Origin of the sequence: Nesterenkonia cremea, from assembly GCF_014642675.1 — a bacterium.
Lineage (GTDB): Bacteria > Actinomycetota > Actinomycetes > Actinomycetales > Micrococcaceae > Nesterenkonia > Nesterenkonia cremea.
The window spans coordinates 1-54178 of sequence record NZ_BMIS01000014.1 but is presented as its reverse complement, the minus strand read 5'-3'; the positions used below and the strand labels follow the sequence as shown (position 1 = coordinate 54178).

General features: G+C 67.5%; 58 protein-coding genes (1 of these 58 cut by a window edge). 26 read left to right on the top strand and 32 right to left on the bottom strand.

Going from position 1 to position 54178, the window contains the following annotated elements; all coding sequences use genetic code 11:
- The 9 genes from purL to IEW85_RS12555 form a co-directional block, all read left to right on the top strand.
- Positions 1–9, top strand: partial view of a phosphoribosylformylglycinamidine synthase subunit PurL gene (gene purL / locus IEW85_RS12595; RefSeq protein ID WP_188686301.1) — the 3' end only. 2361 nt of this gene lie to the left of the window's left edge; 9 of the gene's 2370 nt are visible here — the last part of the coding sequence; the start codon falls outside the window, past its left edge; it ends in the stop codon at positions 7–9.
- 156 nt (positions 10–165) lie between these two features.
- Positions 166–753, top strand: a complete 588-nt coding sequence (locus tag IEW85_RS12590) for a MarR family winged helix-turn-helix transcriptional regulator (RefSeq protein WP_229659020.1) — start codon at positions 166–168, stop codon at positions 751–753.
- Positions 750–2912 (top strand): MMPL family transporter, encoded by a 2163-nt coding sequence (locus IEW85_RS12585; RefSeq protein ID WP_188686298.1) that lies wholly within the window; start codon positions 750–752, stop codon positions 2910–2912. Before IEW85_RS12590 ends, IEW85_RS12585 begins: the two co-directional genes overlap by 4 nt.
- Positions 2913–2922: 10 nt before the next feature.
- Positions 2923–3765, top strand: coding sequence for a thioredoxin domain-containing protein (locus IEW85_RS12580; RefSeq protein WP_229659019.1), 843 nt, complete (start codon positions 2923–2925; stop codon positions 3763–3765).
- Positions 3755–5158, top strand: coding sequence for a sensor histidine kinase (locus tag IEW85_RS12575; RefSeq protein WP_188686291.1), 1404 nt, complete (start codon positions 3755–3757; stop codon positions 5156–5158). The genes IEW85_RS12580 and IEW85_RS12575 overlap by 11 nt, the downstream gene beginning before the upstream one ends.
- Positions 5158–5871 (top strand): response regulator, encoded by a 714-nt coding sequence (locus IEW85_RS12570; protein WP_188686288.1) that lies wholly within the window; start codon positions 5158–5160, stop codon positions 5869–5871. Before IEW85_RS12575 ends, IEW85_RS12570 begins: the two co-directional genes overlap by 1 nt.
- Before the next feature lie 94 nt (positions 5872–5965).
- Positions 5966–6883 (top strand): ABC transporter ATP-binding protein, encoded by a 918-nt coding sequence (locus IEW85_RS12565; RefSeq protein ID WP_188686285.1) that lies wholly within the window; start codon positions 5966–5968, stop codon positions 6881–6883.
- A 5-nt stretch (positions 6884–6888) separates the two neighbouring features.
- The gene (locus IEW85_RS12560; protein ID WP_229659018.1) at positions 6889–7998 is read left to right on the top strand and encodes an ABC transporter permease; all 1110 of its coding nucleotides are present in this window, start codon (positions 6889–6891) and stop codon (positions 7996–7998) included.
- A 203-nt stretch (positions 7999–8201) separates the two neighbouring features.
- Entirely contained in the window at positions 8202–9620 is a 1419-nt protein-coding gene (locus IEW85_RS12555) for an RbtT/DalT/CsbX family MFS transporter (RefSeq protein ID WP_188686282.1), read from the top strand.
- 185 nt (positions 9621–9805) lie between these two features.
- Here the strand turns inward: IEW85_RS12555 and IEW85_RS12550 are convergent, their stop codons facing one another.
- From IEW85_RS12550 to IEW85_RS12515, 8 genes are all read right to left on the bottom strand, one after another.
- Positions 9806–10282 (bottom strand): flavodoxin domain-containing protein, encoded by a 477-nt coding sequence (locus IEW85_RS12550; protein ID WP_188686280.1) that lies wholly within the window; start codon positions 10280–10282, stop codon positions 9806–9808.
- Positions 10279–11613 (bottom strand): dicarboxylate/amino acid:cation symporter, encoded by a 1335-nt coding sequence (locus IEW85_RS12545; RefSeq protein WP_188686278.1) that lies wholly within the window; start codon positions 11611–11613, stop codon positions 10279–10281. Before IEW85_RS12545 ends, IEW85_RS12550 begins: the two co-directional genes overlap by 4 nt.
- A 106-nt stretch (positions 11614–11719) precedes the next feature.
- Positions 11720–13753 (bottom strand): NHL domain-containing thioredoxin family protein, encoded by a 2034-nt coding sequence (locus tag IEW85_RS12540; RefSeq protein WP_188686276.1) that lies wholly within the window; start codon positions 13751–13753, stop codon positions 11720–11722.
- Positions 13754–14515 (bottom strand): hypothetical protein, encoded by a 762-nt coding sequence (locus IEW85_RS12535; RefSeq protein WP_188686274.1) that lies wholly within the window; start codon positions 14513–14515, stop codon positions 13754–13756. It abuts the gene before it with no gap.
- The gene (locus IEW85_RS12530; RefSeq protein ID WP_229659017.1) at positions 14512–16716 is read right to left on the bottom strand and encodes a bifunctional copper resistance protein CopD/cytochrome c oxidase assembly protein; all 2205 of its coding nucleotides are present in this window, start codon (positions 16714–16716) and stop codon (positions 14512–14514) included. Before IEW85_RS12530 ends, IEW85_RS12535 begins: the two co-directional genes overlap by 4 nt.
- Entirely contained in the window at positions 16713–17453 is a 741-nt protein-coding gene (locus IEW85_RS12525; RefSeq protein ID WP_188686270.1) for a copper resistance CopC family protein, read from the bottom strand. The genes IEW85_RS12530 and IEW85_RS12525 overlap by 4 nt, the downstream gene beginning before the upstream one ends.
- Before the next feature lie 70 nt (positions 17454–17523).
- Positions 17524–18225 (bottom strand): hypothetical protein, encoded by a 702-nt coding sequence (locus tag IEW85_RS12520; protein ID WP_229659016.1) that lies wholly within the window; start codon positions 18223–18225, stop codon positions 17524–17526.
- Between the two features lie 170 nt (positions 18226–18395).
- A complete protein-coding gene (locus tag IEW85_RS12515; RefSeq protein ID WP_188686265.1) occupies positions 18396–18677 on the bottom strand; it encodes an HU family DNA-binding protein in 282 nt (93 codons plus the stop codon).
- Positions 18678–18975: 298 nt separating this feature from the next.
- Between IEW85_RS12515 and IEW85_RS12510 the strand changes: the two genes are divergently transcribed.
- Complete coding sequence (locus IEW85_RS12510) at positions 18976–19854, top strand: hypothetical protein (RefSeq protein WP_188686261.1); 879 nt, start codon at positions 18976–18978, stop codon at positions 19852–19854.
- A gap of 105 nt (positions 19855–19959) precedes the next feature.
- Here IEW85_RS12510 and rpsN read toward each other — a convergent pair whose 3' ends face one another.
- From rpsN to IEW85_RS12485, 5 genes are all read right to left on the bottom strand, one after another.
- Positions 19960–20265, bottom strand: a complete 306-nt coding sequence (gene rpsN, locus IEW85_RS12505) for a 30S ribosomal protein S14 (RefSeq protein ID WP_188686259.1) — start codon at positions 20263–20265, stop codon at positions 19960–19962.
- 2 nt (positions 20266–20267) lie between these two features.
- Positions 20268–20435: a 50S ribosomal protein L33 gene (gene rpmG, locus IEW85_RS12500; protein ID WP_022872124.1), complete on the bottom strand. Its 168-nt coding sequence runs from the start codon at positions 20433–20435 to the stop codon at positions 20268–20270.
- Positions 20435–20671 carry a 50S ribosomal protein L28 gene (gene rpmB / locus IEW85_RS12495; protein ID WP_188686258.1) on the bottom strand — a complete coding sequence of 79 codons (237 nt, stop codon included), beginning with the start codon at positions 20669–20671 and terminating at the stop codon, positions 20435–20437. The genes rpmG and rpmB overlap by 1 nt, the downstream gene beginning before the upstream one ends.
- A gap of 311 nt (positions 20672–20982) precedes the next feature.
- A complete protein-coding gene (locus tag IEW85_RS12490) occupies positions 20983–22410 on the bottom strand; it encodes an amidase (protein ID WP_188686256.1) in 1428 nt (475 codons plus the stop codon).
- A gap of 41 nt (positions 22411–22451) precedes the next feature.
- A complete protein-coding gene (locus IEW85_RS12485) occupies positions 22452–23429 on the bottom strand; it encodes a D-2-hydroxyacid dehydrogenase (protein ID WP_188686254.1) in 978 nt (325 codons plus the stop codon).
- Positions 23430–23499: 70 nt separating this feature from the next.
- On the opposite strand from IEW85_RS12485, the gene IEW85_RS12480 reads away from it, so the two are divergent.
- Positions 23500–24156, top strand: coding sequence for a GntR family transcriptional regulator (locus IEW85_RS12480; RefSeq protein WP_188686252.1), 657 nt, complete (start codon positions 23500–23502; stop codon positions 24154–24156).
- Between the two features lie 402 nt (positions 24157–24558).
- On the opposite strand, the gene IEW85_RS12475 is transcribed toward IEW85_RS12480, so the two are convergent.
- Both IEW85_RS12475 and IEW85_RS12470 read right to left on the bottom strand, forming a co-directional pair.
- A complete protein-coding gene (locus tag IEW85_RS12475; protein WP_188686250.1) occupies positions 24559–25440 on the bottom strand; it encodes an AraC family transcriptional regulator in 882 nt (293 codons plus the stop codon).
- Between the two features lie 195 nt (positions 25441–25635).
- Positions 25636–26130 carry a winged helix-turn-helix transcriptional regulator gene (locus tag IEW85_RS12470; protein ID WP_188686249.1) on the bottom strand — a complete coding sequence of 165 codons (495 nt, stop codon included), beginning with the start codon at positions 26128–26130 and terminating at the stop codon, positions 25636–25638.
- A 113-nt stretch (positions 26131–26243) separates the two neighbouring features.
- Here IEW85_RS12470 and IEW85_RS12465 point away from each other — a divergent pair, with 113 nt between their 5' ends.
- The 3 genes from IEW85_RS12465 to IEW85_RS12455 are packed head-to-tail and all read left to right on the top strand — an operon-like array spanning position 26244 to position 27751.
- Positions 26244–26564 carry a hypothetical protein gene (locus tag IEW85_RS12465; protein WP_188686246.1) on the top strand — a complete coding sequence of 107 codons (321 nt, stop codon included), beginning with the start codon at positions 26244–26246 and terminating at the stop codon, positions 26562–26564.
- Between the two features lie 6 nt (positions 26565–26570).
- On the top strand, positions 26571–27191 hold the full coding sequence (locus IEW85_RS12460; RefSeq protein ID WP_188686243.1) for a dihydrofolate reductase family protein: 621 nt from the start codon (positions 26571–26573) through the stop codon (positions 27189–27191).
- Positions 27191–27751: a dihydrofolate reductase family protein gene (locus IEW85_RS12455; protein WP_188686240.1), complete on the top strand. Its 561-nt coding sequence runs from the start codon at positions 27191–27193 to the stop codon at positions 27749–27751. The genes IEW85_RS12460 and IEW85_RS12455 overlap by 1 nt, the downstream gene beginning before the upstream one ends.
- A gap of 21 nt (positions 27752–27772) precedes the next feature.
- Here the strand turns inward: IEW85_RS12455 and IEW85_RS12450 are convergent, their stop codons facing one another.
- The 4 genes from IEW85_RS12450 to IEW85_RS12435 all read right to left on the bottom strand — a co-directional run bounded on the left by IEW85_RS12450 (position 27773) and on the right by IEW85_RS12435 (position 31804).
- Complete coding sequence (locus tag IEW85_RS12450) at positions 27773–28192, bottom strand: DUF4260 family protein (protein WP_188686238.1); 420 nt, start codon at positions 28190–28192, stop codon at positions 27773–27775.
- A gap of 138 nt (positions 28193–28330) precedes the next feature.
- Positions 28331–29326: a DUF6596 domain-containing protein gene (locus IEW85_RS12445; protein WP_188686236.1), complete on the bottom strand. Its 996-nt coding sequence runs from the start codon at positions 29324–29326 to the stop codon at positions 28331–28333.
- Positions 29327–29335: 9 nt separating this feature from the next.
- Positions 29336–29686, bottom strand: a complete 351-nt coding sequence (locus IEW85_RS12440; protein ID WP_188686234.1) for a YciI family protein — start codon at positions 29684–29686, stop codon at positions 29336–29338.
- A gap of 219 nt (positions 29687–29905) precedes the next feature.
- Positions 29906–31804, bottom strand: coding sequence for a hypothetical protein (locus tag IEW85_RS12435; protein ID WP_188686232.1), 1899 nt, complete (start codon positions 31802–31804; stop codon positions 29906–29908).
- 184 nt (positions 31805–31988) lie between these two features.
- Here IEW85_RS12435 and IEW85_RS12430 point away from each other — a divergent pair, with 184 nt between their 5' ends.
- The 5 genes from IEW85_RS12430 to IEW85_RS12410 are packed head-to-tail and all read left to right on the top strand — an operon-like array spanning position 31989 to position 34787.
- Positions 31989–32336, top strand: coding sequence for an ArsR/SmtB family transcription factor (locus tag IEW85_RS12430; RefSeq protein WP_188686230.1), 348 nt, complete (start codon positions 31989–31991; stop codon positions 32334–32336).
- 22 nt (positions 32337–32358) lie between these two features.
- Positions 32359–33336, top strand: coding sequence for an SRPBCC family protein (locus tag IEW85_RS12425; RefSeq protein WP_188686228.1), 978 nt, complete (start codon positions 32359–32361; stop codon positions 33334–33336).
- Positions 33333–33917, top strand: a complete 585-nt coding sequence (locus IEW85_RS12420; RefSeq protein WP_188686226.1) for a dihydrofolate reductase family protein — start codon at positions 33333–33335, stop codon at positions 33915–33917. Before IEW85_RS12425 ends, IEW85_RS12420 begins: the two co-directional genes overlap by 4 nt.
- Positions 33914–34381, top strand: coding sequence for a dihydrofolate reductase family protein (locus IEW85_RS12415; RefSeq protein WP_188686224.1), 468 nt, complete (start codon positions 33914–33916; stop codon positions 34379–34381). Before IEW85_RS12420 ends, IEW85_RS12415 begins: the two co-directional genes overlap by 4 nt.
- 4 nt (positions 34382–34385) lie before the next feature.
- On the top strand, positions 34386–34787 hold the full coding sequence (locus tag IEW85_RS12410) for a VOC family protein (RefSeq protein WP_188686222.1): 402 nt from the start codon (positions 34386–34388) through the stop codon (positions 34785–34787).
- Here IEW85_RS12410 and IEW85_RS14485 read toward each other — a convergent pair.
- Together IEW85_RS14485 and IEW85_RS14480 are read right to left on the bottom strand one after the other, a co-directional pair.
- Complete coding sequence (locus IEW85_RS14485) at positions 34738–35400, bottom strand: helix-turn-helix transcriptional regulator (RefSeq protein ID WP_229659015.1); 663 nt, start codon at positions 35398–35400, stop codon at positions 34738–34740. The two genes, IEW85_RS12410 and IEW85_RS14485, sit on opposite strands and share 50 nt — an antisense overlap.
- Positions 35401–35643: 243 nt before the next feature.
- The gene (locus IEW85_RS14480) at positions 35644–35835 is read right to left on the bottom strand and encodes a helix-turn-helix transcriptional regulator (protein WP_229659014.1); all 192 of its coding nucleotides are present in this window, start codon (positions 35833–35835) and stop codon (positions 35644–35646) included.
- Positions 35836–35921: 86 nt separating this feature from the next.
- Between IEW85_RS14480 and IEW85_RS12400 the strand changes: the two genes are divergently transcribed.
- Positions 35922–36413, top strand: coding sequence for a VOC family protein (locus tag IEW85_RS12400; protein ID WP_188686219.1), 492 nt, complete (start codon positions 35922–35924; stop codon positions 36411–36413).
- Positions 36414–36553: 140 nt separating this feature from the next.
- Here the strand turns inward: IEW85_RS12400 and IEW85_RS12395 are convergent, their stop codons facing one another.
- Positions 36554–37417: an ABC transporter permease gene (locus IEW85_RS12395; protein WP_229659013.1), complete on the bottom strand. Its 864-nt coding sequence runs from the start codon at positions 37415–37417 to the stop codon at positions 36554–36556.
- The gene (locus IEW85_RS12390; RefSeq protein ID WP_229659012.1) at positions 37414–38415 is read right to left on the bottom strand and encodes an ATP-binding cassette domain-containing protein; all 1002 of its coding nucleotides are present in this window, start codon (positions 38413–38415) and stop codon (positions 37414–37416) included. Before IEW85_RS12390 ends, IEW85_RS12395 begins: the two co-directional genes overlap by 4 nt.
- Before the next feature lie 103 nt (positions 38416–38518).
- On the opposite strand from IEW85_RS12390, the gene IEW85_RS12385 reads away from it, so the two are divergent.
- The gene (locus IEW85_RS12385; RefSeq protein ID WP_188686217.1) at positions 38519–39268 is read left to right on the top strand and encodes a TetR/AcrR family transcriptional regulator; all 750 of its coding nucleotides are present in this window, start codon (positions 38519–38521) and stop codon (positions 39266–39268) included.
- Here the strand turns inward: IEW85_RS12385 and IEW85_RS12380 are convergent.
- Both IEW85_RS12380 and IEW85_RS14825 read right to left on the bottom strand, forming a co-directional pair.
- Positions 39257–40138: an alpha/beta fold hydrolase gene (locus IEW85_RS12380; protein WP_188686215.1), complete on the bottom strand. Its 882-nt coding sequence runs from the start codon at positions 40136–40138 to the stop codon at positions 39257–39259. The genes IEW85_RS12385 and IEW85_RS12380 overlap by 12 nt on opposite strands.
- Positions 40139–40343: 205 nt before the next feature.
- Positions 40344–41087 (bottom strand): SDR family oxidoreductase, encoded by a 744-nt coding sequence (locus tag IEW85_RS14825; protein WP_188686212.1) that lies wholly within the window; start codon positions 41085–41087, stop codon positions 40344–40346.
- A 99-nt stretch (positions 41088–41186) separates the two neighbouring features.
- Here IEW85_RS14825 and sigJ point away from each other — a divergent pair, with 99 nt between their 5' ends.
- On the top strand, positions 41187–42071 hold the full coding sequence (sigJ, locus tag IEW85_RS12370; protein ID WP_188686211.1) for an RNA polymerase sigma factor SigJ: 885 nt from the start codon (positions 41187–41189) through the stop codon (positions 42069–42071).
- Between the two features lie 46 nt (positions 42072–42117).
- Here sigJ and IEW85_RS12365 read toward each other — a convergent pair whose 3' ends face one another.
- On the bottom strand, positions 42118–42552 hold the full coding sequence (locus tag IEW85_RS12365) for a VOC family protein (protein WP_188686209.1): 435 nt from the start codon (positions 42550–42552) through the stop codon (positions 42118–42120).
- A 345-nt stretch (positions 42553–42897) separates the two neighbouring features.
- Here IEW85_RS12365 and IEW85_RS12360 point away from each other — a divergent pair, with 345 nt between their 5' ends.
- Positions 42898–43557, top strand: a complete 660-nt coding sequence (locus tag IEW85_RS12360; protein WP_188686206.1) for an NADPH-dependent FMN reductase — start codon at positions 42898–42900, stop codon at positions 43555–43557.
- 149 nt (positions 43558–43706) lie between these two features.
- Here the strand turns inward: IEW85_RS12360 and IEW85_RS12355 are convergent, their stop codons facing one another.
- Positions 43707–44126, bottom strand: a complete 420-nt coding sequence (locus IEW85_RS12355; protein ID WP_188686204.1) for a VOC family protein — start codon at positions 44124–44126, stop codon at positions 43707–43709.
- 136 nt (positions 44127–44262) lie between these two features.
- On the opposite strand from IEW85_RS12355, the gene IEW85_RS12350 reads away from it, so the two are divergent.
- Complete coding sequence (locus IEW85_RS12350; protein WP_188686202.1) at positions 44263–45804, top strand: MFS transporter; 1542 nt, start codon at positions 44263–44265, stop codon at positions 45802–45804.
- On the opposite strand, the gene IEW85_RS12345 is transcribed toward IEW85_RS12350, so the two are convergent.
- Both IEW85_RS12345 and IEW85_RS12340 read right to left on the bottom strand, forming a co-directional pair.
- Positions 45735–48797, bottom strand: a complete 3063-nt coding sequence (locus IEW85_RS12345; RefSeq protein WP_188686200.1) for an AfsR/SARP family transcriptional regulator — start codon at positions 48795–48797, stop codon at positions 45735–45737. The genes IEW85_RS12350 and IEW85_RS12345 overlap by 70 nt on opposite strands.
- A gap of 21 nt (positions 48798–48818) precedes the next feature.
- Entirely contained in the window at positions 48819–49340 is a 522-nt protein-coding gene (locus IEW85_RS12340; protein WP_188686198.1) for a ferritin, read from the bottom strand.
- Between the two features lie 151 nt (positions 49341–49491).
- Here IEW85_RS12340 and IEW85_RS12335 point away from each other — a divergent pair, with 151 nt between their 5' ends.
- Both IEW85_RS12335 and IEW85_RS12330 read left to right on the top strand, forming a co-directional pair.
- Positions 49492–50493 carry an aldo/keto reductase family protein gene (locus IEW85_RS12335; protein WP_188686196.1) on the top strand — a complete coding sequence of 334 codons (1002 nt, stop codon included), beginning with the start codon at positions 49492–49494 and terminating at the stop codon, positions 50491–50493.
- A gap of 88 nt (positions 50494–50581) precedes the next feature.
- Positions 50582–51769 (top strand): hypothetical protein, encoded by a 1188-nt coding sequence (locus IEW85_RS12330; protein ID WP_188686194.1) that lies wholly within the window; start codon positions 50582–50584, stop codon positions 51767–51769.
- Here the strand turns inward: IEW85_RS12330 and IEW85_RS12325 are convergent, their stop codons facing one another.
- The 3 genes from IEW85_RS12325 to IEW85_RS12315 all read right to left on the bottom strand — a co-directional run bounded on the left by IEW85_RS12325 (position 51770) and on the right by IEW85_RS12315 (position 53911).
- Positions 51770–52324: an acyl-CoA thioesterase gene (locus IEW85_RS12325; RefSeq protein ID WP_188686192.1), complete on the bottom strand. Its 555-nt coding sequence runs from the start codon at positions 52322–52324 to the stop codon at positions 51770–51772. It abuts the gene before it with no gap.
- 22 nt (positions 52325–52346) lie between these two features.
- Positions 52347–53180 (bottom strand): winged helix-turn-helix transcriptional regulator, encoded by an 834-nt coding sequence (locus IEW85_RS12320; protein ID WP_188686190.1) that lies wholly within the window; start codon positions 53178–53180, stop codon positions 52347–52349.
- A gap of 122 nt (positions 53181–53302) precedes the next feature.
- Positions 53303–53911: a DUF1648 domain-containing protein gene (locus tag IEW85_RS12315; protein ID WP_188686187.1), complete on the bottom strand. Its 609-nt coding sequence runs from the start codon at positions 53909–53911 to the stop codon at positions 53303–53305.
- Between the last annotated feature and the right edge of the window lie 267 nt (positions 53912–54178).

The window sequence follows — 54178 nt, the reverse complement described above, 5'->3', positions numbered from 1 at the left end:
CAGCAGTGATCTGCCGCTGAGCATCTTCAGACGAGCCTGAGGCCCGGCCCCCCCCGCTGTGGGGCCGGGCCTCAGGCGTTCCCGGGGCAGTGGACTTGAGCCTCACGCCGCGTGTGAACTCCCAGGAAATTAGTTAAATAAGCTAGCTACCTATATGATCGCAGCATGCTCGATCCTGCTGCGCCAGACAGTCCTGCCCTGCGCACGCTCCAAGCCATCCAGCTGCTCACCGATGCCTTGGACCGCATGCACAGCGACCTCACCCGCCGGATGGAGATGCACACCTCGGACCTGCGAGCGCTGCGCATGCTCGCCATCCGCGAGCAGCAGGGCACTGCGGTCACCCCGCATGCCATCGCCGAGCATCTGGGGATCACCACTGCCGCCGCCACCTCGCTGATCGACCGGCTGGTCCGTGACAGGTTCGTGCAGCGCGCCCGTCACCCCGAGGACGGCCGCTCGCGGATCATCACCCTCACCCCCAAGGCCCGCCAGCACTTCTTCGCCCACTTCAGCCGGCACCTGAGCGTCATGCAGGAGCTCATCGGGGCCACCGACACCACAGAGCTGAACTCCATCGCCGGCTTCCTCGAGGCGCTCTCCGAGCGCATCGCTGATCCCGACTCCGGCCGCTCAGCCACACCAGACCCCGACGCCGGCCAAGCCGCCTCGGCACACTCCAGCTCCCACCCCGGATCCCGCCCCGAGCCCTCCACCCAACCCCGCATCAGCAAGGACTCCCCCAGCTCATGAACGCCCCCTCTCCCCTGCAGACCCCGTCCACCGGACACCACCCGGATCCGACCCCGCCGCGGAAGGAACAGCGGAAGAAGACCTCCCGGCTCCGGGTCCTCCTCCCCTCCGTGCTGGCCATCCTCTGGCTGGCTTGGACCTCCTGGGGCGGGCAGACCTTCGGGAACCTCTCCGAGGTCACCACCAGCGACCAGGCCGCGTTCCTGCCCGTGGACGCCGAGTCCACCCAGGCCATGGAGCTGCAGGAGCGCTTCGCCGACGACGACGCCGTCCCGGCCACTGTGGTCGCAGCCCCGGCCGAAGGCGGGGAGCTCCCTGCCGAGGCCATAGCAGAAGCCGGCGAACTGGCCGAGGAGATCTCTGAGCTGTCCGGCGTCGTGCAGGTGATCCCGCCCCAGCCCGACGAGGACGGAAGCGCCCTTCAGATGCTGATCCTGCTGGAGGAGGCGGCCACTGAGGACGGCACGCTGGATGAGCTGCGCAGCCTGGTGGGAGAGAGCCTGGACCAGGACAGCTGGGAGGCCTATGTGACCGGCCCGGCCGCACTCTCCGGCGACTTCGTCGAGGCCTTCGCCGGCATCGACGGAGTCCTGCTCCTGGTGGCCATCGCCGCGGTCTTCCTGATCCTGATCGCGGTCTACCGCTCCGTGCTGCTGCCGGTGCTGGTGCTGCTCTCCTCCATCGGCGCCCTGTGCGCGGCCATCACCGTCATCTGGGGCATGGCCCAGCAGGGCTGGATCACGCTGGACGACCAGACCCAAGGCATCCTCTCCATCCTGGTCATCGGCGCGGCCACCGACTACTCGCTGCTGCTGGTGGCCCGCTACCGCGAAGAGCTGGCCCACGCCGAGAACCGCCACGCCGCACTCTGGGCGGCCGTGCGCCGCTCCACACCGCCGATCCTCGCCTCCGGCGGAACAGTGGCCGTGGCCATGCTCTGCCTGCTCTTCTCGGACCTGAACTCCAACCAGGCCCTGGGCCCGGTGGCCAGCACCGGCATCGTCTTCGCCATGCTGGCCACGCTGACCTTCCTCCCGGCCCTGCTGGCGCTGATCGGCCGACCCGCCTTCTGGCCCAAGGTCCCGCACGTCCAGACCGACACCTCCGCCTCCCAGTTCCGGCTCTGGCGCGGTGTGGCAGCAGCGGTGCGACGCCGGCCGCGCGCCGTCTGGCTGGTGGTCACCCTCCTGCTGCTGGCCTGCGCCGCCGGCGTCACCCAGCTGAAGGCCCACGGCGTCCCGCAGACCGAGATGGTCCTGGCCGAGACCGAGACCCAGGCCGGCCAGGCCCTGCTGGAGGAACACTTCGACGCCGGCACCGGCGCACCCAGCAGCGTCTTCGTCTCCGCCGAGGACGCCTCCGAGGCCCTGGAGACCGTCACCGGCACCGAGGGTGTGGCCACGGCCCATCTCTTGGATGAGGACTCCGCCCCGGCCACAGACCCGAGCGCGGCCCACCAGGTGGACGGCTGGGTGCAGATCTCCGCCACTCTGGACCACGCCGGGGACTCCCTGGAGGCCGAGGACACCGTCCGGGACCTCCGGGCGGAGCTGGACTCCCTGCCGGGCGAGGCCCTGGTGGGCGGGACCACCGCCACCCAGGTGGACACCAATGACACCGCCCAGCGGGACCTGACGGTGATCATCCCGATGGTGCTGATCGCCATCACTGCCATCCTGATCCTGCTGCTGCGTTCCGTGGTGGCGCCGCTGATCCTGGTGGCCACCACGGTGCTGTCCTATCTGGCCGCACTGGGCGTCTCCGCGCTGGTCTTCAACCACCTCTTCGAGTTCCCCGGCGCCGACCCCTCGGTCCCGCTCTACGGATTCATGTTCCTGGTGGCTCTGGGCGTGGACTACAACATCTTCCTGATGACCCGTGCCCGGGAGGAGTCGCCTCAGCACGGGGCGGCCGAAGGCACGCTGCGTTCCCTGGTGGTCACCGGCGGGGTGATCACCTCAGCCGGCGTCGTGCTGGCGGCCACCTTCGCCGCACTGGCGGTGCTGCCGATCATGTTCATGGTCCAACTGGCCTTCCTGGTGGCCGTCGGGATCCTGATCGACACCTTTGTGGTGCGCACGCTGCAGGTGCCCGCGCTCTGCGTGGAGCTGGGCCGGCGCATCTGGTGGCCCTCCCGCAGGACTGAGCCCATGTCTTAGAGTGAGGCTCATGATGAATCGGACACCTCGCCGCTGGCTGACTGCCCTGACCTCTGTGGCCGCCCTGTCGCTGGTGCTCTCCGGATGCGCCAGCGTGGGTGACTCCGCAGAGCCCGACGCCCCGGAGGAGGACGCCGCCGGCCAGGAGGAGCAGGATCAGCCTGACCAGGCCGATCAGGACGACGCCGCCCAGGACGGCGACGACGACGGCGACCTGGGCGCCGTCCCCTCCGCCGCCACTGAGCACGGCGGCTTCGTCCTGAGCTCCCCCACGGAGCTGGAGCCCGGCACCGCCCCGGATGAGGTGGACCTGGAGGATCTGCCCAGCTCCGAGGAGCCCGGAGTCCCCAGCGGCCTGCGCCCGCCGGAGGAGGGCGAGCCGCTGCATGTGGTCATCTACAGCGACCCCTCCTGCCCGCACTGCGCCGACTTCGAGGAGGAGTACGGCGACTTCCTCGAGGACGAGCTCGACGAGGGCACCATCACCGTGGAGTACCGCACCATGACCTTCGTGGACGAGCAGAACTCCCCCGAGGCCTCCAACGCCTTCTCCTGCATGGCCGAAGAGTCCCCGGAGGACTACCTGCCCTACCTCAACGAGGTCACCCAGTCCTTCGGCGAGGGACTGAGCCCGGAGGATCTCGCCGAGATCGCCGCGGATGACTACGGCGCCGACATCTCCAACTGCATCGAGGACGGCACCTACCTCGACTTCGCCGAGTACACCACTGAGGTCGCCGGAGAGGATCAGATCCCCGGCACCCCGACGGTCTACGCCGGCGAGGAGGAGTGGGACGGCACCGAGGACTTCGACGAGTGGGCCGAGGAGCAGCTGGCCGAGCATGCCGACTGAGCAGAACCCGGCAGCACAGGAGCCGCAGCCGACCCCGGGGCAGCAGCGGGAGCAGGATCCGGTGCCGGACCAGTGGGTCCGGCGCCGCCCCACCTCCGATGAGGCGCGCACCGATGCCCTGATCGCTGCGGTCATGTTCTGCCTGGGCATCCTGGCGCTGACGCTGTTCCGGATGGTCGGCTTCTACGATGACCCGGCCGGACCGGTGACCTCGCTGCTGTGCATCGCCCTGGGCACTGTGCCCCTGGCGCTGCGGCGTCTCTACCCGACCCTCACCCTGTTCGTGGTGGCCATCGCCATGGTGTTCATCGCTGAGCTGGAGGTCCCGGAGACGCTGATCATCAACATCGCCGTATTCATGGCGATCTATACCGTGGGCGCCTGGTCCCGGGACCGGCGTCGGGCGGTGCGGGTGCAGACGGTGGTCGTCGTCGCGATGCTCCTCTGGCTCTTCAGCGCCTTCCTCCGCGAGACCCTCTCGGTGGAAGAGGACGTGCTCGCCGGTGAGATGACGCCCGCGCTGGCCTATTGGCTCTACCAGCTGCTGATCAACCTGCTCTACTTCGCCGGAGCCGTGTGGTTCGGCCACCACGCCTGGGGCAAAGCCCGGACCGAGGCCCGGCTGGAGGAGCAGACTGAGGCGCTGCAGGCCGAACGCGCCGTGGTGGCCAGCCAGGCCGTCTCCCTGGAGCGGCTGCGCATCGCCCGCGAGCTGCATGACTCGGTGGCCCACCACGTCTCGCTGATGGGTGTGCAGGCCGGAGCGGCCCGCACCCTGCTGAAGACCGACGACGCCGCCGCTGAGGACTTCATCCGCCAGATCGAGTCCTCCGCTCGCAGCTCCGTCTCCGAGATGCAGTCCATCCTGGGCGTGCTGCGCGACGGCTCCGCCGAGGCCGAGGAGCCGGCCAGCGCCCTGGGGATCGACCAGATCGATGACCTCCTGGCCGCCGCCCGCACCGCTGGGCTGGAGACCCGCTACGAGGTCCACGGCGAACCCAAGGCCCTGCGCCCCGTGTATTCGCTGACCCTCTACCGGATCGCCCAGGAGGCGCTGACCAATATCCGCAAGCACGCCGGGGAGGGCGCCGCCACCGATGTCCGGCTGCGCTGGCGCTCGGCCTCCGTGGAGCTGGAGATCCTCGACGACGGCGGACGACGCCGCCACCACGGCACCGCCCAGCCCTCCTCCGGGCACGGCCTGCCCGGAATGCGCGAACGTGCCGCCGCCCTGGGCGGAAGCTTCGACTGCGGGCCGCGGGAGCCCACCGGGTTCTTCATCCGCGTGGACCTGCCGGTGGCCGAGGCTGAGGCCGTGCCGGCCGGGGTGCGGCCGGCGTCGGGGGCTGGGGCCGATGAAGCGGGCCGGAACGAGAGCGGAGGGGTGAGCTGATGACGCAGAACGAGGTGCCGCTGCGGATCGTGCTGGCCGATGATGAGCCGCTGATGCTGGCCGGACTGGCCGCCATCCTCAACGCACAGCCGGATATCGAGGTCCTGGGCACCGCCCCGAACGGACAGCAGGCCGTGGAGCTTGTGGCCCGGACCCAGCCGGATGTGGTCTGCCTGGACATCGAGATGCCGGTGATGAGCGGAATTCAGGCCACCCGTGAGATCCTCTCAGCCCATGAGACCCAGGTGGTCATGCTGACCACCTTCCGCCGTGAGGACTATCTGATGGACTCCCTGAAGGCCGGGGCCAGCGGGTTCCTGCTGAAGACAGCCACCCCGGAGCAGCTGGCCGAGAGCATCCGCACAGTGGCCTCCGGAGAGGCGCTGCTGGCTCCGGAGATGACCCGCTCGCTGATCCGGCGCAGCATGGAGGAGGATCAGAGTTCTGGACCGGGCCGTCCGACGCAGGCGAGCCCAGACCAGAGCGTCGGCCGGGACTCCACAGTGGAGCCGCTGAGCCAGCGCGAGCGCGACGTCCTCGCCCAGGCCGCCCTGGGACTGTCCAACAGCGAGATCGGCGAGCGGCTGTTCATCGGAGCCGAGACGGTCAAGACCCATATGTCCCGGGTGCTGGCCAAGCTGCAGCTGCGCAACCGCGTCCAGGCCGTCGCCTACGCCCACCGCCACGGCATCGTGGCAGATTCCCCCGACTGACAGCAATTCCCCCGCCCGGGGGATCCCCGCCCGATCAGGCGTCATTAGGCTCAAGCATGAGAGCTGACACCACTGACCTGAGGGAGAGGATCCCATGCTGGAACTCCACGACATCTGCCGGTCCTTCGGCGGACGCCGGGTGCTGCACGATGTGTCTCTGACCGCCCGCCGCGGCCAGCTGACCGGCTTCGTCGGGGGCAACGGCGCCGGCAAGACCACCACTATGCGCATCATCCTGGGCGTGCTGGCCGCCGACTCCGGAACCATGCGGCTGGACGGACAGGAGCTGGCCCCGGCATCCCGCACCCGGTTCGGCTATATGCCCTCCGAGCGCGGCCTCTACCCCAAGATGAAGCTGGCCGAGCAGATCGGCTACCTGGCCCGCCTGCACGGGTTCAGCCGCAGCGAGGCCGCCGAGCGCGCCGAGTCCCTGCTGACCCGTCTGGGCCTGGGCGAGCGGCTGAACGATCCGCTGGAGGCGCTCTCCCTGGGCAACCAGCAGCGCGTCCAGATCGCCGCCGCCCTGGTCCACGACCCAGATGTGCTGATCCTGGACGAGCCCTTCTCCGGACTGGATCCCCTGGCTGTGGACGAGGTGCTCAGCGTACTGACCGAGCAGGCCGCCAAGGGCGCCGTCGTCCTCTTCTCCTCCCATCAGCTCGATGTGGTGGAGCGGCTCTGCGACGACCTGGTCATCATCGGCGACGGCCGGGTCATGGCCTCCGGAGGCCGTGATGAGCTCCGCCGGGCCCACGGGACCCTGCGCTATGAGCTGCAGACCGAGACCGACGCCGGCTGGGTCCGCGAGGTCCCCGGCGTGACGGTGGACGAGTTCGCCGCCGACCGAGTGCTCTTCCGCTCCCAGCCCGCGGTGGCCCAGGCCGTGCTGAGCCAGGCCGTGGGTCAGGGCGCGGTGCGCCGCTTCGCCCCGGTGCTGCCCGATCTCAGCGAGATCTTCCGCGAGTTCACCGCCGATTCCTACAACCAGCCGGCAGAGGAGACCCTGCGATGACCACGATGAGCACACGCACCCCGCTGACCACCAGCTCGGCCACTCTGCTGGTGGCCGAGCGCGAGATCACCACCCAGCTGCGCAGCAAGCCCTTCCTGATCAGCATGGTCGTCCTCGTGATGATCGTTGTCGGCGGCATCGTCGGCGCGAACATCTTCGGCGGCGATGACGAGGATGATCAGGTCCCGGCCGCCGTGGTCGGCCTGGACGAGACCGTGACAGAGGGGCTGGAGGAGGCCGGCGTCGAGGCCACCACCTCCGCCACGATGGACGACGCCGAGGACCTGCTGCGCGAGGAGGAGGTCGAGGCGATCATCGCCGCCGACGGCGACTCCCCCTCCGGCGTCCGCGTGATCGGCTTGGACAGCGAGCCCAACGATGTGGCTCAGCTGCTCGCCGTCACCCCCACCACCGAAGTGCTGGAAGGAGGAGAGGCCGACGGTGCGCTGCGGATGCTGGTGCCTGCGGCCTTCGGCATGGTCTTCATGTTCGTGGGCATCAGCTGCGGCATGATGATCGTCCAGAACACCATCCAGGAGAAGCAGAACCGGATCGTGGAACTCCTGCTGGCGGCCATCTCCGCCCGCGCCCTGCTGGGCGGCAAGATCCTGGGCAACTCGGTGCTCGCGCTGGGCCAGGGTGTGGTGCTGGCAGCGGCATCCGTCGTCGGGCTGCTGATCACCGGGCAGCAGGACATGCTGGATGTCCTCACCGTCCCCATGCTGTGGTTCGTCCTGTTCTTCATCCCGGGCTTCGTGCTGGTGGCCTCCATGTTCGCGGCGGGCGCCTCCATGGTCTCCCGCCAGGAGGACTCCGGCACCGTGGTCACCCCCACGATGATGCTGCTGATGGCCCCGTACTTCGTGGTGGTCTTCTTCAACGACAACCCGCTGGCGATGACCATCGCCTCCTATGTGCCGTTCTCGGCACCGGTGGCCATGCCCGCCCGGATGTTCTTCAATGAGGCCGAGTGGTTCGAGCCCCTGCTGGCCCTGGGCGTCCTGGCTCTGGCCACAGTGCTCATGACGCTGCTGGCGGCGAAGATCTACAGCCGCTCGCTGCTGCAGACCGGTCAGCGGGTCTCGCTGAAGACGGCGCTGTCCTCGGCAGACTGAGCCCGACTCCGGCAGATAGCGCCCCTCCCCCATCAGCTGAAGCCTCCAGGGTGAACCCCCTGGAGGCCTCAGCTGTGACACAGATGACGTGATCCGCATTATGCTCTATTGTGGACTCCGGCCTGCTCATATGAGCTACGTCTCATACTCAGCTGAGCCGCCTCAGGCAAGGAAGCCCGAAGACCGAAGGAGCACCACGTTCGATGAGTACATCAGTGTCCGCAAGGGGCCGGCAGAGCGGCCCCACCGCTGAGACCGGCGTCGGAGACGTCTCAGCGGTGGGGAACACCGCGCTGGACCGGATCGGCATCCCCCATGTCCTGCGCTTCGGCTTCCTGGGGCTGCTCCTGCTCATGACGGCCGTGGGCATCGAGTCCAACTTCCTCGAGCCGCATATGTCCCAGGTGCTCAGCGTCAGCGGCACCACAGTGGCTGCCATCGTCACTTGGCACAACCTGGCCGTGGCCATCGCCTCCTACCTGGGCGGCGCGCTGGCCGACCTCTTCGGCCCCAAGCGCGTGATGGTGCTGGGGGCGGCCCTCTGGGTGGCCTTCCACGTGCTGTTCCTGGTGGCCTTGGAGGCAGGCTCCATGGAGCTGGCCGCAGCCGCCTACTTCGCCCGCGGCTTCGGCTTCCCGCTGTTCGCCTTCGCCTTCATCGTCTGGATCGCCGCCGTGGCGCCCAATCAGCGGCGCTCCACGGCCATCGGCTGGTTCTACGTCATGTACACCGGCGGCCTGCCCACGCTGGGCTCGCTGATCGCCATCGGTGCCATCCCCGCCTTCGGCGGCGGAGGGGTGGGCGGCCCCGGCGAGACCGGCGCACTCTGGCTGGCCACCGGCATCGCGGTCCTGGGTTTCCTCATCGCCCACTTCGGCGTGCGGGAGAAGCGCGGCACTCGGCGTCTGGCCCCGGCGGGAGAGACCGCCGCCCAGGTGCTCACCGCGGGTGTGCGGCTGACCGCCACCAACTCCAAGATCCTGATGGGCTTCCTGATCCGCCTGATCAACACCGCCCCGCAGTTCGGCATGTTCATCGTGCTGCCGGCGGTCATGTACGCCGGTGAGGAGAACCTCGGCTGGTCCCAGTCGCAGTACCTGTCCATGACTGTGGCAGTCTTCGCCACCAACATCCTGGTCAACGCCGTCTTCGGTGCCGTGGGCGACCGGTGGGGCTGGCGCCGCACGGTGAAGTGGTTCGGCATCAGCGGCTCCGCGCTGGGGCTGCTGGCCTGGTGGTACGTGCCGCATCTGCTGCCGCAGGACAGCACCTGGGGCTACCTGGCCGCCGTGGTGGCCGGCTGCCTGTTCGGCTGCATGCTGGCCGGCTTCGTCCCGATGGGCGCGATCATGCCGGCCCTGACCCCGGACCACAAGGGCGCGGCCATGGCCATGTACACCACGGCCGCCGGCGGCGCGATCTTCCTGGGCACCGCAGTGGTCTGGCTGGTGCGCCAGATCAGCGATCTGGTCGGCCTGGAGGATGCCTTCACCATCAACTCCATCACCGTGTGGGTGTTCGTGGGACTCTACGGCTGCGCCTTCCTGATGATCGACCGGCTGCGCGTGGTCGAGGATGAGGACCGCGAGAAGCACGGAAAGCTCTTCGGCTCCGCCCGCTGATCCCCTCCCCTTGACGCGTAGGTGATCGATAAAACCCAAAATATGAGCTGAAATCGGCGATCTCGGGCCTCAGGATGGGTTTTATCGATCACCCACGGTCAGAGCCGCTGAGAGACAGAGAGGCCCGGTTCCCTGAGTCAGGGAACCGGGCCTCTCTGTCTACGGTGTGTGGCAGCGCGCCGGGATCAGCTCACGCCGTAGGCGAGCAGGCCGTTGGCCCAGTCCTCCACGGCAGGCCAGTCGCGCCAGTCGGCGTCCACGGGCTGACGGGCCACCTTCAGCTGCAGCTTCTCCAGGAAGCTGAGCTTCTCGCTGTCCACGGCACCGCGGAAGTAGGCGATCTCGCGGTGCGGGTACTGGCGCATGGTGGACTCGATCTCCGAGTCCAGGCGGGGGCTGCCGCCCACGGCGTAGAGGAAGAGCGGCTTGCCGCCCAGCTCGGTGCGGTGCCCGTCCAGGAAGAGCTTGCCCGGACCCCACAGACCCTGCCGGTAGACCGGAAGCCCGACCACCACATTGTCCGTCTCATAGAGCCACTTGCCGGCCTCGGAGATGTCTTTGACGTGGGCCGAGACTCCCCGGGCGCTCAGCGTGGAGACGATGCGCTCACCGATCTCCGCCGTCGAACCGTGCTTGCTCGCCACAACGACCATAGTGGTCATAGGTCATCCGCCTTTCGCCCGTCTTGAGTGCTGTCCTCGAGTTTACCGGCTGGAGGGTCCCGCGGCTCCTCCAGCATGCCCGGTTCGGTCTTGGCGATCATCCGCGTTCCGGCCAGGTCACCGGTGACGTTGCACATGGTGCGTCCCATATCCAGGATGGCGTCGATGCCGGCCACCAGCGCCACCGGCGCCATGGGCAGTCCAGCCGCGGTCACCGCCATGGTCAGCATGATCAGTCCCGCCCCGGGGACGCCTGCGGTGCCGATGGAGGCCAGGACGCCGACGGCGGCCACTGTGGCGATCTGCGTCAGGGAGAGCTCAGTGCCGGTCACATTGGCCACGAACACCGTGGCCGCACCCACGTAGATGGCGGTGCCGTCCATATTGATGGTCGAGCCCAGCGGCAGGGTGAAGGAGTAGACGCCCTTCTTCACCCCCAGCCGCTCGGCGGCCTGGGTGGAGACCGGCAGCGTGCCGCCCGAGGAGCGGGTCACGAAGGCGGTGAGCATGGGCTCCTTGGCCTCGCGGAAGAAGCGGATCACCGGGGCCCGGAAGACCAGCAGCATCAGGGCGTAGACCAGGATCTGCACGAAGATGCCGGCATAGACCGAGCCGGTCAGCTGCAGCAGGGGCAGCAGCGCGTCGCTGCCGGTCTCGCCCACCACCACGGCGATCAGGGCGAAGACGCCGATGGGCGAGTACTGCAGCACGCCCCGGATGATCAGGAAGACGAGCTCCACGCCGCCGTCCACGAACCGGCGGATGTCGGCGGCGATGCCGGCCAGCCGCTCGTCGCTGGAGTCCTGCAGATACGCCAGCGCGACGCCGGCGCACAGCGCGAAGAACATCACGGCCAGCACCTGCCCCTCGGCCAGAGCGCCGAAGATGTTCTCCGGGACGATGTCCACCAGCACCTCGGAGAGCGGCGGTGCGGTCTCGCCCTCGTCCTCGTCGCCGGCGGGCATGTCCAGGCCGGCGCCCGGGGACATGAGCAGCGCCAGCCCGATGCCGATGGACATGGCGAAGGCGGTGGTCACCAAGTAGTAGACGAAGGCCTTGCCGCCGATCCGTCCCAGCGTCTTCGGGGAGACGGAGGCGACACCGGCGATCAGGGTGAGCAGGATCAGGGGCATCACCAGCATCATCAGCAGGCGCAGGAAGACATCGCCCAGCGGCTGGATCACGCTGATGCCGGGCCCGAAGATCAGCCCGGCGACGATGCCGAGCACCAGGGCCACTGACAGCTTCCAGATCAGAGAGATCTCCAAGTAGCGGCGCCACAGCGAGGGTCGGGCAGACTCAGAGGAGGTCACAGAATCGGGTTTGTCCATGGTGGAACACTACCCGGCCCTGAGATTTCCCTGCTGTGACGACGAAACCCGCCGGCCCGAAGACCTGAGGTCCTCGGCGGCGGGTCTCGTCAGTGACCGGCGGCGATCAGCGGATGCCGCGCAGGTCCAGCTGCAGGCCGGTGTCCGCGCCCTCCTCCAGGGTGACCGGGATGCCCCAGTCCTGCTGGTAGAGGTGGCAGGCGGCGTGCATCGGGATCTCCTCGCCGGGGGCGCCGTCGCAGGCGGCCGCCCGGGCAGTGATGTGCAGGACTCCCTCGGTCACCTCGGTGTTCAGCCGCAGCGTCCGCTCCAGCCCCTCGGAGTTGCCCGCACCCTCGAGGATGAGGTTCTCCGGGGAGGAGGAGATCTTCAGCTGGGTGGGATCGCCCCACCGGTCATCCAGCTTCTGGCCGGTCGGGGCGGCGAAGCCCACGGTCAGGGAGAACTCGCCGGGGGCCACGGCGGTGGCCGGACGCTGGGTCTGGGAGGCGCCCTCATCCACGGTCAGGTACTCCTCCGGGATGGCGATGCGCACCAGCTCGTGGGCGTTGGTCTCCACCACCAGCAGCGTGGCGCCGTCGGAGTCCAGCAGCACATCCGAGGGCTCTTTGAGCCCGCGGGCCACGGTGGAGACCTCTGCCGGAACGGTGGTGCCGTCGGCGGCGAAGTGCTCGCCGTGGAAGCGGCGGATCGCACCGTTGTAGGTGTCGGCCACCAGCACGGAGCCGTCGGGCAGGGCTGCCACACCCAGCGGGTGCTGCAGCCGGGCCTGGGCGGGATCGCCGTCGCGGAAGCCGAAGTCGAAGAGCCCCTCCCCCACGATGGTCTCCACATAGGGGGTCTCGGGGCTGCCCTTCTCCCCTGCTGCGCCGTAGCCGTCGCCCAGGCGGAGCACGCGCAGCGAGGAGGTCTCGGAGTCGGCGATCCAGATGTCACCTTGGGCGTCGGCGGCCAGGCCGGAGGTCTGGGCGAACCAGGCCTCGCCGGCATCGCCGTCGCTCAGGCCCTCCAGGCCGGTGCCGGCCCAGATGGACAGCTCGCCGGTGGCGGGGTCGAAGGCGAAGATCTGGTGGGTGCCGGCCATGGCCACGATGACCCGCTGGGTCTTCTCCGACCACAGCACGTCCCAGGGCGAGGACAGCGAGACGCTGAGCGGATCGGTGCCCAGGCTGCCCAGCTCATCGGCCTGGGCCTCGGTGACCCGTTCAGAGTCGATGAGGCGCTGCACACCGTTGCCGACCAGCGTGGTCACCGCACCGGTGGAGGTGCTGATGCCGCGCAGCCGGTGGTTGACCGTATCGGCCACCACGATGTCGTAGCCGACCTGCTCGGCCAGCTCCGTGGGCAGAAGGGTGAGGCCCTGCGGCTCGGTGAACTGTGCGGCGTCGTTGCCCTCCGACGATCCTTCGCCGTCGGCGTGGCCCTTCTCGCCGGTGCCCCAGGAGCGGACCACCGTCTCCAGGTCGTCCTTCAGTTCGATGATGCGGTGGTGGCCGGTGTCGGCCACCAGGAAGTTCCCGACGCCGGATCCCTCGCCGCCCAGCTCGCGGGTCACCGGCACAGCCTTGCCCGGGAAGCGCAGGGTGCGGCTGACCGGCTCCGGCGGGACGTAGGGGCCGTCGCCGCGGTGCAGGGTGCCTTTGGTCTCATGCTCGGCGGCCAGCCCCTCCACCAGGGAGGTCAGACCGGCTACATGGCCCTCGCCGGAGAGTGAGGCGGCGATGTAGCCCTCGGGGTCGATGACCACCAGAGTGGGCCAGGCGCGGGCTGAGTAGGCCTGCCAGGTGACCAGGTTGGGGTCGTCCAGCACGGGGTGCTCGATCTCGTAGCGCTCCACGGCGGCGGCCAGGGCGTCGGGATCGGCCTCATGCTCGAACTTCGGGGAGTGCACGCCCACGGTGACCAGAACGTCATGGAAACGCTCCTCCAGCGGGCGCAGCTCGTCCAACACGTGCAGGCAGTTGATGCAGCAGAACGTCCAGAAGTCCAGGATGACGATCTTGCCCCGGAGGTCCTCCAGGGTCACCTGCTTGCCGCCGGTGTTCAGCCAGCCGCGGCCGATCAGCTCCGAGGCCCGGATACGGTCTGTGCGGCGGATGTCTGCCGCCGACTCTGCGGTGGCTGCCGTCTCTGCTGTCATCTACTGCTCCTCGTCCAATGCGCTCACGATCTCCGTGGTGATGGCTTCGCCGATCTGGGTGAACTCTGCCGAGTTCGCCGCCTCCTCACCGATGAAGGAGACCATCACGACGTCCTCGCCTGCTTGGGCGAACAGCATCTGGGCGGCGATTGTTCCATCCTCTCCGCCCTCGCCCATGCGCTGGGTGCGGGTGTAGGCCACGCTGGACTCCTCCGGCAGCGATTCCAGCTCCACGGGGGCGAACTCATAGTGGTAGTCCATGTCATCCAGGGCGATCTCCATATCCCCGCAGGACTCCACCAGCTCGTTCACACTGGCGATGTGGTCCTCCACCAGCTGGTGGTCCTCCTCATCGGAGAGTGTGGCGACCTCCAGAGAGCCGGTGCCGGTGAAGGTCTCGGAGACGAAGTCGGCCCGGGCGGCGTCCTCCTCCAGCATGATCGGCTGGAAGTCGACGTCGGCGATGGGCTCGGCGCATTCGGCGGGACTGATGTCCTCCTCGCTGGTGCCGGGCAGCACCTCCCCAGCCTCCTCACGAGTGGTCTCCAGTTGGTTCTCCGTGGCGAATCCTGCCGAGCCGAAGCCGAAGCTGCCGGCCCGGTCCAGGCCGGATTCGGCGGCCTCGATCAGCCGCTCGCTGCCGGCCGGAGGGCTGTCGTCGCCCTCGACCTGATTCTCATCCTCGCCGCAGGCGGTCAGGGCCAGAAGCCCGACGGCGGCGCCGGCCAGCGCCTTGGTTCCGCGGTGACGTGCTGCGCTCATCGGCGCTCCTCCCGTTCCGCCATGGCGGCGAACATCTCGTTGTACTCGTGAAGCTCTGCGTCCTCGGTCCGGTCAGCCTCCCGGTCCAAGCGCTTGGTCTCTCGCTTATCGGTCCTGGACCACTGCATGGCCACCATGACCGCCATCAGCATGGCGGGCACCTCACCCAGGCCCCACATGAGCTCACCACCGCGCTGCTGGTCCTCCAGTGCGGAGAAGCCCCAGTCGTGGCCGATGTTGCCGAACCAGGAGGCCTCGATCAGCGCCTCCTGGCTGGAGAGCCCCACGGCCAGGAATGCGTGGAAGACCATCGTGGCCAGCAGGATGATCAGCCGGAACGGATACGGCGGCCGCCTGGGCAGCGGGTCATCGCCCACCAGGACCAGGGCAAAGATGTACCCGGTCAGCAGGAAGTGGACGATCATGAACTGGTGCCCCAGGTGGTACTCCAGGGAGAGCCCGAAGACCGGGGTGAAGTAGAACAGCAGGATGGAGCCTGCGAAGTTCGCCGCGGCCACCAGCGGGTTGGTCACCAGCCGGGAGAACCGGGAGTGGACCAGCCAGAGGATCCATTCGCGGGCGCCGCGGGTGCCGTCGGAGCGGGTGGGCAGCGACTTCATCGCCAGGGTGACCGGAGAGCCGAGCACCATGAAGATCGGCGCCACCATCGTCAGCGTCATGTGCTGGATCATGTGGCCGCTGAAGAGCACCATGCCGTAGACCGCAGGGCCGCCGGAGGTGACCCAGAACAGAATGGCCAGGCCGAAGAGGAAGCTCAGCGTCCGGCCGATGGACCAGCGGGTGCCGCGGCGGCGCAGCGAGATCATCGCGGTGATGTACCAGGCCGCCAGGAAGAGGATGATCCCTACCCACAGCCAGTCCGGACGCCACAGGGTGAGGTAGTTGCTCAGGTCCGGGGCCGGGGGCAGGTCGTAGCCGGTCAGGGTGCGGGCCGGCGTCGCGTCCGGGGGCAGCTCCTCGGTGACCGGCGGTGAGGTCCGGCCCAGCACCGCGCTGATGCCGATGACGGCGGCCATCACGGCCACCTCCACCAGGATGAGCTGCCAGAGCAGCTTGGTGGTCCGGCGCGGATCGGCGGAGCGGGCGGGCTTCTCAAGTCCGCGCGGGGAGGCCCCGGCGCCGGCGTGGGCGCCGGCCAGCCGCGGGATGATCCAGGAGCGGTGCATCCAGCCGATGACCGCCAGGCCCAGGGTGGCCACCGTCTTCAGCGTCAGCATCACGCCGTAGGGGGTGGTCAGCAGCTGGCCCGGGGACTCGATGCGCAGATCGGCGTTGATGATCCCGGAGAGCGCCACGGTGATCAGCGCCAGCATGGCCAGCACCGAGTAGCGGCGCAGCAGGGTGCCCACCAGCTCGGGACCGCCCTGATCCTTGGTGGTCCGCACGGAGGCCTGGCGCCTGATCTCCGGCGCCAGCAGCACCAGGGCGGTCAGCCCACCCACCCAGATCACGACGCCGAGCAGGTGCAGTCCCAGCGAGTTCACCGCCGCCATATGGTCATCGCCGGAGGCCGAGTGGCCCACCAGGGCCATCGGGACGATGGCGGTCAGGCCCAGCACGGCGGTGAAGAAGAGTCCGGCCTGGTTGCGCACAGCGGAGACCAGAGTGGCGAAGATGCCGGCCATGACCACGATGGTCATCCAGGCCTGGCCCGTGGCGATGGACTGCACATAGCCCAGGAAGCCGGCGGAGAAGGCCTCCGAGGTGGACAGCGGCTGCCCGGCCAGGGAGGAATAGCTGAGCACCAGCACGGCGATGGCCGCGATGGTCCAGACCACGGCCGCCACTGTGGCGATCTGCATGGCCCGGGCGAAGAGCGGGTGCTCATCAGCGGCGGCGGCCTGGTCACGGTCGGCCTTCTGGTCGCGGCGGCGCTGGCGGGAGCGGGGGCCCACCCGTGCGGGGATGGCCACAGCGGCCAGGATGACTGCGCCCACGGCGGTGGCCATGGCGATGTGGTGGATATAGCGGGAGGCGGGCAGGCCCCATCGGGTGACGGCACCCGGGTCTGCGATCTCTCCGGCCTGTCCGACACCGGTGAGCCAGCCGGCCACGGCGACGGCGATCAGTCCTGCGCTGAGGGCGGCGCCCACCACGGGCAGCGGCGCCGACCACACCTGGCCGGTGCGGTTCTTGGCGGCGCTGCTGCCCGTGGTGTTCGCCTTCTCGGTACGGGTCACTGGCTGTCCCTGTCTCCTTCGCCCGAGACGTCGTCGTCGCTGCTGTGGTCCTTCCACTTCTCGGCCTGCTTCATCTTCTGCCGGACCAGGACCAGCACGGTCGCAACGACCAGCACACCGGCACCGGCGAAGACGATCGGAGCCCAGGCCGGGAAGTCATCCTGCACGGCAGGGTTCTCGTCCTGGGCGGCGGGGTCCTCCTCAGCGGCGGGGTCCTCCTCAGCGGCAGGGTCGGCCATATCGGGGGTCTCTGCCTCGGCCCTCTCCTGCTGGCTGGGCTCCTCCGCCTCATCCTCGTCGGCCTGGGCCTCGGAGCTGTCGATGGCGGCGGGGTCCTCCACCTCGAACTCGAAGCTGAGCTCCTCGTCATGTCCGTCGGAGTAGACCACGTGGTAGGTCACGGTGTATTCGCCGTTGGGCAGGGAGTCCTGCAGGTCGGTGGACATGGTGCTGCCCTCCACCACGGCGGACTCCTCGGTCTCCCAGCTCTCGCCGTCCTCATCGCGGACGAGGATCTCGTTGGGGATGTCCTCCCCCTGGGTCAGTCCCGATCCGCTGAACTCCAGCACGATCTCCTCGGGGCTCTCGGTGAGCACCTCGCCCTCCTCGGGCATGGAAGAGATGAGCGTGTCATGGGCCCAGGCGGGTGCGGCCGCTGCGGCGCTCAGGCCCAGGGCTGCGGCTCCGGAGAGGGCCAGGAGGCGGGATGTTCTGTGGGCACCAGATGCTGCTGTCATAGGGGTCTTCCTCACGTGTTCGATCTGTCGGTCAGGATGGCATCATGCCGCTGACCCTGCAGGCTGCGGGTCAGCAGGCCAGATCGACGGCGGGAGGGCCGCGGACTGCGCGGGGGCCGGCCCCGTTCCAGACATCGGCGCCGTGGAGCAGCGGCCGGGCCGGCAGGCTGCGGGCGCGGCGGTCATCGGTGAGCGGGACCGCGGCCGCCAGCAGCAGCGCCGGGCGCAGACTCAGCAGCGCGCCGCATGCGGCCAGCAGGGTCTCGCCGCGGCGCAGCAGGACGTAGGTCAGCACGGCCGCACCGAGGTGGGCCGCCGCCATGCCGGCATCGGGACCTGCTGAGAGCCCGTGGAGGTGATCCGCAGTGCCGGCCGGCAGGTCCACGGCGACGTGTTCCACGTGGTGGCTGTGACCGGCGTGGGCAGCTGCGGCGCCGGTGGCACCGCCGGCCTGCTGGGCGGGGAAGAGTTCGAAGAGCCCGTGGAGAACGGCCTGGCTGGAGAGGACGGCGGCGGCGAGCCGGACGCGGCTCAGCCGCACTCCGGAGAGAGCGGTGCACAGCGGGATGCTCACGGCCAGGGCCAGCACGATGACCAGGGCATGCGGGGCGTGGTGGCCGGCGGCCGTATGGGCGGCTGCGGCGAATCCGACGGCGAGTCCGCCGGAGAGGAGGCCGCGCAGAAGACGCGCGGCCCCACGGACGTGACGGCGCTGCGCCACGTGACGGTGCTGCGCAGTCTGATGGCGCTTCGCGCTGGACGTCGACTCCATGGGATCACCTCCTGCCACGTGAGAATTCTACTCCTGTTCTACAAACTGTAGAAAAATGGCGAGCGCAGTGACCGCCCCACCACCAGACGACGACGACCCCTTGTCTCCTTCAAGGAGGAGAAAGGGGTCGTCGTCGATGTCCGGAGCTGCGATCAGCCCCGGAAGAGGCATCACTTGGAGGCGGCAGCCTTCAGCTTGGAGCCTGCGGAAAGCTTCACGGAGTAGCCGGCCGGAATCTGGATGGTCTCGCCGGTCTGCGGGTTGCGGCCGGTGCGAGCGGCACGCTCGGTGCGCTCCACGGCCAGCCAGCCGGGGATGGTGACCTTCTCGCCCTGGGAGACCTGCTCGGTGAAGACCTCGAAGACGGCGTCCAGCACGCCGTTGACGGCGGCCTGGGAGTTGCCGGACTTCTCTGCGACTGCTGCGACGAGCTCGCTGCGGTTCAGTGCCATGTGTTGTCCTCCTGGACTCAAATCGAATACCGGCCGTGAGCGGCCGGCCACTCAGTCCCCAACTCGGGGCTTTCAGAACGGCAACTTACCACGGGGTTCAGTCGAAACCCGCACGATCCCGGGCAATTCCAGGGATTTCACAGCATTTCGGCTGTCAGCCGACGAGTTCTGTGCCCCGGGACACCTGTGCGGTATAAGCCCCCGACGCCGCCCACCCACCCTCAACGCATTGCTTTTGCAACTTTGCTATGGTTAACTCTTGAGCAGAAGTCATCACCACACTGTGGAGGAGAATCCCATGACTGCCGCTTCCAGCCTCACCTCGCTGACCACCCTGCGCATCGCCGGACTGCTGGGCATCGGCACGCTCGGCCTGACCGCCTGCGCAGCCGAGGTCGAGGCCGACCCCGCCGCCCAGCAGGAGGCCGAGGCCACCGAGCAGGCCGAAGACACCGACGCCGACGCGGCGGCCGGCGAGGCGGCCGGCGAGGCGGCCGCGCAGCATGCCGAAGAGGAGGCCGACGTCGAGCTGGGTCCGCTGGAGCAGACTGAGGTGGAGGACCTGCTGATCGACCCCTCGGATCTGTCATTCAGCTCCCCGACGGAGATCCGCAGCACCGGCGGCTCCATCCGTGAGGAGCTGCACATGCTGGGCGCTGTGGCCAGCGGCTTCTCACGCGAGGCCGTGGAGGACAACCCGGACTGGCAGCCAGATCCGGAGGAGGTCCCCTGCCAGGACGCCTACCTGGACATGGTGGACTTCGTGGACGATCAGGACCGACCGGACGCCGGCGGCTTCTCCGGCGTGGCCTCGGACCCACAGCCCCCGGCCCATGAGTCCTTCCAGGAGCAGCTGATGCTGGTGGGCGTGGACTCCCACGAGGGATTCGACTCCGGTGAGATCACCGTGCTCTGGGAGGAGGTCCTCGCCACCTGCGAGACCGACACCCACCTGCCGGGAGCGCACTTCGGAGAGCCCGAGGAGTTCAGGTTCGGGGAGGCCAGCGGCCTGCAGTTCGTCACCCACCCGGATATGTACGGGGGCGACAACGAGCTGGTCTTCGCCACCTGGGACCTGGGACCCACCACTGTGTGGCTGTTCAGCTTCGGCTATGAGCCGAAGGAGTACGAGGAGGCCTTCGAGGAGCAGCTGGAGCTCATCCGGACCGAACTCTGACCGGCCCGTCTCCCCTGCTGACATGCAGGGCGCGGACACGAAAAGGGCGGCATCCCCGTCACGGGGATGCCGCCCTTTCTGTGGCTTCAGGCTAGAGCCGGACGATCACCAGGAAGACTTGGTGATGCCGGGCAGCTCGCCCTTGTGCGCCATGTCGCGGAAGCGGATACGGCTGATGCCGAACTTCTGGAAGGTGCCGCGGGGGCGACCGTCGATGCTGTCGCGGTCGCGGACGCGGACCGGAGAAGCGTCGCGGGGAAGCTTCTGCAGGCCCACGCGTGCTGCCTCGCGCTCCTCGTCGGTGGCGTTCTCGTCGACCAGGGTCTTCTTCAGCTGAGCACGCTTCTCGGCGTAGCGCTCAACGATGACCTTGCGCTGCTCGTTCTTTGCGATCTTGGACTTCTTGGCCATGATCAGCGCTCCTCTCGGAAGTCGACGTGCTTGCGGACGACCGGGTCGTACTTCTTCAGCACGATGCGGTCAGGGTTGTTGCGGCGGTTCTTGCGGGTCACGTAGGTGAAGCCCGTGCCGGCCGTCGACTTCAGCTTGATGATGGGACGTACGTCCTTATCCTTTGCCATTAGAGCTTCTCACCCTTCTTGATCAGCTCGGCGACGACGACGTCGATGCCGCGCACGTCGATGGTCTTGATGCCCTTGGCGGACAGGTTCAGCGTCACCTTACGACCCAGCGAAGGAACCCAGTAGGTCTTCTTCTGGATGTTCGGGTCGAACCGACGCTTCGTGCGGCGGTGCGAGTGGGAAATCTGGTTGCCGAACTGCGGCCCCACTCCGGTCACCTGGCAACGTGCTGCCATGATCACTCCTCTTGTTTCAGTACGTAGATGAATGCATCCTTCACACCGTGACGTACGAGGACGACCAGGCTGGGTGAGATCCAACCGAAGTGCCTTTTTGACGGTGATGCTTCACGCGGCTTCACTGTTTTCCGGGCGCCGCACCCCTGCCCCAGGACAGAATCCGGGGCGTCTTCGGGCACAGCACAGCTCGGCCGACTGTCTATGCTAGCTCAGCGGCAGGTATCCGCGCAAAGCCGCCGACGCCGGCCTCCCCACTCCCCCGCGGGCTCCAGCCCGCAGTCCGAGCGACCCCGCTCAGCTGAGCAGGCTCAGCCCTCCAGCGCCGAGGCGGTGGCCGGCACATCCACCGGGCGCGAGAACTGCTCGCCGGTGGCCTTCTCATAGGCGCGGGCGGCGCGCAGCACCAGGGCATCCTGGGTGCGGGCGGCTACGAACTGCAACCCCACGGGAAGGCCGTCGGCGGCCACGCCGCAGGGCACCGAGGCTCCCGGCTGCTGCGTCATGTTGAAGGGGTAGGTGTAGGGGGTCCAGGAGGTCCACATCTCCGAGCTCCACCCTTCCGGCGCCTGCCGCGTGCAGTCGAAGGCGGTGATGGGCATGGTCGGGGTGACCAGCAGATCGTACTTTTCGTGGAAGGCCCCCATGGTGACGCCCATGGCCATGCGCACGGCCGTGGCGTCCAGGTAGTCCAGCGCGGAGGAGTCCACATACTGCTCGATGCCGGCCCGCAGCCCCGGGTCAACCCGGTCCAGGGCGTCCGGGCCGTAGGCCTCCAACACTTTGGCGGCGCCGGTGAACCACAGGACGTGGAAGGGCTCGATGGGGTCCTCGATGCCCGGGTCCACCTCTTCGACCACGGCACCCAGCTCCTCCAGGGTGCGCACGGCCTGGCCCACCAGCCGGTCCACCTCAGGGTCGTTGCTGCCGAAGCCCAGTGTGGGCGAATAGGCGATGCGCAGACCCTCGATGCCGTCCTCAAGCCCGTCCAGGTAGGAGGTGCGCGGCGTCGGGAGGGCGGACCAGTCGCGGGAGTCGAAGCCGGTGATGATGTCCATCAGCAGGGCGGTGTCCTTGACCGTGCGGGTCATCGGACCCGCGTGGGCCAGGGTTCCGAAGGGCGAGGAGGGGAACATCGGGACGGTGCCATAAGTGGGCTTGATGGCCACTGTGCCGGTGAAGGAGGCGGGGATGCGCACGGAGCCGCCGCCGTCGGTGCCCACCGACCAGGGGCCCATGCCCGCACCCACGGCGGAGGCCGAGCCGCCGGAGGAGCCCCCGGCGTGGACAGTGGGATCCCAGGGATTGGAGGTCTCACCGCTGCGCTGGCAGTCGGTCACCCCCTTCCAGGCGAATTCGGGGGTCGAGGTCTTGCCCAGCAGGACCGCGCCGGTCTCCTTCAGCCGGGCCACACAGGGAGCGTCGAAGTCCCAGGGACCGGCCTCATCGATCAGCAGGCTGCCGCGCAGAGTGGGCCAGCCCGTCGTCGGGAAGATGTCTTTGATGGAGGCGGGCACGCCGTCGCCGGGGCCGAGGACCTCCCCGGAGGCCCAGCGCTGGGCCGAGGCGCGTGCGGAGTCCAGGGCGGACTCTCGGTCCACCCGAACGAAGGCGTTGAGGTCGCCGTCGCGCTCACCGATGCGCTGCAGGACGGCCTCCGTGGCGTCCACGGGGGTGAACTCGCCGACGCGGTACCCCTCCAGCAGCTCAACAGCGGTCTTATCTGCCAGATCCGTCATAGTCCCTCCCCGGTGTGTGGGCCGCCGCAGCGACGGCCACCTCAGTGTCTCGGCACGTAGCCCTTGTCCTTGTCCACGATGTTCTTCAGCGTCTCACCGGCCAGCCAGCGCTCCGCGTTCTCCACGAACTGCTCGGCCAGAGCCGCGCTCCAGCCGACCACATCTCCTGACATATGGGCTGAGATCAGCACATTGTCCAGAGCCCAGAGCGGAGAGTCCTCCGGCAGCGGCTCCCGGTCGAAGACGTCCAGCGAGGCGAAGCCGATCCCGCCGCTGCGCAGTGCCTGGATCAGCGCGGGCTCGTCCACGGACTCGCCCCGGCCGATGTTGACCAGATGCGCCTCGGGCCTCATCGCCGAGAACACCTCGGCGCTGATCAACCCGGTGGTCTGCGGGGTCAGCGGGGCCGCGTTGATCAGGTGATCAGCCCAGCCGGCGTGCTCGGCGAGCTCCTCGCTGGAGACCACGACGCCGAAATCGGGGTCCTCCTGTCGGGCAGTGCGCCCGACGCCGCGGACCTCCATCCCGACCGCGCGCAGCAGTCGGGCTGTCTCGCGGCCGATGGCACCGGTCCCGATGACCATGGCACGCTGCCCCTGGATGCGCTGGGTCTCACGGTGGACCCAGCGGCGCTCGGCCTTATAGCGGTGGCTCAGCGCGAAGTCCTTGGCCTGAGCCAGGACGGCGCCGAGCACGAACTCTGCGATGGGGCGGTCGAAGAAGCCCTGGGCGTTGGTCACGGTGACCTCGGAGCCGGCCAGCTCGTCAAACATGAGCTTGTCCACACCGGCGGCGGCCACGTGGATCCACTGCAGCTGATCGGCGTGGGGCCAGGCGTTCTCCACCGCCTCGGAGAAGAAGTCCCAGAGGAAGAGGGCATCGGCGCCCTCCAGCGCCTGGGGAAGCCCGTCAGGGTCGGTGAACCTGATCTCGGCACGGCCGTCGAAGGCCTCCAGTCCGGGCGGTATGCGCTCCGGGTTGTTGGTGTCGTCAGGGATCAGCACGGCGATCACGGGCATGCCGCAACCCTAGGGAGGGCTTGTTATGATTGTCAACAATCTTGTTGAAGAGCAGAAGGACCGAAGGACTATGGCCGACCCCACCTTCCAGCGAGTCAACCGCGAATCCACCGCCAGTCTGATCACCCGGCAGCTGCGCGAGGGGATCATGTACGGCCACCTGCCTGCCGGCACCCAGCTCTCCGAGGCCTCTTTGGCCCAGGAGTTCGGCGTCAGCCGCGGCCCGCTGCGCGAGGCCATGCAGCGCCTGGTGCAGGAGGGGCTGGTGCGCAGCGAGCTGAACCGAGGTCTCTTCGTCAAAGAGCTGGATGAGGCAGAGATCCGCGACCTCTACGTAGCCCGCACCGCCCTGGAGACGGCCGCGGCGCGGATCGTGGCCAAGGAGGGGTCGAAGAAGACCCTCCAGCGTCTGCGCCGGGCCCACGAGGAGATGCGCAGGGCCGCTGAGGCGGGCGATCTGCCCAGGCTCTCCGACGCCGACTTCGCCTTCCACCACCTGCTGGTGGAGTGCTCGGAGAGCCCGCGGCTGCGCCGGATGCACGAGACGCTGATGGTGGAGACCCGCATGTGCCTGACCGCCCTCGAGGAGACCTACTTCGATCCGGAGGACCAGGTGGATGAGCACCACCGCATCACCGAGGCCATCGCGGCCGGAGATGAGGCGGCGGTGGTCGCGGAGATCGAGGAGCACATGCAGGAGGCCCTGGACCGCCTCATCCGCGCCTGAACACGCCCTCTTCTCCCGTTCTCTTGGCGCGCGGGTGTCGGAACAGCGGCGTTTCAGCGCCTATTCCGACACCTGCGCGCATGAGGGATGGCCGGGACGTTCGGCGATGATCCGCTGCGGTTCTCGGTCTGCCCCGCCGTTCGGGTCGATGAACCTGCGTCGGTTGAGGCCGAGCTGGAGCAGCACGGGGACACCGTGCGACAGTCGATCGCGATGCCCTCGCGCGCGAGATGGCCATCTCGGCAACGACATGCGCAATCGGGCGGGTGCGGCAGCGTTCTATCAGCCTGTGTCAGCTGTCGGTCGTGAGTGGAGCATTGGGGTGGGGCAAATCGTTCCTGTGGAGAAAGTTGTCCCCCGGCGCGGGGGCCGCACCGGGGGACAAGGCATCGAGGCCGACGTTCAGGGGGCTGGCGTCTTCTCGACGGGAATCCACAGTTCGTACCGGCCGTGCGTCTGCTCGTCGTCGGCGAAATCTGTGACGACCATCTCAGGGCCAGGGGCGCTCTGGTACGGGTTCGCGGGGAACCACTCCCCGAATGCCTTCGGCCAGAGCTGCTGCAATGCAGCAGGGAACGAGCCGTTCGACTCCACGACAAGCCATGTCGTCGCGGGCACATCGAGCCGGTCGAAATCGTCCGGAACGGGCCCGCTCGTTGCAGCCGCGACGTAGTAGTCCAGCTCGGTGCCTTCTTCGCGCGACGGAGAGATCGCGTCGTGGACGCTGAGCGCACCCGCGGGCTCTTGGTCGGAAAGATCAGCGATCTTCGTCCACCGCGTCTCCGTGATCTTCTCGACGAACTCTGCTGCGGCAGGGTTCACCCCCTCATAGATCAGTGGGATGCGGGTGCGCAGCCCCGCCAGCGTGAACGCGTCCTTTTCGACAATGCGGTAGTTCATGGTCGTACTCCCTTCGATGGTGATGGTGAAGGTGAGCTTCGGCTGCGACCGGAGAACGGCTCCTGAACGACGCGCGCCCTCGGGACCGACGCCATGGACAGCCTTGAACGCGCGTGAGAACGCATCAGCAGAGGCGTATCCGAACCGGACAGCGACGTCCTGCAACGCTTCTTCTCCCGAAACGACCGATGCCACCGCGAGCGTCATACGTCGCCGCCGCACGTACTCCGAGAGTGACATGCCGGCCAGGGTGGAGAACATTCGCCGGAAATGGTGCTCGGACATCAGCGCGATCTGGCTCGCGCGACGCACATCGACTTCGCCCTCGCCCTCACCCTCGCCCTGATGCTCCACCGATGCAATCGCCTGGTTCAGCCGCTCCATACTCACCTTCCTTCCACCTCGACGCTACGGAATCGCAAGGGCACAGGTCCGATGATCCATGCGCGAGATTGTCGGGGCGTCAAGCAACGCACGCACAGGCTGACAGTAGGACTGAGCCTCCCCCCCCCCAAGACGCGTGAAAAACGTCACGGCCAGCAACACCTGCGCCTCAGCCAAGCCGATGAGGCAGGCACTTCAGGAGGAGGCGACGGCCTCTCGATAGGCCTTCTCCAAGCGCTCCATGACCGAAGGTGCGCCCGCGGCGGGATCGGCGCCGAGGTGGATGACTCGGAGCTCCTGCATGAATTCCTCCCACAGCTGCGGGCCTCCCTCATCGAGAAGCTGGGCACGAACGCTGAGCTCCGGACTGGCCGGCAGGAACTTTCTGCCCCAATTCCCCAACTGGACGAGCACTGGGACGAGCTGGACAGCCTGCTCGGTGAGGCTGTAGAGCTGACGCTGCCGGTGGGCCGGGTCCTGGGCCTTGGTGATGAGCCCGTCGGAGGTCAGCCGCTTGAGCCGGTCGCTGAGGATGTTGGAGGCGATGCCCTCCTCGGACTCGTTGAGCAGCTGCCGGTAGTGCCGGCGACCTCCGAACATGATGTCCCGGATGACCACCAGGGACCAGCTGTCGCCGAGCACCTCCACAGAGAGGTTGATCGGGCAGCCCGAGCGATGCGCCTCTGCCATATCTCCCCTTCGTCAGAATTCCGCGAGAACTGCTTGCATTCTACATGCAGTTGTGGTGCCATGAAGATACTGCTTGCATAGTGCAAGCGGATATCTCAGGAACGGAGCACCTCATGAGCACCCCCACGCACCTTCTGATCCATCACTACACACCGGGCACCGGCCCTCAAGAGGGGACGCCGGAGCTGGAATCCGAGATGGCCATCTGGGCAGAGATCGACACCGAACTGCGCCGCTCCGGCCAGCTCATCGAAGGGTGGGCACTCCAGCCGACGCACCTCCAGTTGGGACAGACGGACGACGATTCCAACAAACAGGTCACCTTCGCCGTCCACGCGTTGGCAGCAGACGACGACGGCGCCGCGCAGGCCATCGCTCAGCGCATGCCGCACCTGAGCTACGGGTCCACCACCATCCACCGCCTCATGAGGTGAACCCTGATGAAGACAGCGAGCGCTGCACGAACCCCACAGGTCTTCGCCTTCCTCTTCTGCTCGGTGGACGGTTTCGTCGAAGACGCCCACCGAGGACTGGGGTGGAGCACCGGCGAGCCTGAAGTCTTCACCTGGCATCGACGTCGGGCGCGTCAGACTCCACATATAGGCAGCATGTTGCTGGGGCGGAACACCTATGACCATTTCGCCGAGTATTGGCCCTCTGCAGAGGCCTTCCGAACTCAGCCGGAGATCGCGGCCTTCATGGAGACGACCCCAAAGACCGTGGTGACCAACCGGCCGGCATCGCTGGCTTCGTGGCAGGGAGCCCGCGCCGCAGAGGGAAGCGACCTCTCGGCGCTGGTGGAACAGCTGCGCACAGAGCAGAAGGCGGACGACGACGGAGACATCGCGGTCTTCGGCAGCTCCGCCGTGGCGGCACAGCTGCTGGAACGCGGGTTGTTGGATGAGCTGAGAATCCTGATCAGTCCGGTGGCGCTGGGCCGTGGGACGCGTCTGTTCCAGGGCCTGGAATCCCATGTTCACCTCCAGGCCGGCCCGACGACGACCTTCCCCTCCGGCGCAGTGCTGGTCACCTATGCCCCGGAGAACGCAGGGACAGCCTGATGGTGACGTTCCTGTACTCAGCCACGGCCTCAGCAGATGGGTACATCGCAGGGCCCGAGGGGGACATGTCCTGGCTGTTGCCGTGCCTGGAGGAGCAGCCGGACCCGATGATCGCCGGTGCCATGACGCGGATCACCGCCATGCTGATGGGACGCCGAACCTTCGACGGCAGCGATCCGCACGCCGGCGACCCGGAGAAGGAGGGCGCTTTCGAAGGACAGTGGGACGGACCGCAGGTGGTGCTGTCCCACCGGGCGCTGCCGGATCCGCCTCCAGGCTTCAGCGTGGAGCACTCGCTCGAGGCGGCACTCGCCTCAGCGCGGATGGCCGCCGGTGCGGACGGCGTCGTGAACATCCTCGGAGCGGACCTCGCGCGGCAATGTCTGGACGCCGGTGTGGTGGATGAGGTGATCATCGGCGTCGTGCCGGTGCTGCTGGGCAGCGGCACTCCCCTGCTCTCAGGAGCAGCGGGTCCGGTCCGCCTGGAGCTGCTGCAAGAGACCCCTTCTGACCACAGCGGTGGCGGGATCCACGCCCGCCACCACCGCGTGCTGCGTTAACCCCGATCGCCGCGGCTCCCCCTAAGCAGCGGCGTCGCGGCCGATCACCCCCAGGTGGGTGTGCCGGAAGGGCCCCAGCTTCAGCCCGTAGCCCAGAGCCCGGTCCACCGCGACGTGGAAAGCCCAGCAGGCGGCCAACACCACCAGCCAATCGGCGTGGACGTGGCCGAGCTGCAGGCCCGCCCAGAACATGAGCACCGCAGCAGGGCCCGTGTAGTTGTGCACGACGTTGTAGAGACCGGCACCCAGGCGCTGACTGACCAGGTATCCCAATGCGGAGAGATCGAAGACGAGGAAGGCCGCCAGCAGCACCCACCAGGGATGGTCCAGGACGATCATGGCCGCCAGGATGGCGACGGCGAGCGCCGTGTTCTCCACTCGCTGCCAGATCGTCGCAGGTGCGGGGCGCGCGTGTGAGTGCGGGAGCGTCTGGTCTGACATGTCAGGCCTTCCGAATCGGGCGGGGCTCCTTCAGACTAGGCGGGGTTCACCGCACAGAGATCCGCCGAAAGTCTGACTTTCCTCCTCCGGCCCCCATTCTCTTGGCGCGCAGGTGTCGGAACAGACGCTGAAACGTCGCTATTCCGACACTTGCGCGCCAATCGAACCGGTAAGCAGGTCGGTGAGCAGGTCAGTGAGATAGGCGTCCTCAGCCGCGTTGCCGGGCAGCTGAAGGGCGCGTCGGTAGGCAGCGGCCGCGGCCTCGTGATCACCGACCTCCTCCAGGGTCATCGCGTGAGCGATGTGGAAGGGACGGTACCGCTGCAGCGCCTCCTCCTCGGCCAGGTCCTCCACATGCTCCAGCCCTACCCGCGGGCCCTGTGCCCGCCCCAGAGCCACCGCACGGCCCAGGCGCACCACCGGGCTCGGGTCATAGGATTCCAACATCCGGTAGAGCACCGCGATCTGCGGCCAGTCGGTGGACTCCACATCCGCCGCCTCCGCATGGACCGCGGCTATGGCGGCCTGGACAGCGTACGACGCCGCCCCGGCAGAGCTGGCTGCCCGCTGAGCCAGATCCAGACCCTCCTCGATCAGCACTCGGTCCCAGCGTCCGCGGTCCTGCTCGGCCAGCGGCACCGGACGGCCGGCGTCGTCGGTGCGGGCTGGGCGCCGCCCCTGGGTGAGCAGGAGCAGGGCGAGCAGCCCGGTGACCTCAGCCGACCCGGGCAAGAGATCCCGCAGCACACGTGCCAGACGGATCGCCTCCGCGGTCATGTCATCGCAGATATGATCCTGACCTGCCGAGCGCGCGAATCCTTCGGCATAGAGCACATAGACCACCCTCTGGACCACGGCCAGGCGCTGCCGCAGCTGCATCGTCGCCACCGGAACCAACAGGCCATGGGCCACCTCCGCGGTGGTCAGCCAGGCTTCGGGCACCCGTGGAACACCGGTCTTCCCCCAGGTGCGCAGCGCCTGGACCATCGCCTCCTGAACCACCTCTTCGGCCAGGTCCAAGTCGGAGAAGTACCGGGCCGTCACGGCGAGCACACGGGCCCGCCCCTCGGGTCCCAGCTGGTCCAGGGCGCTGTGCACCTGCTCCGCGGAGGAAGCCTCTGGGGACTCGGTCACCGGCAGTCCTCACTCAGTAGGGGCCACCGGACGGATCTCCACGTGGCCACCGGGCTTGGAGCCGGGGCTCTTCTTCGCCCAGGCGATGGCTTCATCCACGTCAGACACTTCGATGATGTAGGTCCCTCCGAGGAATTCCTGCACCTCGGCGAAGGGGCCGCTGGAGACGACCTGCTCTCCGGCTGCGTCGGTCTCCACCTTCACCGCATGCTCCGGATCCTCCAGTGCGAAGGAGGACACCACCACACCGGCAGCAGTGATCTCCTGGTCGAAGGCGAAGAACTCGTCGGGGTCGGCCCCGCCGTCCTCTCCACAGTTGGAATCGCCCACACGGCCCATCAGCAGCAATGCGTATTTCATGGTCACTCCTCATCTCTGCGCGGCAGGGCCGCACTGATTCGGCCTCGCCGGGGCATGGGTGTCAGACCGGACGGCCCGACATCATCATGACGCAGAGCACTGCCGAGAATCGACAGTTCAGACCACAGTTCTTCCGTCACCGTCTTCTGTCACGGGCGTCCTCTTGATGCGCAGGTGTCGCAATGACGGCATCTCAGCGCCTATACCGACACCTGCGCATCAGCTGAACCGGCGTCGGAACTCGGCGACGGCGTCGCGGTAGGCCTGCTCACGGTGGTAGTCCACGTGCCCGGCGAGATCCGCCCATGGCTCACGCGGGGCCTCCAGGGGCACCTCAAGCTCACCCTCCGGCACTGAGCCGGCCTCCTCGGCCGGGTCGGGCACCTCCTGGTCCACTTCGGCGTGGCCTTCAGCAGTGCCCAGCACCGGTCCCCCGATCGGGTCTGTGCGGCGGTACAGGTTCCGCCAGCCCCCTGCGCCGGAGGCGAGCCGATCATGAGTGCGCTGCAGCGACAGCTCTCCGAAGTAGGCAGGGAAGACCTGCGCGTAGAGCGTCGTGGTGGGCGCGCCGATGCTCAGCAGGCACACGCGAGAGATCTCCTCCTGCGGCAGCGGCGCCAGGGCGGCATAGGCGATGGCCGAGCCCTGGCTGTAGGCGGAGACGACCACTCCGCCGTCCTCCTGGATGCCGTGCCGGATCCCCGCTTGGAACTCCAACACAGCACGCGAGCTGTAGGGCCGCACGGCCAGTGGGTGGAACCGGCGCGGCCAGAACGTCAGCACATCCCAGATGATCGCCACGGTGCGGCGCAGCACCCGGCGGCGCATCGACAGCCACACCACCCCGACGCCGGCCAGGGCCAAACCCGGCAGCAGCACCATCGCCACATCGGCTAGGAACCCGTCCTCCGGCGGAGTCAGCCATCGGACACCCCCGTCGGGCTCGAAGCGCAATGCGGCCGCGATCCCGGCTGAGAGCAGGAAGGTCCCGGCGAGCCAGACCAACAGAACCGGCGCTCGGTGTGCCCCCAGGGCCGTTCCACGCCAGGCCGCAGTGCGACGGCGCAGCTGATCCTCGACATGCTCGGGCAGCTCATCGGCCCGGCCGCGAGCACGCCAGAACAGCAGCCACCCGATCACCAGGATCGCCCAGAGCGCCACAGTGATGACGAAGGACTCGATGAGCGCCAGCTCCTGCCCCCAGCGCTCCTGCCCCAGTCCGGCGGCCCGCGCCGCCAGCAGGGTCACCCCGGAGAAGACACCGTTGGTCAGTGCCACGGCCAGAGTGACGGCCGCCGCGGGCAGAGCACGGGGTGCCGGCGTACCCACCGGCTGACCGCCGCCGCGCCAGGTCAGCCCGGCCAGCAGCACGATCACCAGCATCTGCAGCAGCCCTATGGCCAGGAAGACCTCGCCGAGTCCGAGCGTGGTGCCTCCCCACCTCAGCCCGGCCACCGCCAGCACGACGACGCCGGTGACTCCCAGCACTGCGGCATGCCACCGGAGCAGCCAGGTCATGGACCGACCGTGGGAGAAGAAGGACCGACTGCTCAGGTCTTCCTCCGGATGCCAATCGGCCGAGGTCTCCTCCTCAGGGACCACTGTCCCGTCTGGGGTTCTGGCCTCGAAGCGGCGCCGGCCGACTTCTGCCACCCGCAGCAGCACCACGACCAGCGCAAGGGTGACCGCCAGGCCGGCCAGCACTCCGATCGCCGGACTGACAGGCAGGTCCGCATCGCGCAGCGCCTGATAGCCCAGGTAGTCCACAGCGATGATGGCCGTCCAGAGCACATAGGTGCTGGTGAGCAGACCAGCTGCCAGGTGGACGAGGCCGCGGATCAGCATCCATCGCCAGCGGGCGATCCGCGCCCCGTGGGTCCAGCCGGCCACGTTGACCAGGGTGAAGGGCAGCAGCAGGACCCAGAGCGGCTGCAGCGCTGAGACGGAGGTCAGCCCACCCCAGAGGTATCCCTCGACAGAGGGGTCCTCCCGGCGGGCGATCAGCTGAGTGCTGCGATCCCCACGGATCAGTATGGTCTCGGCCCGGTCGTCCAATCCCAGCAGTTCGGCCCCGGTAGAGCCTCCGACGCCGTGAATCCGCAGCTCACGCATACCCATCACGTGGATTCTAATACCTGGTGGGGGCCTGGCCGCTCCCCTGCCCAGAGGCGGTCGGCCCGGCCCGAAACTCCATCGCCTCGAGTTTCGTCGCACCGAATTTTTTCGCGCCGAATCTTGTCGCACCGAATCTTGTCGCACCGAGTATTGACTCGGGCTCCTTCATCGCTGATCATAAAACCACATGGTTACATATGACGCCGCTCAGCTGGACCTGACCGACGATCAGGTCGACCGGATCTTCCGGGCACTGGCCGATGCCACCCGCAGGGACATCATCGGCCGGACCCTGACCGAGGAGTCCTCGATCTCTGAACTGGCCCACCGCTACGAGATGTCCTTCGCGGCAGTCCGCAAACACATCACCGTTCTGGAGGAGGCGCAGCTGGTGTGCACGCATCGCAGCGGGCGCGAACGGCGCATCCGGGGCAACCCGGAGCATCTCCAGAAGGCCCAAGCTCTCCTGACGACCTACGAACGCCTCTGGCGAGAGCGGATCGATCGCCTCGATGCGCTGTTGGCAGAGGACTGAAGATGATCTGAGAGGAATCCCCGTGCCTGTCACCCATATCCAGAAGAACCCTGAAGCTCTGACCCTGACCGTCACCTCTGACTTCGCGGTGCCGGTGCGGCGCCTCTGGGACGCCTATGCCGACCCGCGGCAGCTGGAGAAGTTCTGGGGCCCGCCCACCTACCCGGCCACCTTCACCCGCCATGACCTCTCTCCCGGCGGACGGTCCGAATACCGCATGACCGGCCCGAACGGCGAGCACGCCGGGGGTTATTGGGAGTTCCTCTCTGTGGAAGAAGGGCGCTTCTTCGAGGTGATCGACGGATTCGCCGATGAACAGGGCCGGCCGAACGACCAGCTGCCGGCAGGCCGGATGACCTTCAGCTTCGAAGAGACCGCCACCGGCTCACGGCTGACCATGGTCCAGCACTTCCACAGCCCGGAGGACATGGAGACTCTGCTGGAGATGGGCCAGGCCGAGGGCATCGAGGCCGCCCTGGGCCAGGCCGATGCGGTGCTGGCCGACCTGCGCTCCTTCGCCTCCGGCCGCGAGGTGGAGATCCAGATCCTCAGCGACACTCAGGTCCGGGCGAGCCGGATCATCCGCGGAAGCGTGGAGCAGGTGTGGCAGGCCCACCATGATCCGGAGCTGCTCCGGCGCTGGCTGCTCGGCCCTGACGGCTGGGTCATGACCGAGGCGACCGCCGCCCAGCAGACAGGCGAGACCTACCGCTATGCCTGGGAGCCCGGCGTCGGCGTCGAAGGCGAGCCCTTCGCCCTCACCGGTGAGCTGAAGGAGATCCAGCCCCCGCACCGCGAGGTGAGCACGGAGACCATGGAGGGCGTGGACGGCCCGCCCACTCTCAACGAGCAGACTCTCACCCCGGTGGAAGGCGGAACGCTGCTGACCGTGGTGATCACCTATGCCGATGCGCAGATGCGCGACATGATCCTGGGCACCGGCATGGCCGAAGGCATGGAGGCCAGCTACGCCCGCCTGGAAGCCGAGGTGCTGGGATGAGGCGCCTGATCATCACCGCGTTCGTCTCGCTGGACGGGGTCATGGAAGCTCCCGGTGGAGAGGAGGAGCACCGGAACGCCGGATGGACCTTCAATCAGCTCCCCCACGACGACGCCGTCTACGACCTCAAGGACCAGGAACAGCTCGAGGCCGGGGCCCTCCTGCTGGGGCGCCGCAGCTATGAAGCATTCGCCCCGGTCTGGCCTTCGATGACCGAAGAGTTCGCCCGGTACAACGAGCTGCCGAAGTACGTGGTCTCCTCCTCTCTCCGCCAGGAGAACCTCATCGAAGGATGGGGCGAGATCAGCATCCTCCGATCCTTGGATGAAGTCGCCCAGCTGAAGGAGGACGACGACGGTCCGTTGCTGGTCCACGGAAGCGCTGCACTAGGGCATTCGCTGGCCGAGGCCGACCTGGTGGACCGCTACCACCTGCTGGTCTTCCCACTGCTGCTCGGCGCGGGCAAGCGGCTCTTCCCCACGACGGAGAAGGATGCCACCCGACTCCGGCTGATGGAGCATGAGGCATTTTCGAACGGCGTGCAGAAGATGATCCTCGACGTGTCCCGAGAGGGGTCATGAGCACCGTCGTCGCTGATGTCTCTATGTCCCTGGACGGATACATCACCGGGCCTGAGCCGAGCACGAGGAGTGGGCTCGGCCGCAGCGGCGATGCGCTCCATCAGTGGGCCTTCGCCCAAGACTCACCACGGGATCACCAGCTCCTTGAAGAGTCCGGCGCACGGACCGATGCTGCAGTGATGGTGCGCAACACCTTCGACTTCGTCGACGGCCCGAACGGCTGGAACGACGACATCGGCTACGCATATGACCACGCACCCTCCTCGCGGTCTCCGATATTCGTCGTCACACATCAGACACCCACGTCGAGCCGCTTGGAAGGATTCAGCTTCGTCACCGAGGGCGTGCGGGCCGCAGTCGAAGCCGCCCGAGAGACGGCTGGCGACGACGAGACTGTGATCATGGGCGGCGCTCTCGTCACCCAACATGCCACCCACCTGACATATCGACTGTACGAGGATTGACGCCATGACCAACGAGATCACCATCGCCCTGCCCACCGAGGACCGCGTCCGCGCCTATGAGTTCTACCGAACAGCCCTGATCCTTCCCTCCGTCGGGGAACCGGCGGAGGACGGAGTGCCGGAGCCGCTGCAGTTCCGACTCGACACCGGCACCACGCTGATGTTCGTCCCCACCGGCGGATTCGGCTGGGTCCTCGACGGGCGAGACTCTGCGCCTGCCGGCTCCCACGAGATTCTGCTCAGCCTCACCCTGGACTCCGCCGAGGAAGTCCGAGCGACGACGGAACGCATGCTCGAGGCCGGAGCGGAGATCGTGCTCGAACCCACCGAGCAGCCCTGGGGCTTCTCCGCCGTGGTCACGGATCCGGATGGTCACGCGTGGCAGCTGATCGCCGCGCAGGGCTGAGCGCGCCCCGCGGCTCCCCCCCCCCCCCCCCCCCCCCCCGGCGAGCAGCACCCGCGGGCGTGACGCAGCCTCCTTCAGGACTCAGAGCTGCGCGGCTGGGAGATGCGGTGCAGGCGCTGAGCCAGTCGGGCGGCGGCATCCCGCAGGGCTGGGGGGGCTCGAGCACCTCAACCTCCACGTCCAACAGGGCCAGGTGGGCCGCCATCCAGTCGAGGTCGTCGGCGCCAGCGACGAGCAGGGACCACCCGGGCTCGGCGTCGGGTTCGATTCTCCCCATCTGCGGCGGGATCTCCCGGCGCAGCTCCTCGACACCTGCCCGTAGGCGGACTCTGGTGAGATGCTCATAAGGGGCTTCAGCGATGGATGCCTGGATGTACTGCACCGGGTCAGGATGATCCCGGGGCACGAATCGGAACGTGGTGACTTCCACCTGGTCCATACGATCCAGCCGGAAACGCCGCCAGTCCTGCCGCTCCAGGTCGAAGGCCATCAGATACCACCGCCATCCGGCGGCCACCATGCGCACCGGCTCCACAGTCCGCTGCTGCGACTGCCCATCGCGGCGGCGATACCGGCAGCGGATCCGCAGTCGGTCGCGGCAGGCGTGGGCCATAGCAGTCAGGGTCCCGACGTCGACCTCTCCGGCGCCTCCCAGGGAGTCAGTGGACTCTCCGAGGGCCTGGACACGGCCGCGCAGTCGCGGGGGCATGACCTGGTCGAGCTTTGTCAGAGCACCTAGCGCAGATTCCTCGATGCCGGAGACTGTTCCGCCCGCCGCAAAACGCAGCGAGATCGCCGTAGCCGTGGCTTCCTCATCATCCAACAGCAGAGGCGGCAGCTGCTGACCTGCGCCCAGTCAGTAGCCTCCACCTGCACCGGAGACAGCATTGACGGGGTAGCCCAACGCGCGGAGCCGTTCGACATCACGGCGCACAGACCTCTCGGTGACGGCCAGCTCATCGGCGATAGCAGACGCCGTCCAGGACGGCTTCTTCTGCAGCAGCGCCAGCAGCCGCAACACCCGCTCCACTGTTCTCTCCGTGGCCATACCGTCATTCTTCCTCAGATCCCGGACCAGAGCTGTCCGCAATCATCGTCATCCTGGGAACACCACCCTCGATCCCAGGAGAGACGATGAGCAGCTCAACCACCGCCCCTGCACTCCAGATCACCTTCGACGCCCACGATCCTCGCGGGCTCTCGTGCTTCTGGCGCGACGCCCTGAACTATCGCCACCCAGCCCCTCCCGGAGTCGATGTCCCGGAGAACAGCGACCCTCTGGAGGCCTGGGATGGGTTCCTCGAGAAGGCCGGGCTGCCCCGAGAGGACTGGAACGCCTTCTCCGCGCTGGAAGACCCCGCCGGCGTCGGACCCCGCCTGTTCTTCCAACAGGTTCCTGAGGAGAAGGTCACCAAGAACCGTCTGCACGTGGATCTGCAGGTCGCAGTCGATGCGGCGCGAGAACCGCTGTTCGGCGAGGAACGGTTCGAGGTGCTGGAGGCCGAATGCGACCGGCTGATCGCACTCGGCGCCCAGAGGCTCCACCGCCAGGAGCCAGAGATGCCCCTGATCTGGGGGCACATCATCATGACCGATCCCGAAGGCAACGAGTTCTGCCTGGACTGACCGGCAGGGCACCAGGCCGCCTGACCCTGGAGCGCTATCCCGACATCGACATGCAGCACAGGACCCGCTCCCAGGGCACTGCCCGCGGCTCAGGACAGAACGGCAGCAGACTGCCTCACGCGTGAGCGCAGGCGCCAGACCTATCGGCTCAGGCTCTTGAACTGCCGCACGGCCAGCGGCAGGAAGATCGCCATGATCACCGCAGGCCAGATGATCGCCCCGGCCAGTGCATGGCCGTCGATCCAGTAGGCCGGCTCCAGGTAGTCGATCCCCGGCGTCGCGAAGAGCTCCCGGATCGCCGTGGCCGTGGAGGAGACCGGGTTCCATGCTGCGATGGCTCCCAGCCAGCCCGGCATCATCTCCGGCGGGGTGAACACCGCCGAGATGAAGCCCAGCGGGAACGCCACGGCGAACAGGGACCCGGCAGTCTCGGTGTTCTTGATGCTCAGTCCCAGGAAGATACCCACGAAGATCAGTGCCAGGCGCAGCCAGAGCAGCAGGAGGAAGGCCAACAGCGTGGCCCCGATGCTCCCGCCCGAGCGCCAGCCGATCAGCAGCGCGACGCCGGCGATCACCGCCAGGTCGATCGCGGCTCGGATGACATCGGCCACGGCCCGGCCGGTCACCGGCGCGGATCCGGACATCGGCATGGACCGGAACCGGTCCATGAAGCCTTTCTCCTTGTTGTGGGTGACCGCATAGGCGGTGTCCATGAAACCCAGGGCCATGGTCATGGCGAACATGCCTGGCATCGCGAAGTCCACGTAGCCCTCGCCCGCACCCTGACCGGTCACATCCATGGCGGAGCCGAAGACGTAGACGAACATCAGGACCATCACCACGGGGAAGCCGATCTGCCAGGCGAAGGTGGAGGGCTGACGCAGCAGGTGCGTGAACTCCTGGAGCACGATGGTCCAGCAGTCGCGCAGCGACCAGATCAGACCCGAACCTGCTGTCTCAGAAGTGCGGCTTCCGGAGAAGCTCGGCATCGTCGTCTGTGTCATCGTGTCTCCTCCAGTGTCTTCGGAGTGTTCGGCTGGCTGGGCTGGGGCCCAACTGCCTGGCTGCCGCCGGTCAGGTGCAGGAAGGCTTCGTCCAAGGTGGGGCGGCGCAGGCCGATGTCTGCGATCGCCAGCCCCTGAGCACGGATCTCAGCGGCCGCCGAGGTCAGCGCGCCCACTCCGTCCGGCACGGGCACGCTGATCCGCGCTTGGGAATCATCAGTGGAGACCTCGACGCCGACCACTGACCTCACCAGCTCGGCCAGTCGGTTCAGCTCAGCAGGGTCGGCGGCCACGACCTCCAGGCGCTCCTCGCCGATCCGCCGCTTGAGTCCGGCCGGAGTGTCCTCGACGAAGTTCTTGCCGTGGTCGATCACACTGATCCGGTCGCAGAGCTTGTCCGCCTCATCGAGGTAGTGGGTGGTCAGCAGGACCGTGGTGCCCTGGGCGGCCAAGTTCTCCACCGCTTCCCAGACCTCCCGGCGCCCGGCCGGGTCCAGCCCTGTGGTGGGCTCATCCAGGAACAGCACCTGAGGCGCCAGGATCATGGAGGCAGCCAGGTCCAGCCGGCGCCGCATGCCGCCGGAGAATCTCTTGGGCGAGCGGTCGGCAGCCTCCTCAAGACTGAAGAGCTCCAGCAGCTCCTCGGCCCGCCGCCGGGCCTGCGCTTTGGGCAGCCGGAAGAGCCTGCCGAACATGGTCAGGTTCTGTCGCGCCGTCATCAGGTCATCCACCGCCGTCTGCTGGCCGGTCAGCCCGATGCTGCGCCTCACCTGGCGGGATTGGGAGACGACATCGTGGCCAGCCACACTGGCGCGGCCGCCGTCGGGGATGGTCAGCGTGGCCAGGATCCGAACCGCCGTGGTCTTGCCGGCCCCATTGGGCCCCAGCAGCCCGTGGACGGTGCCGCCGGGGACGGCGAGATCAACCCCGTCCAGAGCGACCTTCTCCTTATATGTCTTAGTGAGACCTTCGGCCTCCACTGCGAGTTCTGAGGGCATCAGGACTCCTCTCTTGCTGAGTACGTTGTACGGCGTACGATGCACGCAGAACAGTATCGTACACTGTCCGCAGTACACAATCCCCCGGACCCCAAGAGGTGCCATGATCGAGCCGAACCCGGTGCTCCAGAGCCTGAAGCTGCTGTGGGAAGGGACCCCGGAGCCCAAGAAGGGCCCCAAGCCGACGCTCACGCTGGAACAGATCGTGCAGACGGGCGTGGAGCTGGCTGACCAGGAGGGGCTCGAGGCTCTGTCCATGCGCAAGCTGGCGCAGAAGCTCGGCGTCGGAGCGATGTCCCTCTATCGCTACGTCCCCTCGAAGACCGAGCTGCTGAACCTGATGCTCGACGCCGTGAGCGGACCGGACCTGGAGCGGGAATCTTCCTTCTCCCAGGGCTGGCGCACCGGCCTGGAAGCGGTGGGACACGGCGGCAGAGACCAGTACCTGAGCCACCCCTGGCTGCTGCAGGTCAATTGGACCCGTCCGGTGCTCGGCCCCAACTCCGTTGCCGATATGGAGCTGATCCTCAGCGGCCTGCAGGATCTTCCGCTGAGCGACCGCGAGAAGATGAACGTGGTCGTCTCCCTGGATTCCTACGTCACCGGCGCTGTCCGCCAGGAGATCCTCTCGCAGCGAGCAGCTGCCGAGTCAGGTATGACTGACGAGGAGTTCTGGAGCAGCCAGGCACCCATCCTGCAAGAGATCTTCGACACCGGCCGCTTCCCCGTCATGGCTGGCCTGGACGACGACACCTTCACCGGCACATGGGAGGAGAACTTCCAGTTCGGACTCGCACTCTTCCTGGACGGCGTTGAGCAGCGGATCGTGAGGCATACCCCCTCACGCGGCTAGGAACTCCCGGATGTCAGCAGTGACGCGTTCCCAATCCGAGCTGAACCAGATCAGGTGATGCTCAGCTGAGGATTCCGTCAGCCTCGCGCGGGGCAGCACAGTGTGAAGCGCTTCGGCATGGGTGAAGGGAACAGATCCGTCCCTGAAGCTATGGATGATCAGCGTCTCCTGGTGCGGTGACCAGCCGCCGGGGCTGCGCAGCCCCCGCAGGTCTCGGAGGAATCCCCGTCCAGAGCGCATCTGCGAGGAGACCACCGCCAGTGCCTCCTGATCCTCCTCGGCCAGCGCCGCAACCGCTTCACGTCCGCTGAGGGTGGAGAGTTGGCCGACCATGACAGAGAGCCCGATGCCGCGTGAGGCGCGGATCATGCCGCGCATGATCGCCCAGGTCACACGCTCCGTCCACGGGGACAGGGTCAACCGGGCCACGGCACAGGTGGGAGCATCAGGCCATCGGATCGGGCCCACCGCCGCCTGCAGGATGATCCGGTCCACCAGCTCAGGGTGACGTTGCGCCATGGCCAGCGCCGTGGGCCCTCCCGCAGAGATTCCGACGGCGACGGCCTGCTCGAGGCCCAAGCCCTCACACAGCGAATGCACGGCGTCGCAGAAATCTTCGATTCCCACGCTCGGTGCGACTCTGCCTCCGTTCCGCGACTTCGCCGACACTGTGCGCCCGTAGCCGGGCCGAGAGACGGCCAGCACCGAGTATCCCAGGTCGGCGAAGACCTCCTCTCCGAGGGCGAAGCCGGCATGCATATGCGCGCCGTGGAATATCAGCACTGCGGCCTTCCCCCTCGGCTCGAAACGGTATTCCAGAGCGCCTCGGCCCTGTTCGGCCACTGCCGTGGGACGGATCAGATGTGCCATCCGACCAGCATAGGCGGCCCCTCACGCGGAGGGGAGAGCTGGGACAGCACTGGTGCTGGTGGCCACGGGGGTGTTGCTGGTCCTGCTGGCCAAGTTCACCTTTGCCCGGCAGAGCCCTCCGCAGAAGACGTCAGCCACGCCCTGATCTCGGCGGGCGCTTCCAGCGGGAGAAGGTGCCCGACGCCGGCCTCATCCAGTCATGCCATTACTTCTGCTGTTCCAGCCATTCGGGGAATGACTGGTTTCCCAACTGAGCCCCGGCGCTCGGCAGCTGCAGACCGGCAGCCATGCCTCGCATCATCGGCATAGGCAGGCGCACAGGCACGACCAGCCGCCTGCTCCCCTGGCTGTGTGCATAGCCGCGAACCATCTGGGCCAATTCCTCTTCTCGGGGACCAGCGAGGTCCGCAGCCCTGCCCATTGGCTCCCCCTCGGCCAAGCTCACCAGATTCTCAGCGACCTCCCGGCCGGCCACGGGCTGCACCCGTGCACGTGGGGCCAGCACAACCGGCCCCAAGGTGGAACGCTGCAGGGTCTGCGCCGCGAACTCATGGAACTGTGCCGCACGCAGAACGGTGGTGGGGACGGCGGCGTCGTCGTAGATCTTCTCCATCGCCAACTGACCCGCGTAGAAGCCATACGGGTTCCGGTCCACCCCGATGATGGACAGACGCACCACATGTGGCACTTTCACGGTTCCAGCTGCAGCCAGGACATTCTTGGCCGCCGCACTGAAGAACTTCACAGCGGGTGAGACAGAAAGTGTGGGCATGCTGGACACATCGACTACAGCGTCGGCGCCGCTCAATGCCTCGTTGAGCCCCTCGCCGGTGGTGACATTGACGCCAGTCCTGCGGGATGCGGATGTGACCTCATGGCCTCGCCCCCGGGCTGCCGCGACTGTCAGTGAGCCGACTGTTCCTGTTCCGCCGACGACGGTGATCTTCATTTCGGTGTTCCTCTCCATATCGTTCGTGCTGCGCAGGAATCTGCATCTATAGAGACGACGAGACGGCCGGCCAGATTGTCAGGTGGGATCATGGGGAACATGACTGCCGAGCTTCTCGACATCGACGGCGAGCGTCCCCGGCTTCTGGGTCTGGCCTATCAGATGTTGGGCACTGTGGCCGATGCCGAGGATGCGGTGCAGGAGGCGGTCAGCAGGTTCTATGCGCTGCCGGATCAGGAGAGGGCGGCGGTTCAGCGACCTGGGGCTTGGCTGATGCGCACCACTGGTCGGGTTGCTCTGGATGTGCTGAAGTCTGCCCGCCACCAGCGGGAGCTCTATGTGGGCGAATGGCTCCCTGAACCCATTCCTGGACATGGTGGGGAGCTCAAAGGCTCCTCTCCGGAGTCGTATGCAGTTCTGCAGACCGAGGTCTCCTATGGACTCATGGTGGTGCTGGAACGGCTGAGTCCCGCCCAGCGGGCGGTGTTCGTGCTGCGAGAGTCATTCGGTCTGGGGTTCCCCGAGATCTCAGAGGTAGTGCTGCGCAGTCCCGGGGCCTGCCGGCAGTTGGCATCTGAGGCCCGGAAGAAGATTCAGGCTGGCGAATCCACTCGTGATTCTGAGGAGACCGGGCATGGTCAGCTGGTGCGAGCCTTCGCGCATGCCTGCTCCACCGGTGACATAGCGGAGCTGACGAGGCTGTTGGACCCCAGTGTGGAGCTGAGGTCCGATGGCGGCGGAGTCGCCTCGGCTGCACGTCGCCCGGTCATCACCGCAGTGAACGTCGCCAAGATGCTGGTGGGGCTACGGCAGAAGTATCCCGAAGCTGAGGTTGAACGTGTCACCCTGGCAGGGGGCGAACAGGGTGCGCTGCTCCGCCTGGGTGAGGAAGTCGGTGGGCTCATTGCCTGCGGCACAAGCAGCGGTGTGATCGCCCAGGTGTGGATCATGCGCAATCCGGAGAAACTGCAGCTGTGGCAGTAGTGGCTGCTGAGACTTGAACCGGCTGAGCCGCTGCTTCCCTAACAAGTCAGTCCAGGCAGAACTCGTTGCCTTCGATGTCCTGCATCACCTGGCAGGACTCGTTGATGCCGTCAGCTTTCAACAGCTGAAGGCGGCGTGCACCCAGAGCTTCGAGGCGTCGAGCTTCGGCATCGAGGGCGGCGAGCCTTTCATCGCCGGTGAGCCCGGTGCCGGTGCGGATATCGAGATGGACTCGGTTCTTGGTGGTCTTCTCCTCCGGTACCCGTTGGAAGTACATGCGCGGTCCGACGCCGTCAGGGTCCTCGGCCGCCCAAGCGCTGCCTTGTTGTTCCGACGGCAGGGCAGCGTTGAACTCATCCCAGGAGCCGAACCCCTCGGGAACCGGCGGATCTTGGTACCCCAATGCGACCTGCCAGAACTTCGCGACAGCACGCGGATCTTCACAATCGAAAGTGATCTGCACCGTTTTTGCCTGTGACATAGGGGCAGGCTACAGCGGCCCAAACCGGCAGGCCAGAGCTGCCATCACGCGGTCCGGCGGACCTACCGATCGGCTTGCTGCCCCGCATAGTGCAGCTATCGGCGGGCAACAGGTCACGCGGCTGGTGGACACGACCACAGTTCCTGCTCCCTGCCGCAGGCACCGCCGCGACAGTCGCAGTCGCCATCGGCTGGGGCCACGACTCCGCGGGCAGCGGGGATCACCAGCCCCTTCCCTCATCTGCGCCAGATCGTGGCCTACCGGAGGGGTTCCGGAACAATCTCGGAACACCACCCCTCCACACTGGCAGCGCACAGACCCCCACACTGAGCGGAGGAGAGCACAATGCCCACCCCGGACAAGCCCACCCTGGCCATCATCATCGGCAGCATCCGTCCTGACAGGTTCGGCCCGACGCCGGCAGCCTGGTTCGCCTACGAGGCACAGCGTCATGGTGCCTTCGAGATCGATCTCATCGACCTGGCGGACTATGACCTCCCCATGGAGCTGGCCGGAAACGACCCTCACGCCGAACCACCCACAGATGTCGCACGGCTGGGCCGACGCCTGGCCGCAGCAGATGCCTTCGTGCTGGTGACACCGGTCTACAACCGCAGCTACTCCGCAGCCCTCAAGACCGCCATCGACTGGTTCTACGGGGAGTGGGCCCTGCGCCCGGTCTCCTTCATCTCCTACGGAGGCACCACGGGCGGTCTGACCTCCATCGAGCACCTGCGCGGCATCTTCCCCGAGTTCCCCTCGGTGACGGTGAAGAACTTCATCTCGCTGCCCGACTTCTGGACGCGCTTCGACCACGACGGACACCCCGTGGACAGCGAGGCGCTGCGACCACCGGCAACTGCTGTGCTCGACGAATTGGCCTGGTGGGCGCCCCTGCTCCGCCGTGCCCGTTCCACACGCCCCTACCCCGGGCTGGACTTCGCTCTGGCAGACGGCCAGGCGTCCCCCGCGGCAGACCTCGCCCCCGCAGCGGCCGAGGCGTAGCGTGAAGACCATATCGTCACATGCGCCGTCACATGCGCTCCCCGCTGATGTGCCCAGCGCTGCTGGAGGTCATCGACGACCCAGCCACACACCACCGAGCGTTCGGGTTCGGCAGCACCACCACGAAAGCGGCGTGAACCGCTGATCGGTCAGGGCTTCGGCACCACGATCTCGTTGACCAGTCCCGGAGCGCAGGCGATCTCCCAGCGGTATCCATCCGGATCCCCGAAGTATCCGCTGTACCCGCCCCAGCCGCGTCTCACCGCCGGCGAGATCGGATCCGCACCTGCCTGAGCCGCCGCAGCCAACACGGCGTCGACCTCATCCTCGGAGGCGACATTATGCGCCAACGTCAGCGGGGCGACGCCGACTCCCGAGCGAATCGTCCCGACCTCCTCCTCGAACTCCTCCGCAGCCCACAGCGAGAGCAACAGGTGCTCTCCGGTACGGACCATCAGCACGCCGGGCGCCTCCAGCTCGGGCGTCCACCCCAACCCTGAGATGTAGAAGTCCCGCGAGCGCCTGACATCGGAGACGGCCAACGTGATCAGTGAGATGCGCTGCTCCATGCCTGAACGCTAGCGCCTGCGCCGGCCCGCCGCCAGGGTCGGGCACGCTCTGACTCAGTCTCTGCTCCGGCGGTGTTCCGGTTCTCCGTTCCACCTCCGGAACAGAACCGGAGCGCCCCGGGCGCAGCCTGAGTCCATGACGACACACACAGAGAACGACGCCGTCCCCGCCTCCCCGCCCAAAGCCACGGTCAAGCAGTGGCTTGGTCTGATCATCATGGTGGTCCCGCTGTTCATGCTGGCCACCGACGTCACCGCGCTGTTCCTGGCCATGCCTTCGATCACTGCCGACCTTCTGCCGGTGGGCTCCCAACAGCTGTGGATCCTGCACATCGGTGAGTTCCTCAGCGCAGCCACGATGATCACCTTCGGCCTGCTGGCCAGCCGAATCGGTGCCCGCAGGCTCCTGCTGAGCGCGGTGACCGTCTACGGACTGGCCTCCCTGGTGGCGGCCTTCGCGCTCAACCCAGAGATTCTCATCGGCGGCCGGGCCCTGCTCGGCATTGCTGCCGCCGCCTTCACCCCGGCCGGGATGATCCTGGTCCGCCGGACCTTTCGGGACCCCAAGCAGTACAACATCGCCTTCGCCACCTACATGGCGGCATTCACTGGCGGCATGGCCGCGGGTCCGCCCTTCGGCGGGCTCATTCTGGAGCACTTCTGGTGGGGCGCCGTCTTCCTGATCAACGTGCCCATCGCCGCAGTGCTGCTGATCGGCGGGCCGTTCCTGCTGGAACGCAACCATGCCGACCGATCGGTACGGATCGATGGGATCTCCGTGGTGCTGTCCATCACCGCCATCCTGACTCTGGTCTATGGACTCCAGGAGCTCTCCGCCGCCGGACTGTCCTGGCTGCCGCTGCTCTCCTCCAGCCTCGGCGTGGGCCTGTTGCTGCTGTTCATCCGGCGGCAGCGTACCGCGGCCCACCCGCTGCTGGATTTGGGCCTGTTCCGCATCCGAACGATCCGGGTGCTGCTGGTGGTGCTCTGCGCGGTGATGTTCAGCATGTCTCTGGTGGACATGCTGCTCCCCCAGTACATTCAGCTCGTCCGCGGACTCAGCCCCCTGGAGGCCGGACTGGTGCTCTTGGCACCTGCGATCGGAAGCACGGTCGGCGCGATGCTGACTCCGCTGTTGGCCGGTGCCAGAGACATCGGGCTGTCCCTGGCCGCACCGTTGGCGATCACCGGTATCTTCGCCGCGGCGCTGATCCTGTGGCTTCCGGAGGCGAACCTGGCGGGCCTGATCACCGCGCTGACGCTGATCACCCTGGTGGCGTCCTCCGTGATGACCCTGCTCTCCCAGCTGATGATCAGCGCAGCCCCGGAGGAGAAGACCGGATCCGCCACCGCACTGCAGGAGGTCGCCGCCAGTCTCAGCATGGCGTCCTCGCTGGCCCTCCTCGGCGCCGGAGCGCTGGCCCTCTACCGGACGGTGCTCACCGGCTGGTCCGAGGGCCACATCCCCGAGGACGCCGTGGAGACTGCCGGAGAGAGCTTCGGCGCCTCCGGTGCTGTCCTTCCGCAGCTGGACTCCTCCCAGGCAGAGGCTCTGCTCTCGGCGGTGGAGGAAGCCTTCACCGCAGTTCTGCAGGCCGGTTACGGTGCCTACGCCCTGACCTCGCTGCTGCTGGCGGGTGTGGTGGTGCTGCTGACCCGGCGTCGTCCGCTGGACTGAAGCTCCGCGGGAAGAACCTCCTCGGAGAAGTAGCGCCGCAGCGCATGACCCGCGTTCACCCGATCCCTGGGCGACATGCGACCGAACAGCTGCTGGGACCGATGATCCTCCCCTCGGCGCTGAGCGAGCATAGCGGCCAGCGCGTCATGCAGAGGCAAGCAGTAGACGAAGGCCACCCGCTGGGCGATCCGGTGACCGCGCCTGAGGTGACCTGTGGCCTCGTCGAGACTTCCCTCCCGCAGACGCAGGGCAGCGTGCACCAGCTCCCAATAGGCCATCTCGCTTTCCAGGTTGAGCTCAGCGCTCAGGGCGAGGACCTCCTCGGCCAGGCGGCAGGACTCCTCCCTTCGCCCCTGGGCCTCAGCCCAGAGATGCTGAACCCCCAGAGCCTGAGTCAGGCCGTAGACATCGCCATGGCTGCGCAGGATCTCCTCCACATCGCCGCCGTCCGGCATCCCTTGGGGAGGCTCCTCCCAGAACTCCAGCAGGAACCAGTCCCGCTGAGTGGAGCCGAAAGCCGCCGCCCGCACGTCGCCGGCCTCCAGAAGATATCCGATCGCCTCATCGGCCAATCTCCTGCCACGCTCACGGTGCTCAGCATCGGCATACATGACAGTGCTGGCGAACCACTGAACCTGCATGCGGGCCAGCTGGCTCTGCTCATCAGCGTCGAAGGCTTCGAGGGACTCCAGGACCTGACCCACCTTCTCTCCAGGGAGGCGGTCCTCCACCGTGCGAGCGAGGACGCGCAGCTGAGCATGGGCACGGCGCTCCTGGGGGCTCTGACCCGGATTCGGACAGTCGGCCGCTGCGGCGAGATCTTCGAGCAGGGAATCCATCCGGCCGGTCATCCACCGATACCAGAAAGTGGAGAGGACCAGTGCCACCGCGCTTGCTCCGTCATGGCGCCGCAGAGCCTCGGTGACCGCCGCACTCAGATGTGATCCGGCTTCATCGATCCGCCGGACCCAGTCACGGGCCTGAGGCCCGAAGAGGAACTCCCGGGCGCAGTCGACGAGGTTCCGGTGATACTCGATATGCCGGGCGACCACCGCATTCCGCTCCCCAGAGTCCTCCAACCTCTCCGCCGCATAGGTCCCGACAGTCTCCAACAGGCGGTACCTGACCTGGCCCTCAACCTCGGTGACTGAGACCAGGCTGCGCTCCACCAGCCTGGTCAGCGCACCCAGCACACGACGCCGCGGCAGCAGCACAGTTCCATCGGCACTGATGACGCTGTGGTCAGCCTCCGGGCAGGACTCCTCCCCGAAGGACGGCCGGCGCTGGGAATCCGCACAGACCTGATCGATCACATCCAGACGCCAGAGCACCGGATGCACGGCCAGACGCCGCAGCAGGACCTGCTCCTGCTCATCGAGCAGCTCCCAGGACCAGTCCAGCATGCCCCGCAGGGTCTGCTGCCTCCGCGGTGCTGCCCGCCCCGGGCGGGCGAACAGATCGAGCCGATCGGTGATCCGCTCCAACAGGTCCGGCACGGAGAGCACCGAGGTCCGAGCCGCGGCGAGCTCCAATGCCAGCGGCAGCCCGTCGAGTCTGCGGCAGAGCTCGGCCGCGGCGGCCAAGGTGCCGGCGTCGTCGGCCATCGCAGAGTTCACCGCACGGGCACGGGTCATGAAGAACTCAGCGGCCGCACTCTCCACATCCTCCGCCGGCAGCTGGGGCACCACCAGCCGCTGCTCCTCGGCCAGACCCATCGGCTCACGACTGGTGGCCAACACCTTCACCCCAGGTGCTCGGCGCAGCAGCCCATCGGTGAAGGCGGCCACCTCGTCGATGACGTGTTCGCAGTTGTCCAGGACCAGCAGAGCCTCCCGGGCCTCCAGCGCCGCCATCACACGGGCGGGGATCTCCTCCCCGCCCTGCCAGGGCGAAGAGAGGGACAGCGCCTCAGCGGTCATCCGGAAGATCCGGTCCGCGGGGCTCCCTTCCTCTTCACCGCGACGAGGCACTTCGGTCAGATCGACGAACCACGCCCCAGCCCCGCTCTGGTGCACCAGCTGCCCGGCCGCGTGCACCGCCAGCCGGGTCTTGCCGATGCCGCCGACCCCCAGAAGGGTGATCAGACGGTGCTCGCCGAGCAGGCTGAGCACCTGCTGGGTCTCCTCTTCGCGGCCGAGGAAGGCTGAGGCGTAGGCGGGGAGCCGGCCGCCGGCGTCGGGAGCCTCAGGTGCTCCACGACTGTCGGCCGCGCCCTCGCTCCCGCCGGCGTCCGGCACCTGCTCCATGACCTCCGGCTCCTGGCGCAGAATGCTCAGGTGGAGCTGCTGCAGCGCCTCCGTAGGCTCGATCCCCAGCTCATCGGCCAGATGCCCACGCAGCCGCTCGTAGGCCGCGAGCGCCTCCGGCTGACGGCGGGTGCGGCAATAGGCCAGCAGCAGCGGTGCGGCCAGCCCCTCCCGCGTGGGGTGCTCGGTCAGCGCCGGACCGGCCAGGGCCACCGCGCGCTCAGGCCGCCCCACAGACACCAGCGCCTCCGCGCAGAGCTCCAGGCCGCGCAGCCGCGTCTCCTCAAGGTCGGCGATCTCTGCACTGAGCCACAGCTCATCGGCGAACTCCACATAGGGCCGGCCGTGCCACAGCTCAAGGGCGCTCTCCAGCATCTGGGCCCGCCGATCATCGGCGGGCAGCTCAGCAGCACGCCCGACGGCGGCCCGAAGGACGGCGGCGTCGAGCGCCTCTCCCTCCAGTTCGATCCGGTACCCGCCGCCAGATCTGCTCACCATCTCCCTGCCTCCCGCAGTCGCCTGCTCCAGCAGGGCGCGCAGCTGCGACAGCTTGGCCTGCAGCACCCGTGAGGGGTTTCCGGGGAGATCCTCGCCCCAGACTCGACTGATCAGGGTCTCTGCGGGAACAGCTTCTCCGGCATTGAGGGCGAGGGCAGCGAGCAGCGCCCGGACCTTGCGCTCCGGGATCTCCAGGGGACTGCCGGCGTCGTCGACGAGCCGGACAGCGCCGAGGACCTCTGCCCGCATGACACCTTCAGCCTCGCCCGGTCAGGCGCTGTCGGCCTCTGTCCCTCCGGACTGGCGGGCGCCGAGGGCCTCATCGAGCTTGAGCAGGCCGGGGCCGTCATCATCGATCAGGCGAATCTTGCCGATCAGCTCGGACACCATGGCCTCCTCCTCCAGCTGCTCGTCCACGAACCAGTTCAGCAGCGGCAGGGCATCGATGTCGCCCTCCTGCTGGGCCAGTCGATAGAGGTTGCGGATGGCTTCCGAGACCTTCTCCTCATGGGCCAGAGCAGCCTGGAACGCCTCCAGGACGCCGCCGGCCCGCACACTGACCGCCCCGATGGCCTGGATGCGCGGGTGGGCGTCGCGGTCGGTCATGTGGTCGATGAACTTATTGGCATGGACCACCTCTTCATCGGCCTGGACGCGGAACCAGGAGGCCATGCCCGGCAGGTCGAGCATGTCCATCTCGATGCCGAGCTGACGGTAGACCAGGGATGCCTCCAGCTCCAGGGTGACCTGAGCGTTGAAAGCTTCCTCCAATGTGCCGGTGAGCTGTGCCATGAGGAGTTCCTCCAATGGGTGAGGGGTCGATGGGACCTCGGGTGCTCCTCCTCACCCTAGCCCTGCCGAGGGCGCCTGGATAGGGTGAGATCAGACAGGGTCCGGAGCTCTCCGGACCGGCACCGGCCGACCGATCAGAGAGTGAGCCACCGTGGAATTCCGATACCTGGGCAACAGCGGACTGAAGATCTCCTCCGTCACCTACGGCAACTGGCTGACCCACGGCTCGCAGATCGAGAACGACGTCGCCACCCGGTGCGTCCATGCCGCACTCGAGGCCGGCATCACCACCTTCGACACCGCCGACGTCTACGCCAACACGGTGGCCGAACAGGTCCTGGGCGATGCTCTGGCCGGCCAGCGGCGCGAGTCTCTGGAGATCTTCACCAAAGTCTATTTCCCCACCGGACCCAAGGGCCCCAATGACACCGGCCTGAGCCGCAAGCACATCATGGAGTCCATCAACAGCTCGCTGAAGCGGCTGGGCACCGACTATGTGGACCTCTACCAGGCCCACCGCTTCGACTATGAGACGCCGCTGGAGGAGACCATGCAGGCCTTCGCCGATGTGGTCCGCCAGGGCAAGGCCCTCTACATCGGCGTCTCCGAGTGGACCGCGGAACAGATCCGCGCCGGCCATGCGCTGGCCCAGGATCTGGGCATCCAGCTGATCTCCAACCAGCCGCAGTACAACATGCTGTGGCGGGTGATCGAGCCGGAGGTGGTGCCCGCCTCGGAGGAGCTGGGCGTCAGCCAGATCGTCTGGTCGCCCATCGCCCAGGGCGTGCTGACCGGAAAGTACCTGCCGGGCCGGCCGTTGCCCGAGGGCTCGCGGGCCACCGATGAGGAGGCCGGCAAGTTCATCCAGCGCTATATGGAGGAGGATGTGCTCACCGCCGTGCAGAAGCTCAAGCCCATCGCCGAGGATCACGGACTGACCCTGGCGCAGCTGGCCATCGCCTGGGTGCTGCAGAACCCGAACGTCGCCTCCGCACTGGTGGGCGCCTCCCGGCCTGAGCAGATCGCTTCGAATGTAGCCGCAGCCGGGGTCACGCTGGACAGTTCCACGATGTCTGCCATCGATGCGGTGATCAGTCATCTGGCCCAGGACGACCCCGCGCTGACGACGTCTCCGGAGCAGCGGCTGACCTGAGATACGTCACAATCGTTATGAAACTGTGCCCCTGCTCCCGTAGAATCGGGCACAGTTCCATACTCCCAAGAAGACAGAGGGCAGACGCGTGACCAGCGCCAGCGATGACCTGCGGGCCACCGCACCCTTGTGCGTGCGCGCCCGTACGACCCTCTGTGCCGCGGTGCTCACCGGCGGCATCGTCTTCCTGGGCGCGGGTCCTGCCTCCGCCTCCGCTGCCGCGCAGACTCCTGAGGAATCTCCCTCCCCCACCACGGCCATCGACGCCTCCGAACAGCAGGCCGTTCAGCAGGAGGACGACGCCGAACAGGACGCCGACGAGGGCGAGACCGCTGAGCCCGGCCAGGCCGAGCAGGACCCGACTGACGAACCGGGCCAGACTGTGGAGCCTCCGGCCGATCCCACCGCCTCCGATTCTCCGGAGGACGGCGAGGAGCAGAGCACTCCGGAGACGCCGCCCTCGCAGGAGGACGAGCAGGACAGTGAGGCCACCTCAGAGCCCTCCCCCACACCGGATCCAGAACCCTCCCCCACACCGGATGAGGACGAGGACGCCGGCAGCGAGCCCTCGGAGCCTGAGGCACCGGAGGACCCTGCTCAGACCCCTGAGGGCCCTGAGCAGTCCCCCGAGGGCCCTGAGCAGTCCCCCGAGGGCCCAGAGACCGAACCGAGCGACCCGGCGACCTCCAGCCTTCAGTGCAGCTCCACGACGGTTCGGTCCGGCGGGACCGGCACCGTCCAGGTAGGCGGCGCCGAATCCCTGCAGATCGCCAACGGCTCCACAGGCGTCTACGGCGGAACGGCTGAGATCTCGGGGACCTCCGTGGTCTACCACGCCCCGAGCAGCGAGACGGGCACCGACTCCTTCCTGGTGGAGGACACTGTCGGCAACGGCAGCTGCACCGTCTCCTTCACTGTGACCGGAGGCTCTGGGGCCGAGGAACCAAGCGACTCCGACGACACCACCAGCCCCAGCGGCCCGACCGGTTCCGGCGGTGCTGCCGGCACCGAGGCATCGGCACCGAGCACCGCGCCCGCCTCCGGCCCGGAATACACCCTGCCCGGCACGCCCAGCACCGAAGACCACTCCACGCCGGAGGCCGGCCAGGACGATGGTACCGAGCAGTCGGACCAGGACGATGAGGACAGCGAAGACGAGGGGGGTCTGGCCGAGACCGGAATGGACTCAGCCAGCACCCTGGCCGCCCTCTTCCTCGCACTGGGTGCGCTGCTCTCCGGGGTCGCGGCCCTGATGGTCGCCCGCCGTCGCATCTGATCAGAAGACGTTCGGCGCAGGCTTCCTGGCCGAAGGCAGCGCCGTGTCCCGGCGCCACTGGGCGATCTCCTCGCTGACCGTGAAGCCCTCGGGCATCTCATAGCCCAGATCTTCGATCATCTCGGCGATCTGCTCATTGGTCACCGGACCCTGCTTGCCGACCAGGCGTCCTGCCACTACGGCGCGCACGTAGATCTCACCGTCGACCACAGCACGGTGCTCGATGTAGAAGCAACGGTCATCCATGCCGATCAGCCGGGTGTGGATCTCGAACTTGGTCATGAAGGTGACCGAGCGGCGGAAGGTGATCTGCTCCGCCTGGACCACCGGGTGCCAGCCGCGCTCCTTGGCGCCCTTCCACATGCCTGACCGGGCCATGAGGTCATAGCGGCCGAGGTCGAAGAGCGAGAAGTACTGCCCGTTGTTGATATGCATCAGGATGTCGATATCGGTGGGCAGCGCCCGCAGCGTGATGACGCTGGTCTCCCAGGGGGTCATCGTGGGACGACGGCGAGCCTTCAGCAGAATCAGCAGAGTACGGAATATCACATGCATAGGCCCAGCCTATACACATCACTTACTCTTCAGTAACCTGCTCGCCCGTATGTTCTGCCTGCTCAGAGTCATCCGCTGCATCATCATCCTGTGCCGAGGCCGAGGCCGGGGCTGAGGCTGGGCGCAGCACATAGCCGGCGCCGCGGACCGTGTGGATCATCCGCGGCATGTCTGCCTCGATCTTCTTACGCACATAGCTGATGTAGAGCTCGACGATATTGGCCTGGCCGGCGAACTCGTACTCCCAGACCTGCTGGAGGATCTCCGACTTCGACAGCACGGTGCGGGCATGACGCATCAGCAGGCGCAGCAGACGGAACTCGGTGTCCGAGAGATCGATGTCCTTGCCGGCGCGGCGCACAGTGCGGGCGGCGGTGTCCAGCACCAGATCACCCACCTCCAGGCGTTCGCCCTCGCGGCGCTCCGGCAGGCGGCCGGTGAGGAAGTGCAGGCGCCGCAGGGACTCCTCCACGTCGATGGTGCCGGTCATATGGTCGTCCACGGGGCGGCACAGGTGGAGGATCTCCTCCAGGTCGGCCTCGGCGTCGAACCAGATCAGAGCGGCGGAATGCTCGCGCAGGCGGTGCAGCTCCTCGAGGATCTCCTCCAGCTGCGGGATGCGCCGGCTGGCACGGGCATCGACCAGCAGCACCTCGGGCTCATCCTCCTCCGCGCTCTTGGAGGCGATCTCCCGGTTGGGGGCATGCAGGACTTTGACGTCCAGGCTGCGCAGACGCTGGGTCAGCTCGGAGACGGCGGGAGAGGGCCCGCCCAGGATCAGCACCGGGGAGGAGACGCGCAGAGATGCGGGTGCGCCGTTTTCGTCCAGCGTCCCGCCTGCCGCTTGAATACTCACGTTGGCCTCCCTCCTGATCTATCCTGCCGCGTCTGCCGCCGGATCACAGGAACAACACAGCTTTCAGAGTATTCCAGAAGGGGCAGGATCGCCCAGCCGGACCCGCCACGAGCCTCTCCTGCCTACTTCAGCGTGAGCATCTTCCAGATGAAGTACCCCGAGCTCAGCATCAGCATCCCGACCCCGACGAGGGTGAGGGCGGCAGTCTCTGCTCCCGTGATCGCGGGTAGAGCCATCCCCAGAGTGGTCATCGCCAGGGAGGCGGTGGTCCACACCATCAGCTGGGCACCGTTGCGATACTGACGCTGGACGTTGCGTTCATTGAGCTCACGCGGATAGTTGTAGATCCGCGGATACCTGGCCAGGACTGCGCAGCCGAGGGTGCCGACCAGCAGTCCGAGGACAGGCCAGACCATCGTCGCCGGGGAGCCATAGGTGACGTCACCGCTGAATCCCCACCGCACGGGAACCTCCTCCGACATGGAGGGGATCTGCAGCAGCGTGTAGACGCTCACCAGCACTGCGACAGCCACGGAGGACGCGAGCAGTCCACGGTGGAAGGGATCCATCCGCACTGCAGGCTGGGGGCGCGACTTCGCCGTAGGGTAGACCAGCGTGCCGTGGTCGTCACGGAACGGCTTCCCGGTCCGCATAGCCTCAGTCCAACTGGTCTCCACCTCTGGATCGCGCCCCTCGAGCTCCCGGCCCAGACCTTGCGACTTCTCCCCCATGCCTGCTGTCCTTCCTGTGCGCCCGAGCCTTCTTGGACACCACCCTGCCAGATCCTGGCAGCCCTTCGCCGATGGGTGGGCATGGAGCGTCACCACCCCGGATCACCCCGCCCACTTCCCGCAGATCGCCGAATTCAGCCCTCGGGTTCTAGTGAACGTCGCAACGACCTGACCGTTCAGGAGTTGCAATGCCCAGACGTGAATCCTCTCGAGGAGAGCCTTATGCCGAAGCGGTGAAGGCTGACTGCCTTCGCCGCTTCGGCCAGA

Excerpts from the sequence above, each read along its gene's own strand:
- IEW85_RS12590 (WP_229659020.1), top strand. The coding sequence starts at position 166 with ATGCTCGATCCTGCTGCGCCAGACAGTCCTGCCCTGCGCACGCTCCAA.
- IEW85_RS12585 (WP_188686298.1), top strand. The coding sequence starts at position 750 with ATGAACGCCCCCTCTCCCCTGCAGACCCCGTCCACCGGACACCACCCG.
- IEW85_RS12580 (WP_229659019.1), top strand. The coding sequence starts at position 2,923 with ATGATGAATCGGACACCTCGCCGCTGGCTGACTGCCCTGACCTCTGTG.
- IEW85_RS12575 (WP_188686291.1), top strand. The coding sequence starts at position 3,755 with ATGCCGACTGAGCAGAACCCGGCAGCACAGGAGCCGCAGCCGACCCCG.
- IEW85_RS12570 (WP_188686288.1), top strand. The coding sequence starts at position 5,158 with ATGACGCAGAACGAGGTGCCGCTGCGGATCGTGCTGGCCGATGATGAG.
- IEW85_RS12565 (WP_188686285.1), top strand. The coding sequence starts at position 5,966 with ATGCTGGAACTCCACGACATCTGCCGGTCCTTCGGCGGACGCCGGGTG.
- IEW85_RS12560 (WP_229659018.1), top strand. The coding sequence starts at position 6,889 with ATGAGCACACGCACCCCGCTGACCACCAGCTCGGCCACTCTGCTGGTG.
- IEW85_RS12555 (WP_188686282.1), top strand. The coding sequence starts at position 8,202 with ATGAGTACATCAGTGTCCGCAAGGGGCCGGCAGAGCGGCCCCACCGCT.
- IEW85_RS12550 (WP_188686280.1), bottom strand. The coding sequence starts at position 10,282 with ATGACCACTATGGTCGTTGTGGCGAGCAAGCACGGTTCGACGGCGGAG.
- IEW85_RS12545 (WP_188686278.1), bottom strand. The coding sequence starts at position 11,613 with ATGGACAAACCCGATTCTGTGACCTCCTCTGAGTCTGCCCGACCCTCG.
- IEW85_RS12540 (WP_188686276.1), bottom strand. The coding sequence starts at position 13,753 with ATGACAGCAGAGACGGCAGCCACCGCAGAGTCGGCGGCAGACATCCGC.
- IEW85_RS12535 (WP_188686274.1), bottom strand. The coding sequence starts at position 14,515 with ATGAGCGCAGCACGTCACCGCGGAACCAAGGCGCTGGCCGGCGCCGCC.
- IEW85_RS12525 (WP_188686270.1), bottom strand. The coding sequence starts at position 17,453 with ATGACAGCAGCATCTGGTGCCCACAGAACATCCCGCCTCCTGGCCCTC.
- IEW85_RS12520 (WP_229659016.1), bottom strand. The coding sequence starts at position 18,225 with ATGGAGTCGACGTCCAGCGCGAAGCGCCATCAGACTGCGCAGCACCGT.
- IEW85_RS12515 (WP_188686265.1), bottom strand. The coding sequence starts at position 18,677 with ATGGCACTGAACCGCAGCGAGCTCGTCGCAGCAGTCGCAGAGAAGTCC.
- IEW85_RS12510 (WP_188686261.1), top strand. The coding sequence starts at position 18,976 with ATGACTGCCGCTTCCAGCCTCACCTCGCTGACCACCCTGCGCATCGCC.
- rpsN (WP_188686259.1), bottom strand. The coding sequence starts at position 20,265 with ATGGCCAAGAAGTCCAAGATCGCAAAGAACGAGCAGCGCAAGGTCATC.
- rpmG (WP_022872124.1), bottom strand. The coding sequence starts at position 20,435 with ATGGCAAAGGATAAGGACGTACGTCCCATCATCAAGCTGAAGTCGACG.
- rpmB (WP_188686258.1), bottom strand. The coding sequence starts at position 20,671 with ATGGCAGCACGTTGCCAGGTGACCGGAGTGGGGCCGCAGTTCGGCAAC.
- IEW85_RS12490 (WP_188686256.1), bottom strand. The coding sequence starts at position 22,410 with ATGACGGATCTGGCAGATAAGACCGCTGTTGAGCTGCTGGAGGGGTAC.
- IEW85_RS12485 (WP_188686254.1), bottom strand. The coding sequence starts at position 23,429 with ATGCCCGTGATCGCCGTGCTGATCCCTGACGACACCAACAACCCGGAG.
- IEW85_RS12480 (WP_188686252.1), top strand. The coding sequence starts at position 23,500 with ATGGCCGACCCCACCTTCCAGCGAGTCAACCGCGAATCCACCGCCAGT.
- IEW85_RS12475 (WP_188686250.1), bottom strand. The coding sequence starts at position 25,440 with ATGGAGCGGCTGAACCAGGCGATTGCATCGGTGGAGCATCAGGGCGAG.
- IEW85_RS12470 (WP_188686249.1), bottom strand. The coding sequence starts at position 26,130 with ATGGCAGAGGCGCATCGCTCGGGCTGCCCGATCAACCTCTCTGTGGAG.
- IEW85_RS12465 (WP_188686246.1), top strand. The coding sequence starts at position 26,244 with ATGAGCACCCCCACGCACCTTCTGATCCATCACTACACACCGGGCACC.
- IEW85_RS12460 (WP_188686243.1), top strand. The coding sequence starts at position 26,571 with ATGAAGACAGCGAGCGCTGCACGAACCCCACAGGTCTTCGCCTTCCTC.
- IEW85_RS12455 (WP_188686240.1), top strand. The coding sequence starts at position 27,191 with ATGGTGACGTTCCTGTACTCAGCCACGGCCTCAGCAGATGGGTACATC.
- IEW85_RS12450 (WP_188686238.1), bottom strand. The coding sequence starts at position 28,192 with ATGTCAGACCAGACGCTCCCGCACTCACACGCGCGCCCCGCACCTGCG.
- IEW85_RS12440 (WP_188686234.1), bottom strand. The coding sequence starts at position 29,686 with ATGAAATACGCATTGCTGCTGATGGGCCGTGTGGGCGATTCCAACTGT.
- IEW85_RS12435 (WP_188686232.1), bottom strand. The coding sequence starts at position 31,804 with ATGGGTATGCGTGAGCTGCGGATTCACGGCGTCGGAGGCTCTACCGGG.
- IEW85_RS12430 (WP_188686230.1), top strand. The coding sequence starts at position 31,989 with ATGGTTACATATGACGCCGCTCAGCTGGACCTGACCGACGATCAGGTC.
- IEW85_RS12420 (WP_188686226.1), top strand. The coding sequence starts at position 33,333 with ATGAGGCGCCTGATCATCACCGCGTTCGTCTCGCTGGACGGGGTCATG.
- IEW85_RS12415 (WP_188686224.1), top strand. The coding sequence starts at position 33,914 with ATGAGCACCGTCGTCGCTGATGTCTCTATGTCCCTGGACGGATACATC.
- IEW85_RS12410 (WP_188686222.1), top strand. The coding sequence starts at position 34,386 with ATGACCAACGAGATCACCATCGCCCTGCCCACCGAGGACCGCGTCCGC.
- IEW85_RS14485 (WP_229659015.1), bottom strand. The coding sequence starts at position 35,400 with ATGGCCCACGCCTGCCGCGACCGACTGCGGATCCGCTGCCGGTATCGC.
- IEW85_RS14480 (WP_229659014.1), bottom strand. The coding sequence starts at position 35,835 with ATGGCCACGGAGAGAACAGTGGAGCGGGTGTTGCGGCTGCTGGCGCTG.
- IEW85_RS12400 (WP_188686219.1), top strand. The coding sequence starts at position 35,922 with ATGAGCAGCTCAACCACCGCCCCTGCACTCCAGATCACCTTCGACGCC.
- IEW85_RS12395 (WP_229659013.1), bottom strand. The coding sequence starts at position 37,417 with ATGACACAGACGACGATGCCGAGCTTCTCCGGAAGCCGCACTTCTGAG.
- IEW85_RS12390 (WP_229659012.1), bottom strand. The coding sequence starts at position 38,415 with ATGCCCTCAGAACTCGCAGTGGAGGCCGAAGGTCTCACTAAGACATAT.
- IEW85_RS12385 (WP_188686217.1), top strand. The coding sequence starts at position 38,519 with ATGATCGAGCCGAACCCGGTGCTCCAGAGCCTGAAGCTGCTGTGGGAA.
- IEW85_RS12380 (WP_188686215.1), bottom strand. The coding sequence starts at position 40,138 with ATGGCACATCTGATCCGTCCCACGGCAGTGGCCGAACAGGGCCGAGGC.
- IEW85_RS14825 (WP_188686212.1), bottom strand. The coding sequence starts at position 41,087 with ATGAAGATCACCGTCGTCGGCGGAACAGGAACAGTCGGCTCACTGACA.
- sigJ (WP_188686211.1), top strand. The coding sequence starts at position 41,187 with ATGACTGCCGAGCTTCTCGACATCGACGGCGAGCGTCCCCGGCTTCTG.
- IEW85_RS12365 (WP_188686209.1), bottom strand. The coding sequence starts at position 42,552 with ATGTCACAGGCAAAAACGGTGCAGATCACTTTCGATTGTGAAGATCCG.
- IEW85_RS12360 (WP_188686206.1), top strand. The coding sequence starts at position 42,898 with ATGCCCACCCCGGACAAGCCCACCCTGGCCATCATCATCGGCAGCATC.
- IEW85_RS12355 (WP_188686204.1), bottom strand. The coding sequence starts at position 44,126 with ATGGAGCAGCGCATCTCACTGATCACGTTGGCCGTCTCCGATGTCAGG.
- IEW85_RS12350 (WP_188686202.1), top strand. The coding sequence starts at position 44,263 with ATGACGACACACACAGAGAACGACGCCGTCCCCGCCTCCCCGCCCAAA.
- IEW85_RS12345 (WP_188686200.1), bottom strand. The coding sequence starts at position 48,797 with ATGCGGGCAGAGGTCCTCGGCGCTGTCCGGCTCGTCGACGACGCCGGC.
- IEW85_RS12340 (WP_188686198.1), bottom strand. The coding sequence starts at position 49,340 with ATGGCACAGCTCACCGGCACATTGGAGGAAGCTTTCAACGCTCAGGTC.
- IEW85_RS12325 (WP_188686192.1), bottom strand. The coding sequence starts at position 52,324 with ATGCATGTGATATTCCGTACTCTGCTGATTCTGCTGAAGGCTCGCCGT.
- IEW85_RS12315 (WP_188686187.1), bottom strand. The coding sequence starts at position 53,911 with ATGGGGGAGAAGTCGCAAGGTCTGGGCCGGGAGCTCGAGGGGCGCGAT.